General features: G+C 31.5%; 52 protein-coding genes and 4 tRNA genes (1 of these 56 running past the window's edge). 28 read left to right on the forward strand and 28 right to left on the reverse strand.

The annotated features are described in order from the left end of the window. The first annotated feature begins 146 nt into the window (after positions 1 to 146). The 4 genes from B4H69_RS05460 (at position 147) to B4H69_RS05475 (ending at position 5,010) form a co-directional block, all read left to right on the forward strand. Entirely contained in the window at positions 147 to 848 is a 702-nt protein-coding gene (locus tag B4H69_RS05460) for a hypothetical protein (RefSeq protein WP_180906318.1), read from the forward strand. Between the two features lie 47 nt (positions 849 to 895). Further along, positions 896 to 3,076, forward strand: a complete 2,181-nt coding sequence (locus B4H69_RS05465) for an ATP-binding protein (RefSeq protein ID WP_291093060.1) — start codon at positions 896 to 898, stop codon at positions 3,074 to 3,076. Between the two features lie 3 nt (positions 3,077 to 3,079). Beyond that, positions 3,080 to 3,634, forward strand: coding sequence for a biliverdin-producing heme oxygenase (locus B4H69_RS05470; protein WP_291093062.1), 555 nt, complete (start codon positions 3,080 to 3,082; stop codon positions 3,632 to 3,634). Between the two features lie 107 nt (positions 3,635 to 3,741). Further along, positions 3,742 to 5,010 (forward strand): ectonucleotide pyrophosphatase/phosphodiesterase, encoded by a 1,269-nt coding sequence (locus tag B4H69_RS05475; RefSeq protein WP_180906320.1) that lies wholly within the window; start codon positions 3,742 to 3,744, stop codon positions 5,008 to 5,010. A 178-nt stretch (positions 5,011 to 5,188) separates the two neighbouring features. On the opposite strand, the gene B4H69_RS05480 is transcribed toward B4H69_RS05475, so the two are convergent. From B4H69_RS05480 to B4H69_RS05535, 12 genes are all read right to left on the reverse strand, one after another. Then, entirely contained in the window at positions 5,189 to 6,142 is a 954-nt protein-coding gene (locus B4H69_RS05480) for an EamA family transporter (protein WP_180906321.1), read from the reverse strand. Between the two features lie 71 nt (positions 6,143 to 6,213). After that, positions 6,214 to 6,828 (reverse strand): deoxynucleoside kinase, encoded by a 615-nt coding sequence (locus tag B4H69_RS05485; RefSeq protein ID WP_038333632.1) that lies wholly within the window; start codon positions 6,826 to 6,828, stop codon positions 6,214 to 6,216. Between the two features lie 190 nt (positions 6,829 to 7,018). Further along, positions 7,019 to 7,810 carry a hypothetical protein gene (locus tag B4H69_RS05490; protein ID WP_180906322.1) on the reverse strand — a complete coding sequence of 264 codons (792 nt, stop codon included), beginning with the start codon at positions 7,808 to 7,810 and terminating at the stop codon, positions 7,019 to 7,021. After that, positions 7,811 to 8,578, reverse strand: coding sequence for a sulfite exporter TauE/SafE family protein (locus tag B4H69_RS05495; protein WP_291093066.1), 768 nt, complete (start codon positions 8,576 to 8,578; stop codon positions 7,811 to 7,813). Positions 8,579 to 8,659: 81 nt separating this feature from the next. Continuing rightward, a complete protein-coding gene (locus tag B4H69_RS05500; RefSeq protein ID WP_291093068.1) occupies positions 8,660 to 9,976 on the reverse strand; it encodes a YCF48-related protein in 1,317 nt (438 codons plus the stop codon). A 71-nt stretch (positions 9,977 to 10,047) separates the two neighbouring features. Next, a tRNA-Arg gene (locus tag B4H69_RS05505) sits at positions 10,048 to 10,119 on the reverse strand. 28 nt (positions 10,120 to 10,147) lie between these two features. Continuing rightward, positions 10,148 to 11,164, reverse strand: coding sequence for a hypothetical protein (locus tag B4H69_RS05510; protein ID WP_286475503.1), 1,017 nt, complete (start codon positions 11,162 to 11,164; stop codon positions 10,148 to 10,150). Continuing rightward, positions 11,157 to 11,744 carry a nicotinamide riboside transporter PnuC gene (gene pnuC / locus B4H69_RS05515; RefSeq protein WP_286475566.1) on the reverse strand — a complete coding sequence of 196 codons (588 nt, stop codon included), beginning with the start codon at positions 11,742 to 11,744 and terminating at the stop codon, positions 11,157 to 11,159. Before pnuC ends, B4H69_RS05510 begins: the two co-directional genes overlap by 8 nt. Before the next feature lie 182 nt (positions 11,745 to 11,926). Next, positions 11,927 to 12,280 (reverse strand): MmcQ/YjbR family DNA-binding protein, encoded by a 354-nt coding sequence (locus B4H69_RS05520; protein WP_291093071.1) that lies wholly within the window; start codon positions 12,278 to 12,280, stop codon positions 11,927 to 11,929. Between the two features lie 85 nt (positions 12,281 to 12,365). Continuing rightward, positions 12,366 to 13,817: a SusD/RagB family nutrient-binding outer membrane lipoprotein gene (locus B4H69_RS05525; protein ID WP_280037062.1), complete on the reverse strand. Its 1,452-nt coding sequence runs from the start codon at positions 13,815 to 13,817 to the stop codon at positions 12,366 to 12,368. A 23-nt stretch (positions 13,818 to 13,840) separates the two neighbouring features. Further along, the gene (locus B4H69_RS05530; protein ID WP_291093077.1) at positions 13,841 to 17,044 is read right to left on the reverse strand and encodes a SusC/RagA family TonB-linked outer membrane protein; all 3,204 of its coding nucleotides are present in this window, start codon (positions 17,042 to 17,044) and stop codon (positions 13,841 to 13,843) included. 244 nt (positions 17,045 to 17,288) lie between these two features. Continuing rightward, complete coding sequence (locus B4H69_RS05535) at positions 17,289 to 18,842, reverse strand: calcineurin-like phosphoesterase C-terminal domain-containing protein (protein ID WP_291093079.1); 1,554 nt, start codon at positions 18,840 to 18,842, stop codon at positions 17,289 to 17,291. 202 nt (positions 18,843 to 19,044) lie between these two features. Between B4H69_RS05535 and B4H69_RS05540 the strand changes: the two genes are divergently transcribed. Then, positions 19,045 to 20,235, forward strand: a complete 1,191-nt coding sequence (locus B4H69_RS05540; protein ID WP_180906803.1) for an MFS transporter — start codon at positions 19,045 to 19,047, stop codon at positions 20,233 to 20,235. Here B4H69_RS05540 and B4H69_RS05545 read toward each other — a convergent pair. Both B4H69_RS05545 and B4H69_RS05550 read right to left on the reverse strand, forming a co-directional pair. Further along, on the reverse strand, positions 20,216 to 20,797 hold the full coding sequence (locus B4H69_RS05545) for a DUF5715 family protein (RefSeq protein WP_180906330.1): 582 nt from the start codon (positions 20,795 to 20,797) through the stop codon (positions 20,216 to 20,218). The two genes, B4H69_RS05540 and B4H69_RS05545, sit on opposite strands and share 20 nt — an antisense overlap. A gap of 43 nt (positions 20,798 to 20,840) precedes the next feature. Continuing rightward, on the reverse strand, positions 20,841 to 21,485 hold the full coding sequence (locus tag B4H69_RS05550) for a DUF5715 family protein (RefSeq protein ID WP_180906331.1): 645 nt from the start codon (positions 21,483 to 21,485) through the stop codon (positions 20,841 to 20,843). A 261-nt stretch (positions 21,486 to 21,746) separates the two neighbouring features. Between B4H69_RS05550 and B4H69_RS05555 the strand changes: the two genes are divergently transcribed. The 3 genes from B4H69_RS05555 to B4H69_RS05565 are packed head-to-tail and all read left to right on the forward strand — an operon-like array spanning position 21,747 to position 24,393. Continuing rightward, a complete protein-coding gene (locus B4H69_RS05555) occupies positions 21,747 to 22,622 on the forward strand; it encodes a carbon-nitrogen hydrolase (RefSeq protein WP_291093083.1) in 876 nt (291 codons plus the stop codon). Beyond that, positions 22,622 to 23,329, forward strand: a complete 708-nt coding sequence (locus B4H69_RS05560) for a subclass B1 metallo-beta-lactamase EBR-2 (RefSeq protein WP_038333643.1) — start codon at positions 22,622 to 22,624, stop codon at positions 23,327 to 23,329. Before B4H69_RS05555 ends, B4H69_RS05560 begins: the two co-directional genes overlap by 1 nt. Positions 23,330 to 23,331: 2 nt before the next feature. Beyond that, positions 23,332 to 24,393, forward strand: a complete 1,062-nt coding sequence (locus tag B4H69_RS05565) for an agmatine deiminase family protein (RefSeq protein WP_291093086.1) — start codon at positions 23,332 to 23,334, stop codon at positions 24,391 to 24,393. A gap of 58 nt (positions 24,394 to 24,451) precedes the next feature. On the opposite strand, the gene B4H69_RS05570 is transcribed toward B4H69_RS05565, so the two are convergent. Together B4H69_RS05570 and B4H69_RS05575 are read right to left on the reverse strand one after the other, a co-directional pair. Next, positions 24,452 to 25,810, reverse strand: a complete 1,359-nt coding sequence (locus tag B4H69_RS05570; protein ID WP_180906334.1) for an acyl-CoA dehydrogenase family protein — start codon at positions 25,808 to 25,810, stop codon at positions 24,452 to 24,454. Between the two features lie 66 nt (positions 25,811 to 25,876). Next, complete coding sequence (locus B4H69_RS05575) at positions 25,877 to 26,833, reverse strand: NAD-dependent epimerase/dehydratase family protein (protein WP_180906335.1); 957 nt, start codon at positions 26,831 to 26,833, stop codon at positions 25,877 to 25,879. Positions 26,834 to 27,171: 338 nt separating this feature from the next. Between B4H69_RS05575 and B4H69_RS05580 the strand changes: the two genes are divergently transcribed. The 7 genes from B4H69_RS05580 to B4H69_RS05610 all read left to right on the forward strand — a co-directional run bounded on the left by B4H69_RS05580 (position 27,172) and on the right by B4H69_RS05610 (position 34,228). Next, positions 27,172 to 29,193, forward strand: a complete 2,022-nt coding sequence (locus B4H69_RS05580; protein ID WP_180906336.1) for a M13 family metallopeptidase — start codon at positions 27,172 to 27,174, stop codon at positions 29,191 to 29,193. A 1-nt stretch (position 29,194) separates the two neighbouring features. Next, on the forward strand, positions 29,195 to 29,530 hold the full coding sequence (locus tag B4H69_RS05585) for a rhodanese-like domain-containing protein (protein WP_244958029.1): 336 nt from the start codon (positions 29,195 to 29,197) through the stop codon (positions 29,528 to 29,530). Positions 29,531 to 29,715: 185 nt separating this feature from the next. Continuing rightward, positions 29,716 to 30,282, forward strand: a complete 567-nt coding sequence (locus B4H69_RS05590) for an RNA polymerase sigma factor (protein WP_291093091.1) — start codon at positions 29,716 to 29,718, stop codon at positions 30,280 to 30,282. Position 30,283: 1 nt separating this feature from the next. Further along, positions 30,284 to 30,490, forward strand: coding sequence for a hypothetical protein (locus B4H69_RS05595; RefSeq protein ID WP_280050085.1), 207 nt, complete (start codon positions 30,284 to 30,286; stop codon positions 30,488 to 30,490). Between the two features lie 159 nt (positions 30,491 to 30,649). Further along, positions 30,650 to 31,324, forward strand: coding sequence for a mechanosensitive ion channel family protein (locus tag B4H69_RS05600; protein WP_260392428.1), 675 nt, complete (start codon positions 30,650 to 30,652; stop codon positions 31,322 to 31,324). A gap of 307 nt (positions 31,325 to 31,631) precedes the next feature. Further along, complete coding sequence (gene rpsO, locus B4H69_RS05605) at positions 31,632 to 31,901, forward strand: 30S ribosomal protein S15 (protein ID WP_038333654.1); 270 nt, start codon at positions 31,632 to 31,634, stop codon at positions 31,899 to 31,901. A gap of 140 nt (positions 31,902 to 32,041) precedes the next feature. After that, a complete protein-coding gene (locus tag B4H69_RS05610) occupies positions 32,042 to 34,228 on the forward strand; it encodes a polyribonucleotide nucleotidyltransferase (protein ID WP_280050083.1) in 2,187 nt (728 codons plus the stop codon). Between the two features lie 51 nt (positions 34,229 to 34,279). Here B4H69_RS05610 and B4H69_RS05615 read toward each other — a convergent pair whose 3' ends face one another. Next, a complete protein-coding gene (locus B4H69_RS05615; RefSeq protein ID WP_180906339.1) occupies positions 34,280 to 34,810 on the reverse strand; it encodes a hypothetical protein in 531 nt (176 codons plus the stop codon). 144 nt (positions 34,811 to 34,954) lie between these two features. Here B4H69_RS05615 and B4H69_RS05620 point away from each other — a divergent pair, with 144 nt between their 5' ends. Together B4H69_RS05620 and B4H69_RS05625 are read left to right on the forward strand one after the other, a co-directional pair. After that, positions 34,955 to 37,117, forward strand: coding sequence for a S46 family peptidase (locus tag B4H69_RS05620; RefSeq protein WP_291093093.1), 2,163 nt, complete (start codon positions 34,955 to 34,957; stop codon positions 37,115 to 37,117). 96 nt (positions 37,118 to 37,213) lie between these two features. Continuing rightward, complete coding sequence (locus B4H69_RS05625) at positions 37,214 to 37,945, forward strand: MBL fold metallo-hydrolase (protein ID WP_038333657.1); 732 nt, start codon at positions 37,214 to 37,216, stop codon at positions 37,943 to 37,945. 242 nt (positions 37,946 to 38,187) lie between these two features. Here the strand turns inward: B4H69_RS05625 and B4H69_RS05630 are convergent, their stop codons facing one another. The 7 genes from B4H69_RS05630 to B4H69_RS05660 all read right to left on the reverse strand — a co-directional run bounded on the left by B4H69_RS05630 (position 38,188) and on the right by B4H69_RS05660 (position 44,125). Beyond that, positions 38,188 to 38,415 (reverse strand): DUF6814 family protein, encoded by a 228-nt coding sequence (locus tag B4H69_RS05630; protein ID WP_125350389.1) that lies wholly within the window; start codon positions 38,413 to 38,415, stop codon positions 38,188 to 38,190. A gap of 14 nt (positions 38,416 to 38,429) precedes the next feature. Then, a complete protein-coding gene (locus B4H69_RS05635) occupies positions 38,430 to 39,962 on the reverse strand; it encodes an MFS transporter (protein ID WP_180906341.1) in 1,533 nt (510 codons plus the stop codon). A 37-nt stretch (positions 39,963 to 39,999) separates the two neighbouring features. Further along, on the reverse strand, positions 40,000 to 41,232 hold the full coding sequence (locus tag B4H69_RS05640; protein ID WP_180906342.1) for a hypothetical protein: 1,233 nt from the start codon (positions 41,230 to 41,232) through the stop codon (positions 40,000 to 40,002). 429 nt (positions 41,233 to 41,661) lie between these two features. Continuing rightward, entirely contained in the window at positions 41,662 to 42,228 is a 567-nt protein-coding gene (locus tag B4H69_RS05645) for a pentapeptide repeat-containing protein (protein WP_180906343.1), read from the reverse strand. A 3-nt stretch (positions 42,229 to 42,231) separates the two neighbouring features. Then, positions 42,232 to 42,480 carry a hypothetical protein gene (locus tag B4H69_RS05650; protein WP_180906344.1) on the reverse strand — a complete coding sequence of 83 codons (249 nt, stop codon included), beginning with the start codon at positions 42,478 to 42,480 and terminating at the stop codon, positions 42,232 to 42,234. Positions 42,481 to 42,482: 2 nt separating this feature from the next. Beyond that, the gene (locus B4H69_RS05655) at positions 42,483 to 42,857 is read right to left on the reverse strand and encodes a VOC family protein (RefSeq protein WP_038333665.1); all 375 of its coding nucleotides are present in this window, start codon (positions 42,855 to 42,857) and stop codon (positions 42,483 to 42,485) included. A gap of 353 nt (positions 42,858 to 43,210) precedes the next feature. Further along, positions 43,211 to 44,125 (reverse strand): N-acetylmuramoyl-L-alanine amidase, encoded by a 915-nt coding sequence (locus B4H69_RS05660; RefSeq protein WP_114999956.1) that lies wholly within the window; start codon positions 44,123 to 44,125, stop codon positions 43,211 to 43,213. A gap of 145 nt (positions 44,126 to 44,270) precedes the next feature. Here B4H69_RS05660 and B4H69_RS05665 point away from each other — a divergent pair. From B4H69_RS05665 to B4H69_RS05680, 4 genes are all read left to right on the forward strand, one after another. Then, positions 44,271 to 44,354 (forward strand) — tRNA-Ser (locus B4H69_RS05665). 30 nt (positions 44,355 to 44,384) lie between these two features. Beyond that, positions 44,385 to 44,459: transfer RNA gene (locus B4H69_RS05670), tRNA-Pro, on the forward strand. 27 nt (positions 44,460 to 44,486) lie between these two features. Further along, positions 44,487 to 44,560 (forward strand) — tRNA-Arg (locus tag B4H69_RS05675). 149 nt (positions 44,561 to 44,709) lie between these two features. Then, entirely contained in the window at positions 44,710 to 45,015 is a 306-nt protein-coding gene (locus tag B4H69_RS05680; RefSeq protein ID WP_180906354.1) for a hypothetical protein, read from the forward strand. A gap of 379 nt (positions 45,016 to 45,394) precedes the next feature. On the opposite strand, the gene B4H69_RS05685 is transcribed toward B4H69_RS05680, so the two are convergent. Next, positions 45,395 to 45,646: a hypothetical protein gene (locus tag B4H69_RS05685; protein ID WP_180906355.1), complete on the reverse strand. Its 252-nt coding sequence runs from the start codon at positions 45,644 to 45,646 to the stop codon at positions 45,395 to 45,397. Between the two features lie 101 nt (positions 45,647 to 45,747). On the opposite strand from B4H69_RS05685, the gene B4H69_RS05690 reads away from it, so the two are divergent. The 5 genes from B4H69_RS05690 (at position 45,748) to B4H69_RS05710 (ending at position 50,409) form a co-directional block, all read left to right on the forward strand. Next, positions 45,748 to 46,149, forward strand: a complete 402-nt coding sequence (locus B4H69_RS05690; protein WP_180906356.1) for a hypothetical protein — start codon at positions 45,748 to 45,750, stop codon at positions 46,147 to 46,149. Between the two features lie 64 nt (positions 46,150 to 46,213). After that, entirely contained in the window at positions 46,214 to 46,948 is a 735-nt protein-coding gene (locus B4H69_RS05695) for a lysophospholipid acyltransferase family protein (protein ID WP_180906357.1), read from the forward strand. A 9-nt stretch (positions 46,949 to 46,957) separates the two neighbouring features. Further along, positions 46,958 to 47,959, forward strand: coding sequence for an acyl-ACP desaturase (locus B4H69_RS05700; RefSeq protein ID WP_038333672.1), 1,002 nt, complete (start codon positions 46,958 to 46,960; stop codon positions 47,957 to 47,959). A 102-nt stretch (positions 47,960 to 48,061) separates the two neighbouring features. Next, complete coding sequence (locus B4H69_RS05705) at positions 48,062 to 49,399, forward strand: cytochrome ubiquinol oxidase subunit I (protein WP_180906358.1); 1,338 nt, start codon at positions 48,062 to 48,064, stop codon at positions 49,397 to 49,399. Between the two features lie 2 nt (positions 49,400 to 49,401). After that, positions 49,402 to 50,409 carry a cytochrome d ubiquinol oxidase subunit II gene (locus B4H69_RS05710; RefSeq protein WP_038333674.1) on the forward strand — a complete coding sequence of 336 codons (1,008 nt, stop codon included), beginning with the start codon at positions 49,402 to 49,404 and terminating at the stop codon, positions 50,407 to 50,409. Between the two features lie 372 nt (positions 50,410 to 50,781). Here B4H69_RS05710 and B4H69_RS05715 read toward each other — a convergent pair whose 3' ends face one another. Next, positions 50,782 to 52,026, reverse strand: a complete 1,245-nt coding sequence (locus B4H69_RS05715) for a GTP-binding protein (RefSeq protein WP_291093097.1) — start codon at positions 52,024 to 52,026, stop codon at positions 50,782 to 50,784. A 266-nt stretch (positions 52,027 to 52,292) separates the two neighbouring features. On the opposite strand from B4H69_RS05715, the gene B4H69_RS05720 reads away from it, so the two are divergent. Next, positions 52,293 to 53,414, forward strand: coding sequence for a metallophosphoesterase (locus tag B4H69_RS05720; protein ID WP_349679656.1), 1,122 nt, complete (start codon positions 52,293 to 52,295; stop codon positions 53,412 to 53,414). 102 nt (positions 53,415 to 53,516) lie between these two features. After that, positions 53,517 to 53,834, forward strand: coding sequence for a GNAT family N-acetyltransferase (locus B4H69_RS05725; RefSeq protein ID WP_180906361.1), 318 nt, complete (start codon positions 53,517 to 53,519; stop codon positions 53,832 to 53,834). A gap of 82 nt (positions 53,835 to 53,916) precedes the next feature. Here B4H69_RS05725 and B4H69_RS05730 read toward each other — a convergent pair whose 3' ends face one another. Further along, positions 53,917 to 55,185, reverse strand: a complete 1,269-nt coding sequence (locus B4H69_RS05730; RefSeq protein WP_180906362.1) for a dicarboxylate/amino acid:cation symporter — start codon at positions 55,183 to 55,185, stop codon at positions 53,917 to 53,919. A 138-nt stretch (positions 55,186 to 55,323) separates the two neighbouring features. Beyond that, positions 55,324 to 57,671: the 3' portion of a PD-(D/E)XK nuclease family protein gene (locus B4H69_RS05735; protein ID WP_180906363.1), read on the reverse strand. Its footprint extends 340 nt past the window's final position; only the last 2,348 of its 2,688 coding nucleotides appear in the window; the start codon falls outside the window, past its right edge; the stop codon is at positions 55,324 to 55,326.

The following is a 57,671-nucleotide window of genomic DNA, read 5'->3' on the forward strand; positions in this document are numbered from 1 at the left end:
AAAAGTGCAATTTCTATAGAAATTGCACTTTTTTTATTTCTTTGAAAATCAATGACAATATCTAATAAACGAACCAATTATTTTTTTAAATTTTGTAGAGTAGAATAATCGTTGTAAATTCAAAAACATAAGTCAAAACCCAATTTATGAGTAAGGATAATAACAAAATATATTTTTCGAATAGCCCATTTACAAACGGACACAAAGTAATAGATTTTGTTTGGAGTGCTCGCCTTGATGAAAATTTTGACCTTTGGATGGATCTTCATTTAGAGTCAGATAATTATGACGAAGAAGAGGAATATAAAGATGATTTGGATGAGATAGATGACATTTCTGAAGAGAATGCCGAAAAACAGCTTTGGATTAATTATGATCATGCTATCATCTCGAGTACATATTGGAACAACAAAGGGATAAAGATCGAAAATGATGCGCAATTAGATTTTAATCAACTCAATAAAAAAACATTCGAAATTGATCCTCTTCCAGTAAATCTTGATGATTCAATAAATCTTGCTTTTGGTATTTCAATGTTAGGAAATGACACGGTTGCACAGCACGAAATTACGTTTTTAGATACAGAAGAATTTGGTGTTTTCGATATCAAATGGAAAGGGAAAATTGCCAATACTTATTTAGGAGAAACTGATTTTAATTACGATTTTTATGTCTATATGAAGAACATAAAATTTAACGGAATTAAAGTTCATCCTTCGTTAGAAAAAGAAAAAGTTACAACATTTTTTGAGAAAAGTTTAACTCATTTTAGTGATTTCGAATTAGTAGATACCGATGAATTAGAGTTAGAAAACTATATTCTGAAAATTAAAAGACAAGAAGATTAAAAAATAAATTTACCTTAGATTCATAATTACACTCCTAAACCATTTATATGATCAACCAAATCATCAAAAATTGTGAAGACGAAGAAATTCAGTTTCTCAACGAAATTCAACCTTTTGGATATTTGATAGGAATTCATAAAAATTCGCATCAAATTGAATTTTTTTCTCAAAATATTGATGAATTATTTGAAATTTCTACCGAAAAGATATTAAGCCAACATATTAATCAACTTCATGATTTTGAGCTTGATTTTGATGAGGTTTTGAATTTAGAACAAGGTGAATTTTACCGAACTAATACAAAAGTTAATTCAAAAACCTATCATTTAACAGTTTATCATTTTGATGAATTGATTTATTTAGAGTTAGAAGAATTAATTATTTTAGAAAACAGATTAGCTTATTATAATTTTTCTGAACAAATCCTGTACTCTAAGTCTATAAGCTCAACTTGGGATTTGTTAATTTCGTCTATCAAGAGTTTGATTCATTACGAGAGAGTAATGTTGTATAAATTTTTGGAAGATGGTAGTGGCGTTGTTATAGCGGAAGAAATTGATAAGGGATTAGATTCTTATATGGGTTTGCGTTTTCCCGAATTTGATATTCCTAAACAAGCACGTCAACTGTATTTAGAGAAAAAAAGCCGTTTGGTTGCAGATGTAGACAGTAAAAGAATCATTTTAATTGGTAATGAGAATTATCAAAAAATAAACTTGATGTACTCTTCTGTTAGAGCACTTTCTCCAATACATCTACAGTATTTACGCAATGCTAATTGTGAAGCAAGTTTCTCTATTTCTATTGTAATTAACGAAAAATTGTGGGGAATTGTAGCATGTCAGAATTCCAAGCCGAAATTTATTCCAAATCAAGTTCGTTTGCAAACCGAATTATTGACGCGTCAAGCAAGGTTGACTTATGTGAATTTTAAATCAACTGAACGATTAAAGTTCCAAAATCATTTTAACGAAACAGCGATTAAATTGAAAGAGAATCTTTTAACAGAAGAAAATCTTCAGCAATCAATGAACAATAATCTAAAAGAGGTTCTTAACCTTACAAAGGCAGATGGAATTGCATTGGTTAATTTTGACGATGTTTTTGTAGAAGGCGAAACGCCAGATAAAGAAGAAATTTTGAGAATAAAAGAATGGGCATTTAAAAGAAACTCAGCACGTTTATTTACCTCGAATACTTTTTATCTAGATTATGGACAAGAGATTAGGCTTAGTCCAAGTTCGGCTGGTGTAATGTTTTGTTTTCTAAATCAAACTTACGAACATTTTATTATTTGGTTCAAAAAAGAACAAGTTCAAACCTTAGATTGGGCTGGAGAACCAAGTAAAATTAAAAATGTAGATGTTATAAATGGCGATGAAATACATAGTTTTTCTCCTCGAACTTCTTTCAAAATTTGGCAAGAGAATATTAAGAATAAATCGTTTATTTGGTTAGATAAGGAGAAATATGTTGCCAAAGAAGTAATAAAGTTAATTATAGAAACACTTCATTTACAATCATTCAAAATTCATAGTTTATATGAGCAATTAAAGGAAATAAATGACGAATTAGACTCGTTTACCTATACAGTTTCTCATGATTTACGTACACCTTTATCGGTGATGAAATTGAATTGTCAGATGCTTCAAAGAAGTTTGATAGATGATGAAATTAAAAATGATCGATTAAAAAGTGTTATTGAAGAAATTGATCGAATGACACAAATGATGCAGGATCTTTTGGCGTTGAGTAAAGCTAAAAAATCAGAAATTGTATTGTCTACAATCGAAACAAAACCAATCATAGAAAAGATTATACACGATGTTTTATTGTATTATAAAACTAATGATACACAAGTTGTTGTAGAAGAAATACATAATGTTTTGGGGGATAAAACGATGTTTTATGAGGTTTTTCTGAATATTATTGGTAATGCAATAAAATATTCTTCCCAAGCACAACATCCAATCATAAAAATATGGTCCGAATTGAATGAGGAGGAGGTTATTTTTAAAGTAAAAGATAACGGAATCGGAATAAAACAGGAAGATTACAACAAGATGTTCAAGCTATTTAGCAGAATGTCTAACACAGGAAATATCTCTGGAAATGGTGTAGGGCTTTCTATTGCGCACAGAATGATGGATAGAATGAATGGTGGTATATCTTTTGAAAGTAAAGTAGGAGAAGGAACAACTTTTATATTAACATTTAAAAAAATCTAACGAATGCTATCTGATTATTTAAAAGAAAAAACAGCGGTTTATCACAAAGAAATTGAAGATAAATTAGAGTCGAATAAATTGTTTAACAGCACATTTACAGATAAAAATTATTATAAAATGTTGCAGGTTAATCATATTTTTCTAAAATCGTATGAAGATTCGATCAAACAATTTTTGAATGAAAAAGACTTAGAAAATTTAGCCTTAACAAAACTCAATAAATTGTCTTTGATTGAACAAGATATTAACGAGTTGGGCTTAGAAGAATTGAATATACCAAAACAATTTGAATTACAAAATAGAGCCGAAGCAATTGGAGCTTTGTATGTGATAGAAGGTTCTATGCTTGGCGGAAATGTAATTGCAAAAACACTGAAAAAATATCCATTTTTAGAGAATAAAAGTTTCAATTATTTTGGACATTATGGTGAAAACCTTGGTCAAATCTGGAAAACTTTTATTGGTTATATCAATCAAGAATTTACAACAGAAGAAGAGCAACAACAAGTTTTTGAAGGTGCTAAAAAAGCTTACGAAGATTTGATAAGTTTTGCTTAACATATTATGAAACTGGTTTATTTATAAATCAGTTTTTTTATGGTTTTTCATGAAGATTTGACATTTTTTTAATTCATTCTAAGTATAAAACTTTCTAAATTTGAGGCATGAAAAAATCAATACTTAGTATATTTTCTGCAATTGTTTTAACGTTCTCTGTTACAGCAAATGCGCAAGAAATCGAAGAACAAATAGTAATCGAAAATCGTGTGAATGATGCTAAACAACAAGATAAACCTTATGTTATCTTGATTTCGGCAGATGGTTTTCGTTATGATTATGCTCAAAAACATGAAGCTAAAAATCTATTAGCTTTGGCTAAAAATGGAGTAAAAGCTGATGCCATGTATCCGTCTTTTCCATCGGTTACATTTCCAAATCATTACACAATTGTAACTGGTTTAACGCCTATTCATCACGGTTTGGTGGGGAATAATATGTTAGATAGAGAAGTTGGCGATCGTTATTCATTGGGAAATAGAAATGCAGTTATCAATCCGAAATGGTACGGAGGAACGCCAATTTGGAATCTTGCAGAGCAGAACAAAATGTTAGCTGCTTGTTACTATTGGCCAGGTTCGGAAGCGCCTATTAATGGTATGTTTCCAACGTATTCGTACAAGTATTCGGAAAAATCACCAATTGACTATCGTATTCAGCAAGTAGTTAATTGGTTGGAATTACCAGCTGAAAAACGTCCACATTTGATTACGTTCTATTTTCCGGAAGTAGATCACGCGGGGCATTCTTTTGGTCCTGATGCGCCTGAAACAAAGGAAGCTGTACAGTTTGTAGATCAATCAATCAAGAAATTGAATGATGAGGTTGCAAAAACAGGTTTGAAAGTGAATTTTGTGTTTGTTTCTGATCATGGAATGACAAGAATCGATGATGAAAATCCATTGAAATTACCAATCAAAATTGATGAATCGAAAGTACAAGTTGCTTCAAATGGATCTTATGTAAGCCTTTTTGTAAAAGATAAAAATGATATTGAATCTATTTACAAAGAAATAAAAGCTGTTCAGAATAATACATTCGAAGTTTATAAAACAACAAATGTTCCGTCGAAATATCATTTTGATAAAAAGAATGATCGATACAATCGTATTGGAGATATTATTTTGATTGCACATGCGCCAAACTATTTTTCAAACAAAAATGCACCGAAAGGTTCGCATGGTTTTTATGTAAAAGAAACGCCAGAAATGAAAGCGACTTTTATGGCTTGGGGACCAAATATTAAGTCTGGTAAAGAGATTAAAGTTTTTCCAAATACAGAAATCTATCCAATGCTTGCGAAGTTATTAGGTTTGCCAATTCAAGAAAAAATTGATGGAACAAATCAATTAGCAAATAAAATTTTGGTGAAATAATTTAGATTTTATTCAAAATACAAAGCCAACTTATTAGAGTTGGCTTTTTTTGTGATTGAATTTGTCATTCAGAATTTATCTTAGAATCATATTATTTATGATGATAAGCTGAAATAAATTCAGCTTATAAAAAATGGAACTCAAAAAAAATCCCCAACATTTGTTGGGGATTTTGAATTTATTTTTTCTTGAAATTTAGATTTGATATAATAATAGCAAAAATAATAACGGCGATTCCTGTCCATTGTATTGCGAGAACTTGCTCGTGTAAAAGGACAAAAGCCATAGTTACGGAAACGGGTAATTCTAACGAAGAAACAATACTTCCCAAACCTAATCCTGTGTGCGGAAAACCTTTGTTTAAAAGAATAGGAGGTAACACAGTCCCGAAAATTGCCAATGGTAATCCCCAAGTATAAAAAATGCTAAAATTGAATGCATGAATTCCATTTACATCACTCGAAAAGTTGTTGTAAAAGCTCATTAAACCATCAAAATAATAAGGTCCGATTTGGCTAAAAAACAAAAATAAAGACACAATAATAGCACCTCCAAAAAGCATCCACAAACTTTTTTTGTAAGCTGGTAAATAATTGGCTAAACTATTAGATGTAAACATAGTAGCTGTAAAAGAACAAGCTGCTAAAAATCCCCAAAACAATCCTTTAGGATTTAATTCGACTTCTTGGTTGATTAAATTTGTAGCCAAAACAGTTCCAAATAATACCAAAACCATTGCAATTAATTTTTTGGCAGAAGGAAATTGTTTACCCAAAATACTTTCAACCAAAATACTAATCCAAACCGTTTGCATCAACAATACAATTGCGATTGACACATTGATATATTGCACCGCTAGATAGTAAAATAAACTTGTGAAACCTAACGAAGTTCCGGCAAGAACCAACCTTTTTTTATCTTTTTGTTCAATCTTTGGTAAATCTTTTTTACTCATCATAAACAAGTTGATGATTCCCAAAATCAAAATTCCTAATACAAACTGCGAAGTCGTTACCTCGGCAGTTGTATAGCCTTGATCGTATGCAATTTTTACAAATGTTGCTAACATTCCGTAGAAGCTGGCGCCCATTGCAACGAACAAAACTCCTTTCAAAATACTTTTATTTTCCATAATTTTTTACGCAAAAAAACGGCCTGATTAAATTTAAAATCAAGCCGTGCAAGTTACTTTATTTTTTTTGACTAAAAAAGTCCGTTAATTTCTCCTTCTATTTTATTGAAAATGAATCCTAAATCTTCTTTATTTTCAACAAAATCTAAATTATCCACGTCGATTACCAACACTTTTCCTTCTTTATAATTCGAAATCCACTTGTCGTATTTCTCGTTTAGACGATTCAAATAATCAATACTAATCGAGTTTTCGTAATCGCGACCACGTTTCTGAATTTGCGAAACCAATGTAGGAATTGAAGCTTTAAGATAAATCAATAAATCTGGTGCTTCTACAAAACTTGTCATCAAATTAAAAACACGCAAATAGTTGTTGTAATCTCTCGTAGACAATAATCCCATATCGTTCAAGTTACTCGCAAAAATATGCGCATCTTCGTAAATTGTACGATCCTGAATAATGTCTTTTCCACTTTCTCTAATCTCTTTTACTTGATTAAAACGGCTTCCTAAGAAATAAATCTGAAGATTGAACGCCCATTTTTCCATGTCGTTGTAAAAATCATCCAAATATGGATTCATTTCTACATCTTCAAACTGAGCTGTCCAGTTGTATTGTTTTGCTAAAAGGTTTGTTAGAGTAGTTTTACCTGCTCCAATATTTCCGGCTATGGCGATATGCATTTTCCAATTATTTTAACGTTTGCAAATATACTAAAGCTTAATTTTCAAAACAAAATCTAAGCAAGCGACTCATAGAAAAATCTTTTTTTAGAAAAAAATTATTCCGATTGATTTATGATTTTTTATTCAATTATAAATTAAAAATAAATAAGGTTTAGTAATTAATTTTAATTGATTAAATAGTTTGTTATTAATAGTTTGTATTTAAAATCGTATAAGTGTAAATTTTATTTTCGACCAATGTATAAAGATTTTTTTCGTTAAGTGCAAAACTTTTTACATTTTCTAAATCAATAAAAGTTGTCAAATTTTGATTGATAATATTTTTTGATATTAGCTTATTGTAATTTATATAGAAAATAACATCTTTATAAAAATAAAAAGGTTGATGATTGGTGTCAAATTCAAAATTAGATTTGAAATTTCCATAATCATCATAAACATAAATCGTTTTTTGACCTTTTAAATACACCAAATTTTTGTACACATGTATTTTATCGATTGATTGATCATTATGCTTCAAATAGATTTGTTTTGATGTCAGAATTGGTTTTTGCAACTGATAATTATAGTAAACAATTTTATTCCCAATCAAATCATAAAACCAACAAAATTGCGTGTCAACAACTTTTAATGCAGCAGGCATAAAATCGTTTGATTTAATCTTTACAATATCCTGAATAGGATTCAAATCTTCATCTAAAATAGTGAGTTGATTAAAATTTGAATACACATAAGCTCGAAGCGGATTATTGACATCAACCGAAGTAATGATATTTTTAAGATCAATACTTTTGTTCTTTTTCGATTGAAATATTTTTTCAATTCTAGTGTCCGAAATCAAATAAATCGAATTATTTAGATCAGTATCAATTGATTTGATTGTCTTATTTTCAATCAAAACAGAATCTTTTAACTCAAACTTTTGAGCAAAAACAGTGATAAATATCGAAACAAAAATGATTGAAAAAATGGTTTTCATTTACTTGAAAATTACTTCATAACCAAATCTACAAATTGAGAGTAGGATTACCAAAATAAATATGTATCGAATAAATTTATTCCCTTTGTTGATGGCTAATTTTGCTCCAATAAAACCTCCTAAAGCGTTGCAAACAGCCATTGGTAAAGCTATTTTCCAGATAATTTGCCCTTTGATTAAAAATAAACAAATCGAACCAAAATTAGTCGCTAAATTGATCAGTTTTGCATTGGTATTAGCTTTCAAAAAATCCATTCCAAGAAGTGTTACGAATCCCAAAATAAAGAAAGTTCCAGTTGCTGGACCAATAAAACCATCGTAAAAACCTACAGCGATACTCACAATACAACCATTAATAATCGCAATGTGATAAGGGATTTTACGTTCGGTAGCTTGTCCAAAATCTTTCTTGAAAATCGTGTAAATGGCTAAAACAATCAAAATGATTAATAAAACAGGTTTCATAAAATCATTATTGATAACCGTTAACAATTGCGATCCTAAAAAAGCGGAAACAAAAGCACATATCGCCATAATCGCAAAAAGTTTACAATCTATTTTTACTTTTTTAAGATATTGTGAAGTTGCTAAAGCTGTTCCACTAAATGCTGGAATTTTTAGCGTTCCAATAATAGTTGAAACAGGTAAATTGGGTAAAAAAGCAAGTGATAATGGCGTTTGTATTAATCCTCCACCACCAACAATAGAGTCGATGAAGCCAGCGCAAAAAGCTGCCATGCATAAATAGAATAAAATCTCGATTTCCAAAACTGAAAAATTTTGGCAAATGTAGAAATAGAAAAGGACAAAACCTTGGTTTTGTCCTTTCTAAATTTTATAGGATGTAAATTATTTTACAATAAACTTCACTGTTCCATAAGCACCATCAGCATAAGCTACGCGAGCATAGTATACACCAGCTTTTAATGCAGAGATATTAACATCTTTAGATTGTACTTCTGAAAGTTTTCTTCCTGTTAAATCTCCAACCAATACGCTTTTTATTTCTTTGTTTGAAATAACATTAAGTGTACCACCATTTACAACAGCTTTTAATTCAACTTTTGTTGCTGTTTGTTCTGTCGTCGCTAATGAACAGCCTGGAATATCATTTAATTTTAAAACTCCACCTGTTCCTTTTGTATCTGAAGTGTAATGACCAACCCAAACAGATTTACAATCGTAAGCTCCAATAAATAATCTTTGTTGACCATCATCAATCTTAGTCCAAGTTTTACCATTATCTTTAGAATAAGCAGATCCTACACCTAATTCTGAAGTTGAGCTAAATCCTGTTGAAAGGAAAATTCCATTAGATCCAGGGATATATGAAATATCTCCATCATAATAACTATTTGATGACATAACATCCCAGTTAGCTCCACTATCTTCAGTGTACCACAATATAGCTGTATTATCTACTAATAATCCATATTTAGATGAAGAAAAAGACATACTAGCACTTGAATCTTCACCTGAAAAATCATCAACAGGAGACAAGTAAGATTTCCAAGTAGCACCTCTATCATTTGTATGTAAAATTCTACCAGTATTTGAAGTTAACCATAAATCTTCTCCTAAAAATACTCTACCAGCTACATATCCATATTCAGTACTAACTAAAGTTGAAGGTGCAGTACCTAACGTACTCCAAGTATTTCCTCCATCTGTAGTTTTGTACATTTCGTATTTACCATTAATAGGATCTCCAATAACCAAACCATTATTTGCATCAAAGAAATGGATGATATTTCCGAAAGAACTAGTTCCAAATACTCCTGAAACTTTAGTCCATGATGTTCCGCTATTTGTTGTTTTCCATAAACCATTTGCAGCTCCAGAACCTGACGCAGGAGCTGTTACAATAAATGCTGTTGTACCATTTACAGCTCCAACATCTGATATTAAAGCATTTGAAGGTAAATTAGATACTAAATTAGCTTTCCAAGTTGATCCTCCATTAGTAGTTACCCCTACATATTTAGGATATGTTTGAGTACCAGCCCCATCAAAATAAGTAATCCATGCTGTATTAGGATCTACAATAGAGTATTCTCTTGCTCCAAAAGATTGTAATGGAATACCACTATTTTGTGTTGTATAAGTTTGACCAAAAGATACAGCTACTGCTGCTATCGATAAAAGAGATAGTAATTTTTTTCTCATAATAACGTGTTAATTAATAATTAGTGATATGCTAAACTATGAAAAAAAAATTGCAAAAAAAAATAAAATAGTGACCACGAAGGGATTCGAACCCTTACTGTCAGAACCGGAATCTGATATTCTATCCATTAAATTACGCAGCCAAAAGTTTTGCAAATATAGATAAATAGACTATTTGAGCTGAATATTTTGTCTAAAATTTCGGTGTTGAGTTGCGGTAAAATAATCTCTGAAAATTTGATTGATTTCTTCATTGATTTTTGAAGCTTTAATTCCTAGTTGTGGATAAATTTCAATGATAAATTGAGTAATTTTTTCAACAGTTTCGATTCCAAATGAATGAATTTCAGTTTCGATTTCTTCTGAAATAGGAGAATTATTTGCTAATAAATTTTCGATAATTTTAGCAAATTCAATAGTTTTTGAAGTAGATTTTTTTACGAAACTCTCAAAATCTGTTTGTTTTTGGTAATGAATAATCTCTAAACTTTTTTCGATAAAATGTTCAGCCATTCCAAGATAATTTACCAACAGAGTTAAATCAGCAAAAATTCGGAAAGGTATTTTTTCGACCAAATCATCACTATAAAATTCATTGTAAATGAAACTATAATCTTGATGAACGATTTCATTTTCTACTTCAAAACTATGAGAAGATGTTGCAACCATTCCCATTGATTTCCAAGTTGAAATTAATTTAACTTGAGATTGATTTAAAATAAATGACAAAAACTTTGGTTCACCATTTTCATCCAAAATCTCTTTTCCATCTTCGATTATTTTCGCATTTAATGTAAAATGAGTGAGATAAGGAGCGCCAGTTGCATAATGCCACAAACCGTTTATGATATATTTATCTCCAACTTTTTCAGCAGTTCCACCAAGCATTCCGCTTCCTCCAAAACACGTTTTTTGTGAAGAGAATAAATTAGAAGCAACATCAGGTTTTAGATTTCGAGAAAAATAATTTGCACCACTACAAAGCGTTATAAACCAACCTAAACTTCCGTCAATTTTAGCAACAGATTGTAAAACTTTTAATCCTTCGGAAAAATGTAAACCAAGTCCATTGTATTGTTTAGGAACCCAAATATTCAACCAATTTTGAGTGTAAATATGATCGAGAACTACTTGATTAAAGGATTCTTTATTCAATAATTCTTGTCTAAGTTTGGGAATATCAAGCATTGTTTTCGTTCAAAATTTTTCTCCAATTGAAATATCCAGAAATCGCAACGCAGAATAAAATCAACGATAAAATAGCGTATAGATACAAATCTTTGTGAATCATTAATGGAATTGAAATAATGTTACTAATATTCAACAAAATCCAATTTTCGAGTTTACGTTTTGCCATTAACCACATACCTGCCCAAGCAAATGCGCTTACAACTGAATCCCAAATAGGAACGTCAGAATCGGTGAAATGTGTGAGTGCTAAATAAAAAATGGTAAAACTACTTAAGACAATTCCTGTGACAATTCCCCATTCTTTTTTGTTGGTTTTCGTAATTTCAATTTCGTGTTTTTGTTGTCCAAATTTCCAATACAACCAGCCATAAATGCTCATTACTAAATAATAAATATTGAGTGTGAATTCGGCATATAGCTTAGAATTGAACATGACGAAAAGCGATAATGTAATTCCTGCAATTCCAAATAAATAATTTTTTGGATTGTTGAATCTCGCCAATACGACTTGAAAAATAGAAAAAGTGACACCCAGCCATTCGAGCCAAGTTGTTTGTAAAATAATTTCCTTCATCATAATTTGTTTTGATGAGGAGATAGAAGTTATTGCTAACATCAATTCCTCCGCCAGCATTATCTGGATCAGGTATAGAACAAAATTGTTCTTGGGTATATTCTCAGCTTTTTAGCACCCCATTGAAAGACAAAGATGATAATATCTATATAAATAACCTAAAAATATTAAGAATTAAGTTTAAATTATTCTTTAAGTAACTCAGGACGTTTGGATTTTGGTAAAGTTAAGATGACTAAATTGTAAGAATCTTTTATCCATTCTTTGATTTGAACGTCTTTTACATCTTGATGAATTTTAACGGTATTCCAATGCTTTTTGTTTATGTGATAACCAGGAATTACAGCTTCGAAAGTTGCACGTAATTCGATTGCGTTATCTGGATCACATTTGATATTTACAGAATCAAAATCGTCAATATCACAAAGACAAAACATTTTTCCAGCGATATAAAAAACCAAAGTAGTTTGATCAAAAGGAAATTTTTCTTCGACCAATGGAAGTCCTAAACAAAACTCTCTTAATTCTTCGATATGCATAAAGATATTTTTAGTGAAGATACAAATAAAACGAAAACGACCTTAATTACAAGGTCGTTTTCTATTAAATGTGGAATGTATGCAATTAATTTACATCCCACCAAACACGCGTGTTGATGTTATCTGGTCCCATTTGTTGAAGTGCATTTTGATAGCCTTCTGGATTATAATTTCTAACACTTGTTGGATAAAGCATACGACGAGGCATTTTTTTATCATTCAACATGGTAGAAGTTGTCGGTAATTTTGGAAAACCAGTTCTTTTATATTCAAACCATTGTTGGTAATCTGTAAAGAATAAAGCAAAATATTTTTGATCGATGATACGTTCTAACGTATTGTTGTATTTAATTTTTTCTTGCTCCATAAATTCAGCAGTTGGCTCGATATTCGTCCATAATTGTATTGCGGCTTTTACAGCTTTATCATAATGAGTTTTTGCATCACCAACTAAACCTTTTTGAGCCATTTCAGCTTTTATAAACTCAACTTCTGCATAAGTCATTAATGGAATTTTCATTGGAGCGACAACAATTGCATTGTTAGGAGATGACGGATTGAATTTGTAATCAGAACTATTTCCTTCGTAAGCTGCAGGAACTCCTTTGTAACCTAATGAAGAACCATCCAAATTAGAAGCTTTATTGACTAAAATTGGTAAACGAGGATCATTCGTTTCATTCATTTTATCTATAAAAAATGTTGTGAATGTTCTGCTATCTCTATAATCTTGTGCTCTTGGCCAAGGAGATAAACTTGGTGCTAAACCAGAAATTTGTAAAATAGCAGATTCTGATTCACTTTCGAAAATAGGATAAGTTGTCGGATTATCAATTATTTTTTTAAGTTCTGTTAAGGCAGATGCATCACGATTCGAAATTCTTAATAATAATCTCATTTTAAGAGAATTTGTGAATTTTTTCCAACGTGTTATATTGATGTTTTTTTCACTACTTGGGAATAAAATATCTGTACCATATTTTAGACCTAAATTAGTTACATATAATTGATTTGCTTTTTCTAAATCATTTAATAATTGCTTATAAATATCTTGTTGCGTATCAAATTTTGGTTTTGTAATTCCTTCTTCTGCTTTGGCTGCTTGAGAAAAAGGAACATCGCCAAACATATCAGTCAAATTTGAAATAACTAAAGAACGAAGCGTTAATGCAATTGCTTGATAATTGACATCTCCAGCTTTTTGCGAAACTTTTAGCATTTCCTCCAAATTAACAAGATTTGTGTAGGCATTATTCCAAGTAGAATTTCCCGTTCCTGTTGTTACATCATAACGATGAAGTCCCATAGCATTACTTGGATAAGGAATATGAACTTGCATCAATTGAGCGGTAATATCGTAGTTTTTTAAAACATTATTTTCAGCCAAATCATAAAGAACAGGGTTTAAAACTGAACCAGAATTAATTTCTGTGATTAAGTTTGGATCTTCATTCGCTTTCTCAAAATCGTTTGTACAAGAGAAAACAGTTGAAATTATAGTGAAGGCAAAAAATAGTTGAATTGAAATCTTTTTCATTTTAATAAATTGAATGTTGTAAATTATAATGAAGCTTTTAAGGTTACTCCATACGTTGCTGTTGATGGCATTTGTCCCATTTCAACTCCAGGTACATAAGTGTTTCCATTTAATGATGCTGTTTCTGGATCGTATAAAGGAAAATCACTAATCGTGAATAAATCGCGTCCGTAAACTGTTAATGACAACGCTTGTAAACCTGTCTTTGATAATAATCTTTTAGGAAAATCAAATGTTAAACTGACATCTCTTAATTTTAAATATGAAGCTTCGAATGAGTTAGATTCTACATTGGCGCGACGATTATATTCAGCATAATAAGTAGCCACATCAGCTTTTGTTGTGTTTGGAGAATAAGTTCCGTCAGCATTCAACACAACACCATTTCCAATGATATAACCATCTTCTCGACCAGGTAACGAATCTGCCAATTTTCCTTGCTCCATCATTTTGTGATAAGTTTGAGAATAGACGATTCCACCATATTGTCCGTCTAATGTAAAACTGAAACGCAATGTTTTGAATTTGATTTCATTTGTGAAACCTGCTTTCCATTTAGGTGTTGCGTCTCCAACATATTCTATTAATCCATTTCTAATTGGAACACCTGTTTTTGCGTCATAAATGATTTGTCCAGCTTCGTTTCTTACAAATTTTTCACCATATAGAGCTGTAGAAGAACCTCCAACTTTTGCAATTTGATAAACTGTTCCAGATTGACCAAGAATCATTTGATTATCTTCTATTCCTTCGACTAAAGATTTTACTTTGTTTTCATTTTTAGACCAAGTTCCTGTCATTTTCCAATTGAAATCTTTGTTCTTAATTGGAGAATAAGAAGCTACAATTTCAATTCCACGGTTTTCAATTTCTCCTCCATTTACCACTCTTTTTAAATATCCAGTTGTAATATCATTAGGTAATTCTATAATTTGATTGTCTGTACTTTGTTGGTAAATAGTGAAATCTAAACTTAATCTTTTCTTGAACAATAAAGCTTCGAAACCAGTTTCCCATGCGGTTGTTAATTCAGGTTTTATATCTGAATTGAATAATCTATTTTGTACAATTGAAGATCCTGCAAAATCGCTTTGATCATAATATTTATTTGTCCAGCCAGGAGTTCCTCCATTACCTACTTTTGCAAATGATAAACGATATTTCAAGTAATTAATAGGTCCTTTTATTTTAAATAAATCTGATAAGATAAAACTTGAAGAAATTGAAGGATAAAAGAACGAACTGTATTTAAGTGCTACAGAAGAATTCCAGTCGTTACGTCCTGTTATATCAACGAAAATCATATCTTTCCAACCAAATGAAGCCATTCCATATAATGAATTTTCTTTTAAATTAGAATCATACGTTCTTGTAAAAGAAGAAGTTAATTTATTCGAAAGTTTATAAACTCCAGGAGATGCTAATCCATCTATCCAAGCGGTTAAATTTCTGTATTCGTAATTTTTTCTATTTCCTCCAACATTTGCATTAAAACTGAAATCACCCCACTTATCAGTATAAGTTAATAAGAAATCGATATTTGTTTCAGTTTTAGAAACATCTTGTCTTTTATAATAACCTTTTGGTGTACGATTCATATCAAATGGACGTTTCTGTTCGCGCAATTGTGTATACGTATTAATTGCAGGACGTAACATTAAGCTCAATTTATTGCTTAATTTAAAATCCGCTCTAATATTTCCAACAATTTGATTACTACTCATAGGATTAACAGCTTCGTAAGCAATAGCATAAGGATTGTCCATGTATGAACTATACGGACGAATCATTTTTACACCATCGTAATTTTTTTGCCAAATAGGTTTGTACCAATTTAAATCTACATTTGGATTTTGGAAGATCATAAAATAAGCAATAGATCCATTATTGTAACCAGTTCCTGGTAAATTATCACTTGTTTTTCGAGTATAGTTTAAAGCTGTCGAAACTTTGATACGATCACTTACTTGATAGTTTCCATTAATAGCTGCAGTATAATTTTCGTAGCCCGTATTTGGCATAATCCAGCTATTTTTCTGATGTCCAATAGAAGCTCTCATACTTCCTTTGTCATTTCCACCAGAAAGTGTAACTGCATTACTGAAAGTGAAACCAGTTTGCCAAAATCCTTTTCTATTATCTTTATACGCACGCCATAAAGTCCTTTCAGCCCCTTGTTTTTCTAAAGTTGGATCATATTGAAAAAATGATTGTCCGTCAAATTTTGGTCCGAATGCAGAAGAAGTACTTCCTGTGTTTGGTCCATCTGCTGAGGTTTGATACGAGTAATAAGGATTGCCATTTTTATCGAAACTCTTTCCAGTTCCTTGACCATATTCATATTGAAAATCTGGCCAATTGTTAACGATATCAATAGCTACAGTTGATTTATATTCTAAACCTAATTGTTTACCTTTTTTACCTGATTTTGTTGTTATAATTAAAGCTCCATTTGCAGCTTTATTTCCATAAAGTGCCGCTGCCGAAGGACCTTTTAAAACGGTTACACTTTCGATGTCAGCTTGATTGATATCAGAAATACCATTACCAAAATCGATAGGAGAATCATCGCCCATGTAAGCAGTATTGTTTCCAGAAGAAGTCATTTCTGTGCTCATTGGAACACCATCGATGACAATTAAAGCATAATTTTTTGATTGGTCGATTGAATTTGCTCCACGCAAAATAATTTGCTGAGAATTGATTGGTCCATTTCCTCCAGAAATAATATTAAGACCAGCTACTTTTCCTTTCAATCCCGAAGACCAGTTATTCGCTTCTGCTGTTGCAAGTTCTTCCGAACCTATATTTTGTTGAGCAAATCCTAATTTTTTCTGCTCTCGCTTTATCCCCAAAGCAGTTACAATTACCTCATTCAGTTGGTTAGATTCTTCTTGTAAAGTAATTTTTACTTGAGAAATATCTTTCGGTGTGTATTCAATAAATTTGTGTTGAGATGAATTTACCAATAATGTAGGATGAGCAACATTTACTGAAACAAATTCGAAAAAACCATCTCCGTCTGTAAATGTTTTAAAAGATGTTCCCTTGATGATGATTTCTACATCTGCAACTCCTAATCCGTTTTGATCAACGATTTGACCTTTGATTGGATTTTGATCTTGAGAAATCGATTGATGATAATCTGTTTTGGTATAAGTTTTAGCATTGGCGTGTAAACTTAAAAATCCACCTAGTAGAAGTAGTGGTAATTTTAATTGCTTCATGACTGTAAAAATGAAATGTTTATGTGTTAAAAATTTTAACAAAACTAGAACTTCTGTTTATGAAGTTGTTTAACTCATGGTTAAGAGATTTTTAAGTAAACATTACTAAAATAGAGGTCTTGATATTAGTTTTACATTTGAGTAAAGGTTTATTGATTTTTATTTAACATGAATAAATTGTGGAATATTTTATTTAAAAAAGCCACTTCGTTTGAAGTGGCTCATCAAGATGTGTATAAAACGATTATTTGATAACTTCGAAAGAAGATTTTTCTGTAAAAGTATTTCCGTACAAATCGGTTGCGCGAACTTCAATTGGATAAGTTCCAGCTTTTAACTTATTCGGTAAACGAACAGACCAAATATGTTTCGAAATTTCTGGAGCAGAAGGTCTGTTACCAATATTTGTAATTTCTGCATTATCAATTTTCATTATGGTTTCCATATAATTGTAATCAACTGTTGGATCCCAATTCATCTCTTTCCATTCACCATTATTTACGCGATATTCTACTTTATTTGATTCATGTCCCATAAAGAAATTAGCATATAAAAAAGCACGATTACGTTTACCTTCTTTTACTTTTTTTGTGTGGTACAAGTCGATTTGTTTTTCTTTTGGTGAATTTGCAACTTTATAATCAAATTTATATTGATTACCATCTACATGTAAAAAAGCATAACCTTTTGGTGTACCATCGCGCATCGTAGAAGCCGGAACTCCTTTTGCATCTTTCGGTCCCGAATACCAATCACCAGAAGTTGTCCCAACATTGTACTCGTGATGAGGTTTTTGTTGTTGCCAACCATCTTGATTTGCATAAAAAATCTGTTCTTGGAAATGTGTATGAGCAGACATTGAAATTGTATTTGGGTAATCTTTTAACAATTCGAATAATTGATTTCTATCTTCTGGACGTGTGTCACGCAACGGAATATGAAATGCTAAAACGATTAAATGATTCTTTGGAACAAATTTTAAATCATTTTTAATGAATTCTAATTGATCAGGACGGAAACCTCCCCAGTATCCTTTTCCATCGCGAGGATCAGGATATAAAATATCATCTAAAACAATAAAATGTGCTTTACCGATATTATATGAATAATTATTTGGACCGAAATTTTTCTCGAACGTTTCATCCGAATATTGATCTTCTTTTGCATCATAATTCATATCGTGATTTCCCATTACATTGTACCAAGGCAAACCAACTTTCGAAACAGCTTTTATATAAGATGGATGCAAATTCAAATCATCACCAACCAAATCTCCTAAAGAAAGTCCGAATTCCATTCCTTTAATTCCTTTAACATCGTCAATTACACCTTTAGAGAAATATTCGATTTCTTCTTCTGTATAAGCTTGAGGATCACCAAAAATTAAAGCAGAAAATTTTTCGTTTTCCTTTGTAGGAATTAAAGCAAAATCAATACTCTTTGGAGTGTTTCCAGTAGGAGTAGAACCTGCATATTCTAATTTTGGAGAACCATTAGGTTTGTTGATGTAGTAGAATTGTGGCTGATTGAATTCGTTTGTCGGAACTTTGTAATTTGTTGGTTTAATGACAAACAAAATAGTTTCGTTATCAATCTCGATTTGATATTCTCCTTTATCATTTGTCGAAACAACTTGTTTTCCGTTACTAACTTGTACATTCGATAAACGTTTTTCCGATTTATCGAATTTGTTGTTTTGATTTTTATCTTCAAAAATAATTCCTTTAGCAAGTTGTTGAGCGTTGACAGAAGTATAAAAACTTCCAAATAATACCAGCGATAATACGATTTTTTTCATTGTGTGAATCTCTTGTTTTGTAGATGCTAAAATTCTATATTTTATGCGGGTTTTGGATTAACACAACAATAAGTAAAGATTAAATTTAAGTAAATAAGAATAACATATTTTCAAAGTTAATAATGGATGAATAATTGTCTTTCATTATTAAATAGTCTAAATTTGCAACCGATTGCATTATATTATGGAAGAGAAATTAAGCATGAATTCACGACAAATTTTCATGCAAATTATAGGTTATGTAAGTTTTTCATTTATAGGTTATTTACTGATAGGCTTGCCTTTGGCTATTTTACCTATTTTTATTACAAAAACATTAGGTTTTACTGAGCTTGTAGCGGGTATTGTAATTAGTTTGCAATATGTGACAACTTTTATTTTGAGAGGTTATGCGGGAAAAATTGTAGATACAAAAGGTCCTAAACCAGCCGTTTTATTAAGTATGAGTTTGTTTATTTTAGCTGGAGTTTTATTATACTTTTGTTACTTTACAAGAAACAATCATTTTCTGTCATTAGCTATTCTTGTACTTGCGAGATTGGTTACTGGAGCAGCAGAAGGAATGGTAGGTGGAAGTCCGATAAACTGGGCAATTTTAAAAATTGGACAAGAACATACAGCTAAAGCGATTTCTTATAACGGTGTTGCAAGTTATGGCGCATTGGCAATTGGCGCACCATTGGGAGTGATCTTAAATCAATATTTTGGACTTGGTTTTATTGGTTTGTTTAGTATTGTTTGTGCGATTATAGGTTATTTTTTAGCTAGAAATAAAGAAAATATATTAACTGCAGTTTCAAAAGTTCCGCAACCATTTATAAGTGTATTGAAAATAGTTGCTCCTTTTGGAATTTGTTTAGCATTGGCAGGTCTTGGATTTGGAGGAATTTCCAATTTTATAACACTTTACTACGACTTTTATAGTTGGTCAAATGCAGCTTTATGTTTAAGTGTTTTCAGCTTATTATTTATCGTAGGACGATTATTTTTTAATAGTTCAATTAATACATTAGGAGGATTAAAAGTAGGAATTATCTGCATGATAGTCGAAACGATAGGTCTGTTAATTCTTTTTAGCGCACCAAATTCATTTATAGCTCTTATTGGTGCTGGAATTACAGGAATTGGTTTTTCATTAGTTTTCCCTGCAATGGGAGTAGAAGCTGTAGCGTTGGTTTCGGACAATAGTAAAGGAGCTGCCTTAGCTGCGTACGGCTTGTTTATTGATATTTCATTGGGAATTACAGGACCTCTAATTGGTGGTGTTATCAGTTTATTTGGAATGTCAAACTTATTTGGTTTTTGTAGTTTGTTTGTGTTTATAGGGTTATTGTATAGTTATTATTTACAAACAAAAAAAAATCGTTCAGAATTTAATAATTCCGAACGATAATATGAAAACATCTAATTTTAGATTCTTTTACGTAGTAAATTTTGCCTGTTCTGACATAATTTTTTAGCACTTGTTCTAATTCTTTTTCTAGTTTAGAATCAGGTCTAATTTTATGATTAAATCTAACATAAGAAATATCAAAAGCAGCACCAAAATTATGCGAACTATCGTTAGAAGATGCATTTTTATTAATTCCTCTCAAACGATTTTGATCATGTAGCGTTCGTGTCATCGATGTAACAACGAAAAAATTTTGACCTGTTGCTTTTACAAAATCACTTGCAATACTTGTCAAAATATCTCGACCTTTTGGAATAAGATATGAATGACTATGTGTTAAATCTCCAACTCGCCAACCATAACCACGCTGTTTTATTTTAACCAATTTACCTTGATTAATGTACTTGTTCAACTTTTTATCACCATCAATTAGCTCAAGTTTATGAGATTTTGCGGCATTCAAATGCTGAACATATTCTTTAGAAGGTTCTATAACAACTCGCGATTGAGCGTAACCGAATAAAGAAGAGCAAATAAAAAACGTTGTTAAAAATTGTTTCATGATTCAATTCTCTTCTGCAAAAATAGAAAAGAACTTTTATATATTACATTGTTGTTGATTTAAATTGATCAGGATTACGAACCGTTACATGAAAACAGTGTTGTCTATATTCTTTGATATAGTAAATTTTGCCATCATCTTGTAATTGTTTTAAAATTGCTTCTAAATTATCACGATGAGTTTTGCTATACGAATATTTATTATTGAATTTTGTATAAGACAAATCAAAAGAAGCTCCATAGTTATGAGAACTTTCATCTTTTGCAGCATTGCTATTTACTCGTCTTAAACTTGCTTGACTTTCCTCTGAACGAGTAAGTGAAGTTACAGTAATTGTAGCATTATTTTCGTCCAAAAATTTTGAAGCAATTCGTTCTAAAACAGTTTTAGCTCTGTTGTTTAAGAAAGCTTTACTATGTGTTAATTTCTCAATTGTGTACCCATTTCCTTCCTCAGGAATAGCAACTAATTTTTTTGTAGCAACTAAACCTTCAATATCATCAAAACTCTTAACGATTGGAACGTTGAATGATTCTGCTGCCATTAAATGGTCGTCATAAGTTACTTTTTTTGTAGAGATAGAAGTGGATGAAGAGGCAGAATTTTCTGCTAAAATGTAACTTTCTTGACTTTGAGCTGAAATAAATATTCCGCTAAAAAGACAAGAAAGGGCAATTAATTTTTTCATGTTTTAAATTATTACGCGACAAAATTAGAAGTTACAATTTAATAAAGACTTGTTAAAAATTATAATATTTAGGTAAACTTTTTTTAAAATTTTCTTAAATCTGTTCTCAAAATAGCATTGTTAGATAGATTGATAGAATTTTAAATTTCATCTCATTTGAACATAAAATATTCTTAAATATCATTTCTAATAGATTATGTCATACTAAATTTCTTAATTTTGTAATTATTATTCATTTTTATTTTTAGACCTATTTATAAAATGGCAAAAGTTAAAGTTGGAATGGTACAAATGACTTGTACTAATAACAAACAAGAAAATTTAAACAAAGCAATCGAACAAATAAAAGTAGCAGCTGCAAAAGGCGCTCAAATTGTGTGTTTGCAAGAATTGTTTACCTCATTATATTTCTGTGATGTCGAAGATTACGACAATTTCGATTTAGCAGAATCAATTCCTGGACCATCAACAGATGCGTTATCAGTTGTAGCAAAAGAATTAGGAGTTGTAATTATTGCTTCATTATTCGAGAAACGTGCGCAAGGTTTATACCACAATACAACAGCTATTTTAGATGCTGATGGACAATATTTAGGAAAATATCGTAAAATGCATATCCCAGATGATCCTGCGTTTTATGAAAAATTCTATTTTACACCAGGCGATTTAGGTTACAAAGTTTTTGATACTAAATTTGGAAAAATTGGGGTATTAATTTGTTGGGATCAATGGTATCCAGAAGCTTCTCGTATTACAGCATTGATGGGTGCAGAAATTTTATTTTATCCTACTGCGATTGGTTGGGATACGACGCAAGACGAAGAAACAAACCAAGATCAATACAATGCTTGGCAAACAATTCAGCGTTCACATGCAGTTGCGAATGGAGTTCCAGTTATTTCTGTAAATCGTGTTGGTTTTGAGCAAGATGGTGCGATGAAATTCTGGGGAGGTTCTTTTGCTACAAATGCGCAAGGAAAATTGTTGTACTTAGCAACGCACGATAAAGAGGAAACTGAAGTGGTTGAATTGGATTTGAACGAATCTGATTTCTTCCGTAAACATTGGCCTTTCTTAAGAGATCGCCGCATCGATTCTTATCAACCAATTACAAAACGTTTTATAGACGAAGATTAATGAAAAAAATATTTTCACTTATTGCATTGATAGGAAGTTTTGCATTTGGTCAAATAAAACCAATTCAAATTGATCCAATTAATAATAATCTATTTGTTTATCAAACATTTAATTCGTTTAATGATGTTGAATATAATGCAAATGGAATGTATTTGGTAACGAATAAAGGAATCGTTTTGTTTGATGTTCCTTGGCAGAAATCGCAGTATCAAGAGTTAAATGATATATTGCAAGAAAAGTATAATTTGCCAGTTATCGCTGTCTTTGCAACACATTCGCATGATGATAGAGCAGGAGATTTGAGTTTTTATAATGAGTTGAATATTCCTACTTATGCAACTTCTTTAACCAATTCTAAATTAAAAAAAGAAGGAAAAGCAACTTCTAAATTTGAGATTGAATTAGGTAAAACATACAAGTTTGGTAATGAAAAGTTTGTTGTTGAATATTTTGGAGAAGGACATACTTCTGATAATGTTGTGGTTTGGTTTCCGAAATATAAAGTGTTGAATGGAGGTTGTTTGATAAAGGGTGCTGATGCTGTAAATTTAGGTTACACAGGCGAAGCTAATGTTGTTGAATGGCCAAAAACAGTACACAAACTAGTTGCAAAACATCCAACGATTAAACAAGTTATTCCAGGTCATGATAATTGGAAAGCTACTGGACACATCGAAAATACGTTTAAACTTTTAGAAAAGAAATAAAATTGAACACTATAGATACATCAAAATTCCCAAAAGATTTAGGATATAGATTTCCTGCCGAATGGGAAGAACACGAAGCAACTTGGTTGTCTTGGCCGCACAAGGAAGAATCTTGGCCAGATCGTATTCAGTTAATTTATCCAGCTTATGCCGAATTTATTGCTGAATTATCGAAAGGTGAAAAAGTTCGCATTAATGTAAAAGATGAAAAAATGAAAGCGTTTGCTTTGTCTTTTATCGAAAAAACGGATGCAGATTTGTCACAAGTAGAGTTTTATTTTAATGAAACAAATGATGCATGGTGTCGTGATCATGGTCCTGCATTTTTGTTGAATAAAAACAATCCTGATAATCCAAAAGTTATTGTCGATTGGGGATTTAATGCGTGGGGAGGAAAATATCCACCTTTCGAAAATGATGATGTTGTGCCAACAAGAATTGGTGCAGAATTTAATCTTCCTGTTTTTCATCCTGGAATTATTATGGAAGGAGGTTCGGTAGAATTTAATGGAAAAGATACGTTGATGACATCAAAATCTTGTTTATTGAATGAAAATCGTAATCCAGATTATTCGCAAGAACAAATCGAAGAATTTTTAAGAAATTATTACGGAGTTTCGCAAATTCTATGGGTAGAAGACGGAATTGTTGGTGATGATACGGATGGACACATTGATGATACAATTCGTTTTGTAAATGAGGACACTGTTTTAACTGTTATTGAAGAAGATGAATCGGATGATAACTACGAATTGTTACAAGTGAATCTTCGTCAATTGCAAGAAATGAAATTGGAAGATGGACGTCCATTAAACATTATCGAATTGCCAATGCCGGATGCGGTTTATTGCGAAGGTGAGCGTCTACCTGCTTCTTATGCAAATTTTTATATCGCGAATAAATCTGTCATTGTTCCAACCTATCGTTGTGTAAAAGATGCGATTGCTTTGGATATAATTCAGAAATGTTTTCCAGATCGTAAAGTTGTAGGAATTGATTCTACAGATATTATTTGGGGATTAGGATCTTTCCATTGTTTAAGTCAACAAGAGCCTAAGATATAGGTTTTGTCAAAATATAAAACAACAAAAAAGCTGAGTAGGTTGCTCAGCTTTTTTAATTTTAAACAAATGCACTAAATCCTGTGATAGAACGCCCTACAATAAGTGAATTGATTTCTTTTGTGCCTTCGTAGCTGTAAATAGCTTCGGAGTCGGCAACAAAGCGAGCGACGTCATGCTCTAATAATATTCCATTTCCACCCATTACTTCTCGTGCTCGTGAAACAACATCTCGTGTTCTCATTGTACAAAAAACTTTTGCTAAAGATGCGTGTTCGTCTAGTAAAATTCCTTCATCTTGCATTTCAGATAAGCGAAAAACTAAAGTTTGCATTGCTGTTAAATTAGATAACATTTCGACCAAATGTCCTTGTATCATTTGAAAAGAAGCAATTGGTTTTCCAAATTGTTTTCGATTTCGTGTGTAATCCAAAGCGCTTTCATATGCTCCGCGCGCGCAGCCAGTTGCCATCCAAGCAACTCCAGCTCTTGTCATTCGCAATACTTTTGCTGTATCTTTAAATGAATTAGCTTTTTGTAAACGATTTTCTTCAGTAATTAAACAATCTTTCAGAGTAATCAAGCCATTCTGAACAATTCGTAAAGCCATTTTTCCTTTGATTTTTTCTACAGAAAAACCAGGATTATCTTTCTCTACAATAAAACCTTTTACTTCTCCATCATCCAAATCTCTTGCCCAAATAATGACTAAATCTGCAAAAGTCGCATTACCAATCCATTTCTTTTGACCATTTAAAATCCAACCTTCTTCTGTTTTTTTACATGTTGTGGTTAAACCTCCTGCTGCACCAGAACCAACTTCGGGTTCAGTTAGTCCAAATGCTCCGATTTTATCAAATTTTTGCATTTGTGGTAACCATTTTGCTTTTTGTTCTTCCGATCCGCACATATAAATTGATCCCATTGATAAGCCAGATTGTACGCCAAAAAAAGTGGCAATCGAGGCATCTACACGAGCCATTTCCATAGCCAAAACACCTTCCATAATAAAAGGTAAATTTGGACAACCATAACCGTCGTAAGTGACGCCACAAATGTTGAGTTCTTTAAATTTTGGAATTAATTCGAAAGGAAATTGATCACGAAGCCAATAATCATTAACGATTGGTTTAACTTCTTTTTCCATAAAAGCTCTTACTTTTAACTGTAATTCGCGTTGTTCTGGAGTTAAAGTGTGGAAAACATCGTAGAAATCCCCATCAATTGGAGGAAGTTCTTTGTGTTTTTTATTTGGATTTAACATTTTCATCATTCCTTGAAGTTGTTTATCATCGAGTTTCGAAAAGTTTTCCATTAAAAGAGGTAAATCTACTTTTTGAGAAATTTTATTTAATTGCTCTAAATCAACAGATTTTAGTAGATGAACGATATTTTTTAAATTAGAAAATGCTCCTGACATATTTTGTGGTTTTTAACCAAAAAATTATCAAAGAGCATTCCTAAAATATTGTATTGTAAGAAAAAATTAAGGTTTACCTAATTTTATTTTCAAATTATCTAACATTGTTGTTGTCATTTTATCGATATCAAATTTTGGTTCGAATCCCCAATCTGCTTTTGCAACAGAATCATCGATAGAAGAAGGCCAAGAATCAGCAATAGCTTGACGGAAATCTGGCGCATAATCGATTGTGAAATTTGGAATATGTTTTTTGATTTCTGCTGCTAAATCTTCTGGAGCAAAACTTAAACCTCCTAAATTATAAGATTTAAATTCACCTAATTGTTTTGGATCAGCAGACATTAATTCAACAATTGCATTAATAGCGTCATCCATATACAACATAGGTAAATAAGTTCCCTCTTTCAAGAAAGAAGTATATTTTCCATCCTCGATTGCTTTGTAATAAATATCAACAGCATAATCTGTAGTTCCACCTCCAGCAGGAGTTTTCCAAGAAATAAGACCAGGAAAACGAACAGAACGAACGTCTACATTATGATTTTGTTGGTACCATTTGCACCAATATTCTCCTGATAATTTAGAAATACCATAAACCGTAGAAGGAGTCTGAATTGTATTTTGTGGTGTATTGTCTTTTGGTGTATCTGGACCAAAAACGCCAATAGAAGAAGGCCAAAAGATTTTATCGATTACTTTATCTTTCGCTAATTCAAGGAAAGTAAGTAAAGTGTCCATGTTTAATTTCCAACCAAACATTGGATTTTTTTCAGCTGTACCAGAAAGTAGAGCCGCTAAATGATAAACAGTTTTAATATTGTGTTTTGCAATGACTTCTTTTATTCGATCAGCATCCATTACGTCAATTACTTCGTAAATTCCATCGTAATCAACATCTTTAGGATCACGTATGTCAGAAATAATTACATTATTTTTTCCATGAATGGTTTTTAATTTCTCAGCCAATTCAGAACCAATTTGTCCTAAAGCGCCGGTGATCAAAATCGTATCGGTTTCCATTTTAAAAAGTTACTTTTGTTTGGTGTCAAATTTAAAAATTTTCTATTGAATTTGGATATAACAAAATAATATTTAGATATTAATATATAATTCGACTTATTAATGTTAAAAAAGTATATTCACGAAGTTGTTTATAGAATATTATTCTGTTTTATAAGCTTTCTTTTGAAAAATAAATTTGCAGAATAGGATGTTTTTGATTTAAAATCTTCAAATTGTTCTATTTTATCATCAAAAAGTGTTGAAAATTGAATGAATAATTAATACTTTATTTAGTAAATTTGTAACAAACGTCGTATTAATTTCGACATATCATATCAAAAATACTTAGTAGAAATATGAAAAAACAACTATTTGTTGCTGCATTTGCATGTACTTCTGTTTTGGCAATTGCGCAAGAATCATATCAGGCTTTTAATCCAAATTATATGGATAAGTCTGTTCGTCCTCAAGATGATTTATATAATTATGTAAATGGTAATTGGATGAAAATTACAGAAATTCCTTCTGATAGAGCAAGATGGGGAAGTTTTGATGAATTAAGAGAAAATACGGATAAGGTCACTTTGCAATTAGTGAAAGATCTTATTAAAACGAAACACGCTAAAGGAACAAGTGAGCAAAAAATTGCGGATTTGTATGATGCGTATATGAATATTGATGCGCGCAACAAAACGGCTTTGGCGCCATTACAAAAATATTTTAAGCAGATTGATGCAATCAAAGATATGAAAGGTTTACAAGATTATTTAATCGATGTAGCTGCTATCGGAGAGAACCCTTTTTATGGTGCTTATGTTTATACTGACCTTAAAAATAGTAAACAAAATGCTGTTTATTTAGGAGATATTGACTTGACTTTAGGTAAAACTTATTACCAAAAAGAAGATGCTAAAAATACTGAAACTTTAGCTAATTTGAACAAGTTTATTGATCAATTGATGCCTTATACAGGTTCTAAAACACGTGATTTGAAAGGTCCAAAAATTGTGGCTTTCGAAAAAATGATGGCGAAATACATCAAAACTGTTGAAGAAGATCGTGATCCAAATAAATCATACAATCCTGTAAAATTATCTGAAGTTAAGAATTTAACGAAAAATGTTGATATTGAGCGTTATGTAAAAGCTTTAGGAATTAATCCGGAAACGGTAATTATCGGTGAATTAGATTATTATAAAAATTTAGATAAAATCTTAAATCAAGAGAATTTACCTTTGATTAAGGATTATTTACGTTTTAAATTAATCAATTCTTATGCAAGTTATTCAACATCCGATTTAGATAAAATTAATTTCGAATTTTACGGAAAAACTTTATCAGGTCAGAAAGAACAACGTCCACTAGAAAAAAGAGGTTTAGCGTTTGTAAATGGCGCAACAGGAGAATTATTAGGACAAATTTATGTGAAAGATAATTTTCCACCAGAGGCAAAAGCAAAAGCTGAAGAATTAATCAGTTATTTATTCAAATCTTTTGACAAACACATCAAAGAATTAGATTGGATGTCTGATGCAACTAAAACGAAAGCGTTAGAAAAATTAAACAAGTTTACTGTAAAAATTGGTTACCCTGATAAATGGAAAGATTATTCTGGATTACAAGTAAAATCTTTGGCAGATGGAGGAAACTTAATTGAAGATGTAATGGCAATTAGCAAATGGCGTCAAGCAGAAAACTTGAAAGATTTTGGAAAACCAGTTGACAAAACTCGTTGGGGAATGTCGCCACAAACTGTAAATGCATATTTTAATCCAACTAATAACGAAATTGTTTTCCCAGCAGCAATTTTACAACCACCTTTCTATGATTATAGAGCGGATGCAGCTGTAAACTTTGGTGGAATTGGAGCAGTTATCGGTCACGAAATTTCTCACGGATTCGATGATTCGGGAGCTAAATTTGACGGTGATGGAAATTTAGTAAACTGGTGGACACCACAAGACGAAGAGAAATTTGCAAAAGCTACAAAAGCCTTGGCTACGCAATATGATGGTTATGAACCAGTAGCAGGAACACACGTTAATGGTACATTTACATCTGGGGAAAATATTGGAGATTTAGGAGGAGCTTCTGTTGCTTTTGATGCATTACAAATGTATTTGAAAGATAAAGGAACTTACGGAAATATAGATGGATATACTCCGCAACAACGTTTCTTCTTATCTTGGGCAACTATTTGGAGAACAAAAGCGACTGACGAAGCGTTAGTAAATCAAGTGAAAACAGATCCACATTCGCCTGGATATTATCGTTCTTTTGGACCAATCGTTAATATTGATGCGTTCCACGATGCGTTTAAAACAAAACCAGGAGATAAATTGTACAAAGCGCCAAAAGACCGTATTAGAATTTGGTAAGATGCTTGGCAAAATTATTGATTGGATAAAAAATAGAAATAGAATTATTAAAATGACAACAGTTGAAGCAATAAACAATGCTAATGTAACATTAGTAGATGTTCGCGAGCCTTTTGAATTGGATACAGATGGATTTGTTCCAAATGCGATCAATATTCCATTAGGAGAAGTTCCTACGAGAGTAGAGGAGTTTAAAGAAATGTCAAGACCTATTGTAGTTTTTTGTAGAAGTGGTAACCGTTCTGGTCAAGCTGCACAATATTTACAAGCACAAGGTGTAGACGAAATTTTTAATGGAGGAGGTTTTCAAGATGTCTTAGATGTTTTGGAGAAATAATTCGTAACAATTATTATTTTATAAAAAAACCGATAAATTTTTATTTGTCGGTTTTTTTTATATATTATTGTATTTTAGATAGATATTCGTTTAAGTTAAAGCTATTTTAAAATAAATATAAAAAAATCAAAAAAAACAAGTGACCAAATAGGAATAGGTGTGTCATATAAATGTAAGCAGTTGAAATGTCAAAAGATTCTATAGAAAATATTGCAGATGACATTTTGGTGTATAAGATTGTCGAGACAAAAAATCAACATTTGTTCGGTATATTGTATGATAGGTATGCGCATACGGTATATAATAAATGTTTGAGCTTTGTAGAAGATCAAGCAGAGGCGCAGGATATGACGCATGATATATTTGTAAAGTTGTTTGTAAAACTGAAAACATATCAATCAAAATCTAAATTCTCTACTTGGTTATATTCTTTTACATATAATTTTTGTGTCAATCATGTGCAACGAAAGATAAAAGAAGAAAGAAAAAATTATTCGGTGACGGATGATTTGGTTGATAACTATAATGACGAAATTATTGATGACAAAGAAATTTTTGAATTAAAAATCGAAAAACTAACGCAGTCCCTAAAGGAGTTGGATGTAGAAGAGAAATCTATATTACTAATGAAATATCAAGATGAATTTTCAATCAAAGAAATTTCAGATACTTTAGAGATTGGTGAAAGTGCAACTAAGATGAGATTGAATCGAGCAAAAAATCGTTTATTAAAAATTTATAACGCTTTGTAAAATGGAAAACCCTTTTAAGACTATGCTAGCCAATGAAAAGCTTCCAGAAACAATAAAGCAAAAAGTTATGGATGATGTTGCTTTAATAAAATTATCGTTGGAAGTAGCCGATTTGGTTTCAGTAAAATATCCAAGTACAATTGGAAATTTCTTCGGAATCGGAAAAAAATCAACTAACAAACCGAACAAAAAAGATAAAGAAGGTTAACTATAAATAGATTATATGAATATAGGTTTAAATTTTAGCTTGTTAGAAAGCTTATATCAAGAAATGGTACTTGTTTTTCCTAAAGTTGTAGGAGGTATCATATTCATTATCCTGTCGTATATCTTGCTAAAGTTGATTCTGATATTGACCAAGTACATATTGAAATTATCTAAGATAGATAACTTAAAAAAAGCATTAAATAATAACGAAGCATTAAAAAATTCGTCAATAGAAGTCGATCCATCTAAAATTATATTACAATTTGTAAGATTGTTTATCATCTTATTGATTATTATTATTGGCTCAGATATTTTTGGTTTAACAGTTGTATCTAACCAAATAGGACGAATTGTAGATTATCTTCCACAATTTTTTAGTGCAGTATTGATATTTGCTGGAGGATTTTATTTAGCTAACTATATCAAAACTTTTTTGAGAAGTTTAATAAAATCAATTGATTTAAACGGAGCAAATATTATTAGTAATATCATTTTTTATATCATTTTGATATTTACAATTATTACCTCATTAAATCAAGCTGGAGTTAATACAGATTTAATTACGAATAATTTATCCTTAATCTTAGGATCGGTGTTCTTGACATTAGCCATCGCGTTTGGATTAGGATCAAAAGACGTTATTTACAGATTATTATTGTCTTTTTATACCAATAGAAATTTTGAAATTGGACAAAGAATTATCATCGAAGATGATGTACAAGGTGTGATAATTGCTATTAACAATATATGTATGACAATACAAACTGCGGACGAAAAAGTAGTTTATCCGATTAAAATAATAACAAATAAAAAAATACGAATTATAGAAGATTAATCTTACCTACCTAAACCTATTTTAATAATTATTAACTAACCTATGATTAATTATTGAAACAAGCCGACTTTTAACCTACCAACCAAAAATCGTGAAAGCAAGTCTTTTACAACTAACAAACTTATCCGATTTAGTAGAAAATTAAAATATCACTTTCTATTATCTATCTAAATCAAACTAAACCAAATTTTTAAAAAGTGACCGAATTAACCAATCGGTCACTTTTATTTTTGTACAAAGTTTATTATTTCATATAATAGTTGTACATTTGCACCTCATTACATAATAATTATTAAATAATATTGGCATGTACTTAACATCAGAAGTAAAAAGCGAATTATTCGCAAAGCATGGTAAATCTGCAACAGATACAGGATCTGCAGAAGGGCAAATCGCATTATTCACTTACAGAATTAACCACTTAACTGGTCACTTGAAAAAAAATCATAAAGATTTTAATACAGAAAGATCATTAGTTATGTTAGTTGGTAAGCGTAAAGCGTTATTAAACTACTTAAAGAAAAAAGATATCACAAGATACCGTGCGATTATCGCTGAATTAGGATTACGTAAGTAATTTTAAACACAATATAAAAGGGCAATTACGTAGAAATTGCCTTTTTTTTTGTTATAAATTAAAATAAGATATATATCTTTATATAATGCGGTTAAAGCAAACGGCTTTAACTTTAGACGAATTAAATACTAAGAAGACGAATGATTCCACAGGCGATCACAGAAAAAATTACTCTTTCAGACGGAAGAGAAATTACAATCGAAACAGGGAAATTAGCAAAACAAGCTGACGGATCTGTGGTTGTACGCATGGGCGACACCATGTTATTAGCTACAGTTGTAGCAAACAAAGAAGCAAATCCAGGTGTAGATTTTTTACCTTTAACAGTAGATTATAGAGAAAAATTTTACGCAGCAGGACGCATCCCAGGGAATTTCTTCAGAAGAGAAGCAAAACCATCAGATGATGAAGTATTAACAATGCGTCTTGTAGACCGTGTTTTACGCCCAATGTTTCCAGAAGACTTCCATGCTGAGGTTCAGGTCATGATCTCACTTATTTCTTACGACAAAAATGTAATGCCAGAAGCTTTAGCTGGTTTAGCTGCATCAGCAGCCATTGCAATTACAGATATTCCTTTCACATTAATTTCAGAAGCTCGCGTTATTCGTTTGAATGGTGAGTTAATGATTAATCCTTCAAAAGAGCAATTAGATCAAGCTGATATCGACATTATGGTTGGTGCTTCTAAAGATTCTGTTGTTATGGTAGAAGGGGAGATGAGTGAAATTTCTGAGCGTGAAATGTTAGACGCAATTGAATTTGCTCATGCTGAAATTAAAAAACAAATTGAAGCACAAGAAAGTTTAGCAGCGAAAGTAGGTAAATCTTTACCAAAACGTGAATATAGCCACGAAACACACGACGAAGAAATTCGCGAAAAAGTGTGGGCTTATGGATATGATAAATTTTATGATATCGCTAAACATCCATCTGATAAACACGAAAGAGGTGATAAATTTGCTCAAGTTGAAGCAGATTTCTTAGCTCAATACGAAGGAGATGAAGAAGAGTTAGCTCGTGTAACTCCTTTTGCTCACATTTACTTCCACGATGTACAAAAAGAAGCTGTACGTCAGTTAATCTTAAACGAAGGAATTCGTTTAGATGGTCGTGATCCAAAAACGATTCGTCCAATTTGGACAGAAGTTGATTATTTACCATCAACTCACGGTTCTGCAATCTTCACACGTGGAGAAACTCAAGCATTAGCTACAGTAACTTTAGGTTCTTCTAAAGATGCTAATATGGTTGATGGAGTAGTAACAAACTTCGACGAAAAATTCTTTTTACACTATAATTTCCCACCATTCTCAACAGGTGAAGCTCGTCCATTAAGAGGAACTTCTCGTCGTGAAGTTGGTCACGGAAACTTAGCACAACGTGCTTTAGCGCAAATGTTACCAGACGATTGTCCTTATACAGTTCGTATCGTTTCTGAAGTATTAGAATCTAACGGTTCTTCTTCTATGGCAACAGTTTGTGCAGGAACATTAGCAATTATGGATTCAGGTTTACAAATGAAAAAACCAGTTTCAGGTATTGCAATGGGATTAATCACAGATACTAAATCAGGTAAATTTACAGTATTGTCTGATATCTTAGGAGACGAAGATCACTTAGGAGATATGGACTTTAAGGTAACAGGAACTGCAGACGGTATCACAGCTTGTCAAATGGATATTAAAGTACAAGGTTTATCTATGGAAATCATGGAAACAGCTTTGTTACAAGCAAAAGAAGGTCGTGAGCACATTTTAGGTAAATTATTAGAAACTTTACCAGCGCCTCGTCCACAATTGAAACCAAATGCACCAAAAGTTGTTGTAATCGAAATTCCTAAAGAATTCATTGGAGCAGTAATCGGACCTGGAGGAAAAGTAATTCAAGAAATGCAAAAAGAAACTGAAACAGTTATTGCAATTACTGAGTTAGATACGACAGGACGTGTAGAAATCAATGGTGTGATTCAAGAAAACATCGATCGCGTTGTAGAAAGAATCAAACAAATTGCTTTCGTTCCAGAAGTTGGAGAAACATATCATTCAGTTGTAAAATCTATCAAACCATTTGGAGCGTTTGTAGAAATTGCTAAAGGTGTTGAAGGTTTAGTTCATATTTCTGAATTAGAGCACAGACGTCTTGAAAAAGTTGAGGATTCTGTAAACATCGGTGATAAAATTGATGTTAAATTCTTAGGTTACGATGATAAAAAGAAAATGAAATTATCTCGTAAAGCTTTATTGCCAAAACCAGAGAGAACAGAAAAACCTGCTAAACCAGCAGAGAAAAAAGAGGATAAACCTCAAGATAATAAAGAAGCTTAATTAAGTTTTGATATAAAGTAAAAAGTCCGAGATTTTCTCGGATTTTTTTTGTTACATAAATTCTAAATCTGTCTTTTTAAGATGTTTGATTTTATCATTTTTGTCTAAAATGCTATTTAGTTCATTAATAAAATTGATTAATTCATTATAATCTTTTTTATTTGATAAATAATTATTTTCTTCAAAGGCAGCAGTTAGAACAAAATGTCTATTGATAGTTTTATCACTAATAATAATATTTTTTCTTAGATTAGGTAGTGTAACAATTATTTCATGACCTGTTTGATAAATAGAGTCTAATTTAAAAATATTTTTATCTCTAATTAAGGAAATTATCTTTTCTTTTTCTTTTTGATTAAGAACATTTTTTAGTATAATAGTATCTTCGATATAATATTGCTCGAATTGATTTTTTTCAAAATTATATTTTCTAATTTCATCTGTATATTCAAATGATAAATTAGTTTCATCAAAAAAATATTCAGGTTTTGATTTAGTTTGATTATTCAAAATAATAATGAAACCAACCATTCCAATAAAACCAATTAGAAAGCAAAGTAGATTAATGATTTTAATTTTCACTATTCAAATTTTGTGTTAATTAAATAAAAATAATCTTTTTTTAACAATAAAACCTCAGTAAAACTTTATTAAATACTTAAAGATTAGGAGAACTTCAGATAATCAATTATTTTAGCAATTCGTAAAATTGAAGACAAACAAATAATGAAAAAATTTTTATTATCCACGCTTTTAGTGGTTATGCTTTTTCCTTTTAAAGTGAAAGCTGACGAAGGAATGTGGTTTTTGATGTTCATCGAGCGTCTGAATCACCGTGATATGCAAAAACAAGGTTTACAATTAACTTCAGAAGAAATTTATAGTATCAACAATAACTCTTTAAAAGATGCTATTGTACAATTTGGTGGTGGATGTACTGCTGAAATGGTTTCTGGACAAGGTTTAGTTTTGACAAATCACCACTGTGGTTATGGTGCTATTGCTGAATTATCTGCTCCAGAACATGATTACTTAAAAGATGGTTTTTGGGCGAAAGATAAAGCTGCTGAGTTAAAACCAAAAAGCTTAAAAGTACGTTTCTTCGTTCGTATGGATGATGTTTCTAAACGTATTTTAGGTGTTGTAAATGATAAAATGTCTGAGTTAGATCGTGAAAAAGCGATTAACCAAGAGATTGCAAAAATTGAAAAAGAGAACAGTGAAAACGGAAAATATGTTGTTTCTGTTCGTTCATTCTTCCAAGGAAATGAATATTACTATTTTGTTTACCAAGACTATGAGGATGTACGTTTAGTAGGAACACCTCCAAGTTCTATTGGAAAATATGGTGGAGATACAGATAACTGGGAATGGCCACGTCACACAGGAGATTTCTCTATGTTCCGCGTATATGGTGACAAAGATGGAAATCCTGCAGCTTATTCTACAAGCAATGTTCCGTTGCAACCAAAACATCATTTACCAGTTTCTTTAAAAGGATATCAACCAAATGATTTCGCTATGATTTTAGGTTATCCAGGTCGTACAAATCGTTGGATGCCAGCGCAAGGTGTTGCTCAAAATGTAGAGTACGCTTATCCTGCATGGGTTGAAGCTTCTAAAGTGACAATGGATCAAATGAAAAAATATATGGAGCAAAATCAAAAAGTAAATATTGATTATGCTTCTAAATATGCTGGAGTTGCGAACTATTGGAAAAATCGTGATGGAATGATCGAAGCTTTAAAACTTCACGGAACTGTTGCGAAGAAAACAAAAGAAGAAGAAAAATTCAATAAATGGGCTCTAAAAGGAGCAAACAAAGCCGAATATGGTGATGTTGTTTCGAATTTGAATAATTATTATGCGAAAACAAATTTAGATGCTCGTCATAACAATTACATCAACATTTTATTGCGTTACTCAACTTTAGCAAGTGCGCCATATTCTATTGGAAAAGCATTAGAAAACTATGTAGCAGCGAATGATGCAAAACGTGATGAAATGCGTCCGAAAATTCAGAATGCAATCAATGCATATTACGAAAAAATGTATTTACCTTTAGAAAAAGATTTATTGGCTGCTCAATTAAATCTTTATGCTTCTAAAGCGAGCGAAGCTGGTTTAGCGCCTTATGTTGCTGATTTAGCGAAGCAAAATAACAAGAACTTTACAGCTTATGTAAATGATGCTGTTGAAAGAAGTTTCTTCGCTGATCAAAAACAAGTTGAGAATTTCTTAATTTCTCCAGATGTAGAAGTCTTGAAAAAAGATCCTTTATATGTTTTGTCAAATGCTTTAGTAGAAAGAGCTTCTAAGCAAACTGATGAACAAGCAAAATTGAATGATGTTTATTCTAAAAACTTCCGTTTATTGGTAAAAGGTTTACGTGAGTCTAAAATCGGAAATATTTTATATCCAGATGCTAACTCTACGTTACGTTTAACTTACGGTTCTATTCAAAATTTACCAAAAAGTACAAATCCAAAACGTCAACCAGATGTTGCTTCTAACTATTTCACAACATTAGAAGGTACAGTTGCAAAACACATCGCAGGTGACGAAGAGTTCGAAAATCCACAACGTTTATTAGATTTAGCGAAAGCGAAAGATTATGGACAATATGGAGATAAAGATGGATATTTACACGTAAATTTCTTATCAAACAATGATATTACAGGAGGTAACTCTGGTTCTCCGGTAATGAATGGTAAAGGTGAATTAATCGGTATTGCATTCGACGGAAACATTGAAGCAATGGCTGGTGACGTTATCTTTGATCCTAAATTACAACGTACGATTTCTGTAGATATTCGTTATGTTTTATGGGTTGTTGATAAATTTGCTGGAGCAAAACACATCGTTGATGAAATGACAATTGTAAAATAAGATTTGAATCATAATAATTTTTAAGGCTTCCTATTTTGGAAGCCTTTTTTTGTAGAGAGAATCTAAACGAATTACCTTTGTAAAAAATAAAAGTAAATGAAAGTTATTCCTCTTTTAGAAGGTGTTTTTCATGTTGATGCAAAAAAAGAGTTTCATTATTTAGGTGATAATATTGATGTTAAAAATCCCGCTGACGGATATAATCTTATTGTTCGTCCATTTTTGATACAAATTGGAGATGAAAATATTTTGATTGATTGTGGTTTCGGAACTGAAGTAGATTGTGAACCTATCATTCTAAAAAAATTACGCGAATATAATATTAATCCAAATCAAATTACGAAAGTATTGATTTCGCATTTACATAAAGATCATATCAACGGAATTGGAAATTGGGTAGGGGATCAGTTTGTATGTAACTTTCCTGAAGCAAAAATTTATATTCAACAACGCGAGTATGATTATGCGGTTGTTCAAACAAATAATTCTTATAACTATGATCGTTTAGAAAAGTTGAAATCATTCAAAAATATTGTATGGATGAATGATGATAGTGGAAATATAACGGATAATATCAAATTCGAAGTAACAGGAGGACACGTTCCGTTTCAACAAGTTTTTTGGATCAAAGAAAATGATGAAATTGTATTTTATGGAGCTGACAATCTACCTCAATTAAATTATTTTAAATATCATGCTGCTTTCAAGAATGATGTAGATGGTGTAAAAGCGATGGAAGATCGTTTGCGGTGGGAAGTTGATGCGAAAACAGAACACTGGAAAATACTTTTCTATCACGGAAAAAGAACAGATATAAAACAATTTTAGAAATTATATTATAAATGAAAAGCTTTGTATTTGCAAGGTTTTTTGTATTTGAATTATATTTCAGTTTAACTTCGAGTACCTTTGTTGATTTTAAAATTAATTGACATAAACTATGCTAAAACTCTTAAAAAGATATTAACGTTTTATGATTTGTTTTTTATGGATTTAATAAAAACGTTTATTGAAAATACATTTTATATAAAAAATCCCCAACATGTGTTGAGGATTTCGTGTGTAGTTTTTTACATTTTTTCTTCGCTATATTCGCCGAGTAAAGCATAATATCCAAAAAGTGCCATTCCAATAACTATAATTGGTGTAAGGACAAATAGAATAATAATTCCGAATACTAAATCATCTTGCGAACCTGATGATAATTTTGGAATTCCAAATTCCATGATACAAAAGTAGGCTAAAACAAGTGATAATGCGATCCAAACGATTCCTAATATTTTTTTAATTGTTTCCATTTCTAATTAGTTTTTTAGTTAACATTTCTGTCTTTATTACTGATATAAATTGCTCCGATGATAAAACAAACAGCCGCAATTCCAATAGGATACCAAAGACCCTCTAAGTAAAACTGTGGATCTCCGTTGTTTTTGGCATTTGTTACCAAATAAGTAGAAACAGCAGGTAAAAGACCTCCAAAAATTCCGTTTCCTACGTGGTAAGGCAAAGACATCGATGTATATCTAATTTTAACAGGGAACATTTCTACTAAGAACGCAGCAATTGGACCATAAACCATTGTGATAAAAATAATTTGAATCCAAATTAATCCAACTAATTTCCATTTATCACCACTATTAATATGTGTCGATTTTTTTACAATTTCACTTACTTTTCCATCTACAATTTTTGCTTGACCATTTTCTAAATGAAGCGTTGTAACTTGTTTATAAGTCGTGCCATCTGTAAATGATTTTTGAATTGTATAAATAGAATCAGATTTTTCGTCAACATTTTTGATTTCAGCTTTTTCAATTGTTTGTGCTGCAATTACTTCTTTATTTTCAAGATTTGTTGTTTGATACATTGATTCGTAAATTGGTCGATACGAGAATACAGCGACAATCATTCCGATTAACATCACCCATTTTCGACCAACTTTATCACTCAGCCATCCAAAGAACACAAAGAAAGGTGTACCAAATAATAAAGCAATTCCTAACAAAGAATCTACTTGATCAGATTCTACATTCATCACCGTTTTCATGTAACTCATCGAGTAAAACTGACCTGTATACCACACAACTCCTTGTCCCATCACAGCTCCAAAAAGTGCTAATAAAACGAATTTCATATTGTAACGATTCCCGAAAGATTCTTTCAAAGGATTTTTAGAAGTTGTTCCTTCATCTTTTGCTTTTTTGAAAGCTGGCGATTCGTCCATATTTTTACGAATCAAATATGAAACGTAAACCATTAAGATTGATAAGATAAATGGAACTCGCCATCCCCAAAGGTCAAACTGCTCTTCTGATAATAATGTTTTCGTTAATAAAATAACCAATAACGAAACAAATAAACCAACTGTTGCAGTGGTTTGTATCCAAGAAGTCCAATATCCTCTTTCTCCGTCTGGTGCGTGTTCTGCTACGTATGTTGCAGCACCTCCATATTCGCCTCCAAGTGCTAAACCTTGTAATAAACGTAAGATTAATACTAATAAAGGTGCGATAAAACCAATTGATTCGTAAGATGGAATACATCCTATTAAAAAAGTTGCTCCTCCCATTAATACTAAAGTTGCCATAAATGTATATTTACGACCAATAATATCTCCTAATCGACCAAAGAATAACGCGCCAAATGGACGTACAACAAATCCAGCAGCAAATGTTGCTAATGTTGATAAAAAGGCAGCTGTAGGATTGTCAGCAGGGAAAAATTTAGTAGAAATTACAACAGCTAAACTTCCAAAAATAAAGAAGTCATACCATTCAATTAGCGTTCCCATCGAGGAAGCACCAATCACTTTCCAGATTGTTTTTTTGTTAGCAGTTTCGCTCATAAATAATGTGTTTTTGTGTTAATTCTTGTGTGTTTTTTTATAATAATATCATTGCTTGTATTGTTATCATGTCGTCCATGTGTTTTGGTTGATCGAAAGATTTTTGATATTCTACAGAAATTTTAGCATTCTGACCATCAATGTACCAGTTTCCACCTAATTTTAATTCGTTTGCAGGCTTTACTAGACCTTTGAAATCTCTGTAAGAATATCCTACATACGGCTGAATTCTATTACGGAATTTTCCTTCTCCTTCTTTGATGTTTTTAGGCAATAAATACCCGACATGTCCAGAAAACTGATTTCCATCTCCTACAACATTTCCTTGTACATAATTTTCGCCCATGTCCGAATTTTGATATTTCGCATAAGCTGTTATCGAAGAAGATTTTCCGATTGGCGCATCATAAAAAGCATCAACAGCAAGATGAGTTACATTTTCTCCAACCAAATTATCATTTTCTTTTTTGACAATTGCATTACTTTGATTGAAAAATCCTGCTCCGATGTTAAATACTTTTTTAGTTCCTAAATAGGTTCCAACGCGATAAGGTAAAGCATTTGATTCTTGATCTAAAAATTGATAATCAAAATATCCTGAAACCGCATATTTTCCTTCTCCAAGTATCGCTTTTCCTAAATACTTTTCTTGTCCGTTTTCTAAAACTGTCGAAGAGTTTCCATCTAAAGTATTAGTAATAGCATCACTTAATGCTAAACGATAATTCAGTTTTCCAATTCGCCCTTTTGCAAACATTCCCAAATGATTTGAAAATTGATCAGACAAACCAAGTGTTGACCAGTCAGCTCTGTTATTATCTAAGGTCAACATATTGATAGAACCTTGACCATTTCCACGAGAAATTCCACCAAAATTGTGAACTCCAGCACCAATTGCTAAATTGTTTGTTACCTTATATTGTAAAAACATTTCATGCAAGAAAAACGATACATCTGTACTTTTTCCCATCGGAGAAAGATTATTATCATAGATTCCATTTGCACCAAAATGTGTTAAAATCATAAATCGATCATTGATTTGTGAATAAGCAAGAACGCGCGCTCGTTTGATAGAAAATCCATCATTGGCGTGTTTTCCTTCGTAATCCTGAAACCAAGTTTGTCCCCAAAGAATAAATCGGACATATTTACTTCCTTCTGGATTTAATTTAACGACCAAACCGCCGTCATATTCAGAAGCATATTGAGCCTTCAATTCCGTGGCTCCAAAAATGGATAGTAGAGCAATTGCGACAAAAATTTTTTTCATTTTTTAATAAATGGTGTTAGTTGTACATTATTTGTGATTTTGTATTGACTTAATTAATAGACTTAAGTTTATCTAAAATAATGTATTGAATAATAATAATGCTTTTTTTGATAAAGAATTTCTTTTTTATTTTATTAGTGTAAATAATACGCTAATATTTTTTTTAATTTCTTAAAAAAATGTCAAGAAAAGTTTTAAGTTGATAATCTGAGTTGGATTTATTTCAGAAAATTTATCAAAAAAAGATGCAATAATAATCTTATTATTTATTAAATCAAGAAATAATTATTGACTAATTGATAAAATATAGAAGTAATTTATTCTAAAATGTTATGATTTAGTAAAATATAATCTGAAATTATTTATTCTGATTAGAATAGTATAAGTAGAAAGCATAAAAAAGGTTTCGATTTTATTCGAAACCTTTTTTTAATTTATTGTAATTCTAAGATAATCTAATAATCCAACACAATTTTCTTTGGAAAACTGCGCGCCTTTCAATTGATTATCATTCGGATTTATCGTGAAATTATAAGCCGTTTTGAAGTTGGCTTGCTTTAAATTGGTCTGATAGAAAATGGTGTGAGCCAAATTACAATTCATAAAATAAGCTTGACTAAGATCTGCGAAAGAAAATTCTACATTTTGTAAAGAACAATTGCTAAACTTTGTCTTTTTTAGCGGTAATTCATAAAAAGATGAGTCGTTTAACGTACAATTTTCAAATGAAATGCTTAACCCAAATTTGTTCGAATTTTCGAGATTAAAACCTATCATTTTACAATTCATAAACTCAACTTGCTGAAAGCTTGTGTTTTCTAAAGTTACATTACTCAAATTACATTCGATAAATTGACATTGAATAAATTTGATATCGCTTAAATCTAATCCATTCAAATCACAATTTATAAACTCGCAATTCTCGTATTCACCAGATATATTTTGATTTTCTGAGAAATTAATTTGTTCAAATTTTTCTTCGAAATGATAATCCATAAGTTATTTTTTTACGATTAAGTTTCTTAAGGCTAACCAGAAAATCATCACAATCATGTCAATATAAATAGTAACTTTTAGTTGATCGATTTGCGAACAAAGATTTTTTCCTGTTACAGTAGAAATACAAGTGTCAACTCCGTCGGTTTCATATTTTATACTAACCATAGTGTTAATAATCATGTAAAAAACAATTGGAATAATAAGAATAATTATCGCTAAAATAATGTTGTAATATCGTTTTGAGATCATAATTAATCTTCGAATGTAACTTCTATTTCTTGTCCAAATTGTAAGATATAACCATTGTTGTCGTAGATTGCAAACTCGCGCATATCCCATTCAAAGGTCTCAATTTCATATACAACTTCGCAATCATCTTTTACTTGATTCCACAACTCGTCTACGTTGTCTACAACAAAATAAAAAGAACCTGTGAAATTAGCTCGTTCAAAATCTGCTCCTTCATTTGGATAAGCCAACATAATTTCTACATCGTCTTTTTGCAAGCAAGCCCAAATCCAATCTTCATTTTGATCAGCAATCTTAAATCCTAATTTTTTATAGAATTTTGTTGTTTTTTGTAAATCTTTCGTCCAAATAATTGGGCGCAAACTTTTAAAAGCCATGTTATATTATTTTGGATAAAATTACTTCAATTTTTCTTAACTCTCAATTCCATTTTTAATGATAATTATGCTATTTATTAACCCGTAGTGTATTTTGATAATTTTATTAAGAAAACCGTCAATTCGAGTGAAATTCATTTAGAATTTTGTATCGAGAATAAGGTTTTAGTAGATAAAATTCATCTTAATTCTCGATACAATTTTTAGAAATAATTTTCTAAAAATCACTCGAACTGACGAATTTTAATTCAAAGTACACAAGAGGTTATATTGTTAATATTATTTTACCGAAAGTTTATTCCATAAAAAAACTCCTAACAAGTAGGAGTTTCATTCAATAAATCAAAACTGATTTAGGGATTATATTTTTTGTTCAACGCTTTCAAGATTGCCCAAGTTTCAGCATCTACAACTCCATCGTATTTTTCTGGACGGAAATGCATCTGAAATGCTACAATCGCATTCTTAGTTTGCGCGTCTATCATTCCATTTGTAGGAACGTTGTACCCATATTTCTTAAGATCAGTTTGCACTTGTGTGATAAAAACGGAACTTGTTGTATCCCAAGGATATTGTTGCATAAATACATACTTGTCTGTATCATCGTACCAAGCACCAACACCGTAATCTGTATATAATTTTTTCCAAGGGAAAAGTGGACCCGGATCTGGTTTTCTTCCTGGCGCAACATCAGAATGCCCAATTACATTAAAAGGAGAAATATTATAACGTTTTACAATATCTTGTGTCAATTCACCTACTTTTTTGATTTGATAATCTGGATAAGGCGTGTAATTTGGATAAGCATCCGTTCCTTTGTTTCCAAGATTAACGATTTCGATACCAATAGAAGAAAAGTTTATATTATCCAATCCTTTCCAACTACTAACACCTGCATGCCATGCACGTTTTGTTTCGTCAACTAAAAGATTAATTGTTTTGTCATCATAATCATTTACCAAATAATGTGCACTTACATCTTTCTGAGTCAATACTTTTAACGATAACTCTGTGTTGATTGCTGTGTAGTGTAACACTAAAAATCGTACACGTTCATCTTGCGAAATAGATGGATAATAATCTGTTGTCACCTTGTACTTGTCGAGTTTTGCAGCTCGAGTCATTTCCGGTTGATCTGTTTTTGAATTGATAATGACTGTGTCACGAATTACTTTTGTAATTGTTTTTGGTGGAACTGTTTTAGTTGCACAACTAGCCAAAATAAAAAAACAAGAAATTGCCGAAAATACTAATCCTTTAAAATTCATTCTTTTAGTTCTAAATAGTCTTTTGAATAGCCAAAATTAAGCCAAATAATTTAATTTTTTTTCTAAAAAGACTTGTTTTGCAATAAAAGTCAATATATATTTGCAACCGCTTTATGAGACTAATCAGTCTTATTTTTAAAAGTTAGGAGAGGTGCCAGAGCGGTAATGGAGCAGATTGCTAATCTGTCATCGGGAAACCGATGCCAGGGTTCGAGTCCCTGTCTCTCCGCTTTTTTAAAGCTAGAAATAAAACACCACTCGGGGTGTAGCGTAGCCCGGTCATCGCGCCTGCTTTGGGAGCAGGAGGTCGCAGGTTCGAATCCTGCCACCCCGACGAATTTTAGTAATAGAATTTTGGATTGGTCCAGTAGCTCAGCTGGATAGAGCAACTGCCTTCTAAGCAGTAGGTCTCAGGTTCGAATCCTGACTGGATCACAATCTAAAGAAAACCCATACTGATTATCAGTATGGGTTTTTTGTTTATTACTGCTTCAATACAATCAAATTTTAAGCAAAATTGTAAATCACTATTTTCAGTGAGATGCTTTCTGTAAAGTTTACTTATTTTTATTCAAATAAATTGTATGAATCAGCCAACCAAAATCAACATATCAAGAGTATTTATAGGATTGACAATATTCTTCTTTCTATGCTTTATTGTTATGTATAGTATTGATGGAACTGAAATAGCAAGAAATCAAAATTTTATGTTCGATTTTATAGCTATTACTGGATTTGGGTCTTTTATTTTATGTCCACTTTTTTCAGTAATATCCATTATTTTTAACTATAAAAATAGGATATTATATCTTGTATTACTTTTAAGTTTTATTCCTTTTTTTGGAATTTTAAAACTATTTGAAGGTGCTAATTTCGGAGGAAGTTTTTAATAAATTTTCGTCTTTTATTGATTTTTCAAAAAACGAAGATTCATAAAGATACTAAAAAGTTAGAATAATTATAAAAAAAACATTTTTTGTGTCCGTATTTGTCCTATCATTATTTATTCAATTAGTAAAAAGAAAAATTCTTTTTTATGCCTCTATTTATCATCGTTTTGAGCGATATGAATTTTTAGTTGTTTTTTAGTTTGTTCGATTGTTGTTCGACCATTCTTCGACCGTTGTTCGACGAAACGGCATTTTCGTCGAACAACGGTCGAAGAAACCTCGAAGGAAAGTAGGAGAAAAAATGTAGAATTCTATTTTTTCAACAATGGATATTGTGTTGTTATTTAATTGTGTTTTTAGAGAAAATTATTTCAGCATATTATTGTAAAAAATCTTTTCCTTTTTCACTCAATTGTTTAAAGTTAATTGCAGGAATAGTTGGATTCAATTCAGATTTGAAATTGGTAACACTTGGCGTTTCAAAAAAATCTAATTCGTATAAACCATCTTCCACAAATTGACAATCATCGGTTAAAATATAGATTTTAGGAAAACTTGGTTTTCGTTCAATTTTTACTTTTTTGATGTTATTTTGATCCGTAAAAACTTCTCCTTTCATTGTGTTTGCCATTGTTTCTTATTTAGACAACAAATTTCTTAATAAAATTGAATATTAAAAAAATCAATCCGTAATATTCAAAATATTTCTACCTTCGTTACAAATAAAACCACGTGAAATATACAATTCAAGCAATACTTTTGTTTTTCTTTTTAGGATTAATAAGTTGTTTACCAACCAAAACAGTTACCGAAACTAAAGTTGTGACTCCAGAAATTAGCGATTTGTCGGGTAAATGGAATATAAATGATGGAGGAGATTACATTATTTTTGAAGATGCAACCAAAAAGATGGTGATGAAAACGGCTTGCGGAATAATTACGGCTGATTATACCAAAATAAATCAAGCAATAATTTTTAATCATTTAAAACAAGTGAATTCTGATTGCGAAATTCCTCAAAATTTGATTCAAAATTTGCAAAAAACTGCATATTTTAAAGTAAAATCATCAAATCAAATTACTTTTTATGATGAAGCTCATCAAGAAAAGCTAACTTTGAAATTAATAAAGTAAATCGCCAAGAAAAATATATTATGCTTAGCATAATTTTTTATTAAATTTGTCTAAATTTCTAATGTTGAAGAAAATTTTAAGTTATCCGTTATCTATAATCTTTTATATTTTTTATGGATTAACGTTGTTGGTAATGCATGTTGTGCAATGGTTGTGCTACAATTTGGGAGGTTATGCTGCTCATCACAAAAGTGTAAAAGTGATGAATGGTCTTTTGGTTTTTTGGACAAGAATTTTGGGTACAACATATACCTATAAGGGACACGAAAATTTGATACAAAATGTACCATTAATTTTTGTGAGTAATCACCAAAGTATGTATGATATTTCTCCGTTGGAATATGATTTGGCTGATTATCATCCAAAGTTTATTTCGAAAATAGAATTAGGAAAAGGAATTCCGAGTGTATCGTACAATTTAACACATGGAGGTTCTGCATTAATCGATCGTAAGAACGGAAAACAAGCAATAGAAGAAATAAAAAAATTAGCGCAATACATTCAGAAAAATAATTATTCAGCCATTATTTTTCCAGAAGGTACAAGAAGCAAAAATGGAGTACCAAAGGCTTTCAAAGAAAATGGATTGAAAGTTTTGACGAAATATGCTAAAGACGCTTATGTTGTTCCAGTTACGCTAAATAATACGTGGGAAATAGAAAAGTGGGGTAAATTCCCGATGTATTTGGGCGCGAAAGTAACGATACAATACCATAAACCCTTAAAAGTGAGTGACTATAAGTTTGATGAAATATTCGAGCTTACCGAAAAAACTGTAAAAAGTAGTATAACCGCATAAAATAATTATATGTCAATAAAAAATGTTCGCCTGGAAGTAATGCAATTTCTTGAGAAAGATATTGATGCTTATATGGACAAATTCTTAGTTCCAGCCGATAAAATTTGGCAACCAACAGATTTTTTACCGAATTCTCAAACAGATTCTTTTTTTGACGAAATCAAAGAATTACAAGAGCTTTCGAAAGATTTGCCAGATGATTTCTGGATTACATTGATTGGAGATACCATTACCGAAGAAGCTTTGCCAACCTACGAATCTTGGTTGATGCAGATGGATGGAGTAGTAGATGAAGAAGGGAATTACCTAGAAAATGGTTGGGCAAAATGGATTCGCCATTGGACTGGAGAAGAAAATCGTCACGGTGATGTTTTGAATAAATTTTTGTATTTATCAGGACGTATCAATATGCGCGAGGTTGAAGTAACAACGCAGCATTTGATAAATGACGGATTTGATATTGGAACAGCACACGATCCTTATAAAAACTTTGTTTACACAAGTTTCCAAGAATTAGCAACATATGTATCGCATAATAATGTATCAGCAATTGCAAAAAAATACGGAGCGAAAAAATTATCGCGTATGTGTAAAATTATTGCAGGAGATGAAATGCGTCACCATTTAGCTTACACAGAGTTCGTTCGTCGTATTTTCGAAGCTGATCCTTCAGAAATGATGTTAGCTGTTCAACATATGTTCAAACTTAAAATTGTAATGCCAGCACATTTCTTAAGAGCTTCTGGAGAAGAAAGAGGAACTTTGTTTGATGCGTTTTCTGATGCAGCGCAACGTATTGGTGTGTACACAGCATTTGATTACATCGATATTATGCGAAAATTAATTGAAGCTTGGCAATTGGATAAAATCTCTGGGTTGAATGCCGAGGCTGAAAAAGCAAGAGATTACATTATGAAATTCCCAGATAGAATGGATAGAATTTCGCAACGTATTGTGATTCCTGAAGATGGACCACAATTCAAATGGTTATTACCAGCTACGTCTAAATAGATTATTATAATCAAAATCATATAAAAAAGAGGCAATTCAAAATAGAATTGCCTCTTTTTATTTAGTAACTTTAACCAACAAACAAATTATAAACAATTACTTATGGACGATTTTATTGCTGCCAGAAGTCAAATGGCGATGTCGCTTGCCTTTCACATTGTTTTTTCGTGTGTTGGAATGGTGATGCCTTTTATGATGGCAATTGCTCACTACAAATACCTCAAAACTAAAAACGAAATTTACAAAGGGTTAACCAAAGCTTGGAGTAAGGGAGTTGCGATTTTATTTGCTACGGGAGCAGTTTCTGGTACAATGCTTTCGTTTGAGTTAGGATTATTGTTTCCTAAATTTATGGAACACGCTGGACCAATTTTCGGAATGCCATTTTCGTTAGAAGGAACAGCTTTTTTTATTGAAGCAATTGCTTTAGGGTTTTTCCTTTATGGTTGGGACAAATTCAATAAATGGTTTCATTGGATTTGTGGTGTAATTGTAGGAATTAGCGGTTTAGCTTCAGGAATTTTGGTTGTTGCAGCAAATGCTTGGATGAATTCTCCGTCAGGTTTCGATTTTGTAAATGGCGAATATCTTAACATAGATCCTGTAAAAGCTATGTTCAACGATGCGTGGTTTTCACAAGCATTGCACATGACAATTGCAGCTTTTTGTGCGACTGGATTTGCGGTTGCGGGTTTACATGCTTATCTTATTTTGAAAGGTAAGAATGTAAATTTTCATCGCGAAGCATTCAAAATTAGTTCTGTTTTAGCAATTACAGCAGCAATGTTAGCACCTTTGAGTGGTGATATTTCAGCGAAAGATGTAGCAAAACGTCAACCGATTAAATTGGCTGCGATGGAAGCGCATTTCAAAACAGAAGAAAGTGCTTCATTTGTTTTGGGAGGAATTGTGGACGAATCAAAAGAGGAAATTAAATACGCAATAAAAGTTCCAGGTGTGTTGAGTTTCTTGGTTCATTCAGATTTCAAAACGCCTGTAAAAGGATTGGAAGAATTTCCGAAAGATGAGTGGCCGCCTGTGGCAGTTGTACACTATGCTTTTCAGATTATGATAACATTCGGAATGTTGATGATGGGAATAGCTGTGATTTATTTGATTGCGCAATTTTTTAAGAAAGATTGGCGAACAAAACGCTGGTTTTATAAATTGTTTATGATTGCGACACCTTTCGGATACATCGCTTTAGAAGCAGGTTGGACGGTAACAGAAGTCGGTCGTCAACCGTGGATTATTTACGGAATTATGCGAACGGTAGATTCCATCACGCCAATGCCAGGAATACAATATTCGTTTTACATTTTCACGTTTGTATTCATCACATTGTCCATTATTTTGGTGTTCTTAATGAATCGACAAATACAAATGGTTGCGAAGCTTTATGATCCAGAAGATCCAAATTATAAACCAGAAAAACATTAAGTATGATTTACGTAGTAATAGCATTTTTGTGGGTTGCCATCTGTTTATATTTAATTTTAGGTGGAGCAGATTTCGGTGCTGGAATTGTCGAATTATTCTCTGAAAAGAGTTACAAAAAACGTACGCAGAAGATTATGTACAATTCGATTGGACCTATTTGGGAAGCAAATCATATGTGGTTAATTATTGCCATTGTGATTTTGTTTGTCGGTTTTCCTAAGGTTTATGCAGATGTTTCTAATTATTTACATATTCCGTTGGTGATTATGTTGTTGGGAATCATAGCGCGTGGAACATCGTTTACGTTCAGAAATTATGATGCAATCAACGATAAATGGCACAATTTGTATGATGTTATTTTTACTTATTCAAGTGTTGTAACACCTTTGTTTTTGGGTATAATAGCGGGATCTATCGTTTCGGGAAGTATTGATGATAATGCACTTTCGTTTCAAGATGCGTATATATTTTCGTGGTTAAGTTGGTTTAATTTTTCGGTAGGAATTTTCACTGTTGTGATTTGTGCTTTCTTGGCTTCGGTTTATTCAATTCAAACTGTTAAAAACGAAGAAGATAAAGTGATTTTAAGAAAACGTGCGAAGATTTATACAGCTTTAATTTTTGTTGCTGGAGCATTGGTATTTGCTGTTTCACTTTGGAAAAACATTCCATTATTTAGTTGGATAACATCAGAAATTTACGGTTATATCGCAATAGCAATTGCTTCAATTTCAATTGTATTATTACTTTCAGCCTTAAATAAAGCGAAAGATTCTCTTTTGAAAGTTTACGCAGGAATAATTGTGATGATGATTTTGTTTGCAGCATCGTATTCGCACTTTCCAAATTTAGTATTATTCAAAGATGGTTCAACATTATCTTTATTGAAAGATTATGGCGCAATGAGCACAATAAATATGTTAGCTTGGGCATTATTACTCGGCTCGATATTTATTTTACCATTTCTATTTTACTTGATTTATTCATTTAATCAGAAGCAAAAAATATAAATACTCGTTCCAAATTCTATTACAAACAGACTTGTTTGTAATGTTTGTCAAGAAGATTTGATTACAAACACATTTGTTTATAATGTCTGTCAAGAGGATTTGATTACAAACACATTTGTTTTTAATGTCCGTCAAGAGGATTTGATTACAAACAGACTTGTTTTTAATGTCCGTCAAGAGGATTTGATTACAAACACACTTGTTTTTAATGTCTGTCAAGAGGATTTGATTACAAACAGACTTGTTTGTAATTAACCGAGCTTTTAGATAACGATAATGAATTTGATAAATGTAATAAATCTGTTTAAATCTTTTAGAATAAGAATGATAAGAGAAGAGCCTTATTTCAAATCGAAATAAGGCTCTTTTATTTTAATTATGTTTTGCTTGCCATTCTGCAATTTCTTGCTCATTCAGCAAACAAGAATTTAATTCTTGTGTAACTTTTTCTTTATCCAAACCTTGTCCAATAAAAACAAGTTCTATCATTCGATCTCCCCATTCTTTCGACCATTTTGCGTCAATCGTTTTTTGGTTGAATTGGTATGCTGCAAACTGAATTCTTTCCTCATACGGCATCGAGCACCACCAAGCTCCTGCAGGATCAATTCGGATACTACCACCAGCTTGACTCAAGAAAATTGCTTCATCAGGACGATTTGCTAACCAAAATAAACCTTTTGAACGGTAAATCGTTACAGGAAAATTATCATTCAAATACGTTAAAAAACGTTCTGCATGAAATGGAATTTTTTGTCTGTAAACAAAAGAAGTCATTCCATATTTTTCTTCCAAATGATCGTGATGTTCGTGCGTACAATGTTCGCCACATTCGTGATCATGGTCGTGATGATGATGGTGATGTTCCTCTTTTTCTTGCTCTTCTAATAATTTTACCCAAGCATCCATATCCTGAATTTTCTCAAAATCAAATAAATTGGTATTCAAAATTTCAGTTAATTCAACGTGAGAAAAACTTGCAGGAATTATTTTAGCAGAAGGATTTAATTTTGTCACAAACGCTTCAATATTCATCAACGTTTCTTCTTCAACCAAATCCATTTTATTTAGAATAATCACATTTGAAAATTCAATTTGATCGATTAAAAGATTCACAATCGGACGATTATCTTCTCTATTTTCTGTAAAACCACGATCAAAAACATCTTCATCAGTTCCTAAGTTTTTGAAGAAATTATAAGCGTCAACTACAGTTACCAACGTATCTAAACGCGCAACTTTTGGCAAATCAATTTTACCATCTGGCGAAACAAAATCCAATGATTGCGCAATAGGACCTGGATCAGAAATACCAGAACTTTCGATAACCAAATAATCATATTTCCCTGATCGAGCCAACTTCTCGATTTCTACAATCAAATCTTCGCGCAATTCACAACAAACGCAACCATTGCTCAATTCAACCAATTTTTCATCCGTTTGAATTAAATCATTTTCGCGAGAAACCATTTGAGCATCAATATTTACCGCGCCCATATCGTTTACGATAACTGCTACTTTTAGTCCTTTTTTGTTGTGTAATATATGATTAAGAAGTGTCGTTTTTCCGCTTCCAAGAAATCCAGAAAGTACCGTTACAGGTAGTCTATTTTTCATAATTTATGCTTAAAAATATGCTACAAAGTTACGTTTTTATCACGCAAATTTTTGTGTAGAATCATCTATAAATTTTATAATGTTCTGTTAAGAATTTGATGAAAAGTTATTTATGTGTGGAAATGTTTTATTTTTGTTAAAAATCAATCAAAACAATGTTTACCAATAGTGTTATCACGCTAATAATTATTTCAATCGTACTTGAAATTTACCTGTATTTTAACTTTAAAAAATTTATTCAAAACAAGTATATTCTTTTCGGAAATATGCTTTTGTGGTTACTTGTTTTGGGTAATTTTGGATATAATTTAATCTTTTTTGATCGTAATGTCGGTCAAACGCAAACGACAATGTGGGCAACAGGTCTGTTTATGTTGTTTGGTTTTCCGCGATTGATTATGTTTTTATTTTTTCTTGTTCAAGATATTTTTAGAGGATTTGGTTGGCTATTTAATCGTGCAACAAATCATCCAACAAAAGAAGATTCTTATTTACCTTCTCGCCGAAAATTTGTGATGATTTCTGGATTAACAGTGGCTTCAATACCTTTTTTTAGTTTGATTTATGGAATGACTTTAGGAAAATATAATTTCAAAGTAATCAAGAAAAAATTAGCGTATCAACGTTTACCAAAATCGTTTGATGGTTTCAAGATTTTACATATTACAGATATTCATTCGGGAAGTTTGGATAATCGTGAAAAGATAGAATATGCAGTCGATTTAATCAATCAACAAGAGTTTGATATATTGTTGTTTACGGGAGATATTGTGAATAATTTTCATTGGGAAATGGATAAATGGTACGATGTTTTTTCGAAAATAAAACAAGCGCCACACGGAAATTTTGCAGTGTTAGGAAATCATGATTATGGTGAATATTCGGATTGGAAAACGGAGGAAGAAAAACAAGATAATTTCGAGAAAATCAAAGCGATTTTCCCTAAGATTGGAATGAAATTATTATTGAATGAAAACCGATTTATTACAAAGAATGGTGAAAAAATTGCGTTAATTGGCGTTCAGAATTGGGGAACACGATTTAAGAAATTAGGAGATATTGATGTAGCTTCGAATTATGTAAATGCAGAAGATTTTAAGATTGTGATGTCACATGATCCTTCGCATTGGAATGAAATTTTGAAGAATCATACCAAACATTTTGACTTGACTTTGTCTGGACATACGCACGGAATGCAGTTGGGAATTGAAGTTCCGAAAATTGGTTTGCGTTGGAGTCCTGCGCAATATGTATATCCGCAATGGGCAGGATTTTATGATTTTGAAGGAAAGATCATCAATGTGAATAGAGGTTTTGGTTATCATTTTTATCCTGGAAGAGTTGGGATTTGGCCAGAAATCACGTTAATAGAATTGAAATCAGTATAAAATAGTAGGAAATAGCAATCAAAATTTTTGGTTGCTTTTTTGATGTATATCAATTCTGAAAACAGATTTTTATCGGATTATTGTTATAAAAAAAGAAATAAAATGAATGAAGAATTAATTCCTTTACAGGTTCTAAAAAATGAATCAACTTCGCGCTTTGAGTTGAATGTTGATGGATACATCGCTTTTATAGATTATAAACAAGAAGATGATATCATTAAATTGATTCATACCGAAGTTCCTGAAGAATTAGGAGGAAGAGGCGTTGCGGCTGCTTTGGTAGAAAAAACATTGTTTTATTTGGAGGTACATAAAAATCCTTTGTTTCCGTATTGTCCTTATGTGTATGCCTACATCAAAAAGCATCCGGAATGGAAACGAATTGTTCATCCTAAATTTCCGAAATATAACGAATTGTAATCGGTTAACGAATGATATTATAACAAGAAATGCGACCTTTATTAGGTCGCATTTCTTGTTATATTTTTGAAAAGCAATTTATTTAAGCTTTGTGATGATCATCATCGTGTGTATATGTTTGCTCAATTGCGAGGTGTCCTTCCCATTTATCAACTGCAACAGTCGATAAAGCATTTCCAAGAACATTCGTCATCGAACGTGCCATATCACAGAAATGGTCGATTGGTAAAATCAATGCGATTCCTTCTGGTGGAATTCCAAACATCGAACAAGTTGCAACCACTACAATTAATGAAGCTCTTGGTACACCTGCAACACCTTTTGAAGTAAGCATTAAGACTAATAACATCAAAATTTGTTTCTCGATTGGCATGTGAATTCCATAAACTTGCGCGATAAATAGCGATGCGAACGTCATGTACATCATTGATCCATCTAAATTGAAGGAGTATCCAAGCGGTAAAGTAAACGAAATAATTTTCTTTTGAGCTCCAAATTTTTCTAATTCTTCAACTAATTTTGGGAATACAGCTTCTGATGAAGTTGTAGAGAAAGCAATTAGTAAAGGTGCTTTGATGTGTCTTAATAAGTCGATTACTCGTTTTCCTAAGATGAAATATCCAACCAAAATTAAAACAGCCCAAAGAAGCAAAATACCAATTACAAATGCAATTAAATATTTAACATAAAGTAAGAATATACCGAATCCGTACGTTGCAATAGCAGCAGAAATAGTTCCTAAAACTCCTAATGGCGCAGTCCACATTATATATCCAACCATGATTAAGACGATATGCGAAATTTTGTCTAACGCTTTCGTAATCATTTCTCCTTCTTTTCCGTAAGCTGCCATCGCGACACCAAAGAAAATAGAGAAAACAACGATTTGTAAGATTTCATTTGTTGCAAATGATTCAAAAACAGATTTAGGAATCATATGTGTAATGAAATGCTCTAATGTAAGCGAAGCTTGACCTTTTAATAAATCTTGAGCAGAACTTGAATCGATCTCAATGTTCAATCCTTCTCCAGGTTTCATTACATTGATAACAATAGCACCAATCACCAAAGAAGTAAGAGAAGCTGTGATAAACCACCCCATTGCACGTCCACCAACTCGTCCAACCATTTTCATATCACCCATTTTAGCAATACCAACTACTAAAGTTGAGAAAACTAAAGGCGCAATAATCATCTGAATAAGACGAATAAAAACAGTACCAAGAAGTTTTATGTTAGTCGAAAATGTTTTAATAAATTCTGGCGAGGTATTATAATGTACATATCCTCCAAGCGCAACCCCGATAAGAAGGGCAATAATAATAGCTATAAAAAGTTTATTGTTTTTCATTATGCGATTTTAAACTTTTCCAAAACTACTATTTTTTAGCAAATTATTAAGAATATAAATTGATTTATACACCAAATTAAATATAAAACCCTTTGTATGTAGTGTTTACAAAGGGTTTTCTTTATAGTGTATTGAGTACTATTCTGGTTGTTTGAACGGAATTTCTTGATTTAAAATCTCTTCGATTAATGTTGACATCGGTGCTGTAGAATTTTCGACAATCGAATAATCGATGGTGGTGTTTTTATCAACCGAAAGTTTAATTAATTCTTTATTTGGAAATTTGATTGGATAAATACACAATTCAATGTCTTTAGTTAAGTTTTCTTTGTCTGCATAAAATAAATGTGCGTAGAAAATTAATTGTAATTGTTTCGCTTTATCTTCTTTTTGGTAAACGGTTTCTATTTCTTCGGTTTTCACCGAAATATCTTTCGCATAACCAGTTTTGTAATCAATAATTCGGATTTGATTATTGACAGAATCAATTCGGTCAATTACCCCTTTCAGTTTTACAATTTTGCCATTTGTAAGTGCAAAATCAACTTCGTGCTTGCTTTCCAAAGCTCGAATTACAAATTCATTTTCCTTTGCTGTAGTCGTATCTTTAGACAAAACGCCATCTACAATTCGTTCTGCAATTTTATAAATCAAATAATTTGGACCTTTATCCAAATGTCCATCTTTATATTCTTTGCTAAAATGTTCTTGTAAGGTTTTATCTTTTATTTTTTCGATATTTTTGAAATCATTTTCATGCAAAATATGTCCAATATAAGGCGTATACAAATCCTCCAAAGCACCATGAACAATATTTCCTAATGTTCTTGCGCTTACAATTTCTTCGGCTTCTTCGACTTCATTTACATTAAAAACACGTTGCTCATAAAAATCTAACGGATTGCGTAAATAGGTCGAAAGTGAAGAAGGTGAAATTCCATATTCAGCCCAATTTTGAAGCTTTGCCATTGTTTCATCAGTTTTTGGAACAATGATTTCTTTCAAAGGTTTTGTGACAAAACTTGGTGCAGCAAAAGTTTCTTTCACTTCGTGATTACTTTCAAATTTGATTTGAGCTAAAAAGCGAGATTTTTCTCCAGAGCCCATTCCGTCAGCTTCGGTATCATACACGAAATAAGCATTTTTCGCACGCTGAATCAAACGATAAAAGTGATAAGCATAAATAGAATCATTTTCTGTAAAAGTATTCAATTTCATTTGTTTACGAATATCGTACGGAATAAATGTATTGTTTTGTCGTCCCAAAGGTAAAATTTCATCATTCACAGAAGTCATGATAATATTATCGAAATTCAATAAACGAGTTTCCAATAATCCCATCAATTGTAAACCTTTCAAAGGTTCTCCAATAAAGGAAATTGTCTCAGAAGAAACGATTTTATTGTATAATAAAAACAAGGTTCTATAATCTTTGATATCATCAACACTCAACAAATTTTCATGCAATTGATTGAAAACTTTTTTGAAAAAGAATAAATATTCTTTCATCAACAAATCGTTCATCGAAGGATGATGCAATAAATCGTCTGTCCAATTTTTTAGATGATGAATAAATTCAGTGATACTTTTCGGAATATGAAAAATAGATTTAAAGATTGATTCTCCTAACGAATTCTGAATCGAATTTTGAGAATTAAATATTCTATTTTGTAATCGAATATCTCCAATTAATTTTCGACTTTCTTCTGTGCTAAAAAGAGATAATGTTTTATTTTCAAGAATTTGTAAGACATTTTTGAAATAAAACATGGTCCCTTTTCCTAACTTCTCCCGATTCATTTGCAACTCAAAAATTGATTTGAAAAACTGCGCTAATGGAACCGAACGCAAGGGAATTCCCATCGAAATATTAAGGTGCGTGATATTTTCGGGCAATGAATTAAGAATTGAAGGTAAAATAGATTCATCAGCCAAAATCAAAGCCGTATTTTTTATTTCATCTTCGTTGAGATTTCTAATTAAATCTGCAATATATTTTGCTTGTCCAACTTGCTTTGCAACACCAATTGTTTGCAAATTTTTTGGCTTCGAAAATTCATCAACCACCCAATTTATCGGTTTTATTTTCTCTTTATATTTTCGAAGAAAAGAACCCGCTTCTTGATTAGGATTTTCGTAATAATATTTATCCGCATCAAAATATAAAGTGGCTAGATTCTCTTTTTCTAAACGAAAAATAAGCGCTTGTTCTGCTTTTGTTAAGGCATTAAATCCAGCAAAAACATAATGTGAAGTTCTATTTTCAACAATTTCTTCAACTTTTTCGCTCGCAATTCTGAAAACCATTCCAGCATAACCTTCTTTTGAATCCAACAGATCTTGTTGCAATTGAAAATATAATTTTGAAACAATTCCCCAAAAAGTTAAGTGATTTTGAATGATTTCATTTTTTCCAATCTCAATTTTTCCATCTCCCCATTGACTAATTCGTTCCACTGAAACCAAATAGTCTAAAACTTTATGCG

Origin of the sequence: Empedobacter sp. UBA6745 (assembly GCF_002453775.1) — a bacterium.
GTDB lineage: Bacteria > Bacteroidota > Bacteroidia > Flavobacteriales > Weeksellaceae > Empedobacter > Empedobacter falsenii_C.

Bases quoted from the DNA above. Each gene is read 5' to 3' on its own strand.
- B4H69_RS05640 (WP_180906342.1), bottom strand. From the start codon at position 41,232: ATGAAAAAAATTTTTGTCGCAATTGCTCTACTATCCATTTTTGGAGCC.
- B4H69_RS05580 (WP_180906336.1), top strand. From the start codon at position 27,172: ATGAAAAAACAACTATTTGTTGCTGCATTTGCATGTACTTCTGTTTTG.
- B4H69_RS05630 (WP_125350389.1), bottom strand. From the start codon at position 38,415: ATGGAAACAATTAAAAAAATATTAGGAATCGTTTGGATCGCATTATCA.
- B4H69_RS05530 (WP_291093077.1), bottom strand. From the start codon at position 17,044: ATGAAGCAATTAAAATTACCACTACTTCTACTAGGTGGATTTTTAAGT.
- B4H69_RS05635 (WP_180906341.1), bottom strand. From the start codon at position 39,962: ATGAGCGAAACTGCTAACAAAAAAACAATCTGGAAAGTGATTGGTGCT.
- B4H69_RS05520 (WP_291093071.1), bottom strand. From the start codon at position 12,280: ATGCATATCGAAGAATTAAGAGAGTTTTGTTTAGGACTTCCATTGGTC.
- B4H69_RS05725 (WP_180906361.1), top strand. From the start codon at position 53,517: ATGAATGAAGAATTAATTCCTTTACAGGTTCTAAAAAATGAATCAACT.
- B4H69_RS05555 (WP_291093083.1), top strand. From the start codon at position 21,747: ATGGCAAAAGTTAAAGTTGGAATGGTACAAATGACTTGTACTAATAAC.
- B4H69_RS05460 (WP_180906318.1), top strand. From the start codon at position 147: ATGAGTAAGGATAATAACAAAATATATTTTTCGAATAGCCCATTTACA.
- B4H69_RS05660 (WP_114999956.1), bottom strand. From the start codon at position 44,125: ATGAATTTTAAAGGATTAGTATTTTCGGCAATTTCTTGTTTTTTTATT.
- B4H69_RS05550 (WP_180906331.1), bottom strand. From the start codon at position 21,485: ATGAAAAAATTAATTGCCCTTTCTTGTCTTTTTAGCGGAATATTTATT.
- B4H69_RS05655 (WP_038333665.1), bottom strand. From the start codon at position 42,857: ATGGCTTTTAAAAGTTTGCGCCCAATTATTTGGACGAAAGATTTACAA.
- B4H69_RS05500 (WP_291093068.1), bottom strand. From the start codon at position 9,976: ATGAGAAAAAAATTACTATCTCTTTTATCGATAGCAGCAGTAGCTGTA.
- B4H69_RS05715 (WP_291093097.1), bottom strand. From the start codon at position 52,026: ATGAAAAATAGACTACCTGTAACGGTACTTTCTGGATTTCTTGGAAGC.
- B4H69_RS05575 (WP_180906335.1), bottom strand. From the start codon at position 26,833: ATGGAAACCGATACGATTTTGATCACCGGCGCTTTAGGACAAATTGGT.
- B4H69_RS05620 (WP_291093093.1), top strand. From the start codon at position 34,955: ATGAAAAAATTTTTATTATCCACGCTTTTAGTGGTTATGCTTTTTCCT.
- B4H69_RS05560 (WP_038333643.1), top strand. From the start codon at position 22,622: ATGAAAAAAATATTTTCACTTATTGCATTGATAGGAAGTTTTGCATTT.
- B4H69_RS05480 (WP_180906321.1), bottom strand. From the start codon at position 6,142: ATGGAAAATAAAAGTATTTTGAAAGGAGTTTTGTTCGTTGCAATGGGC.
- B4H69_RS05535 (WP_291093079.1), bottom strand. From the start codon at position 18,842: ATGAAAAAAATCGTATTATCGCTGGTATTATTTGGAAGTTTTTATACT.
- B4H69_RS05470 (WP_291093062.1), top strand. From the start codon at position 3,080: ATGCTATCTGATTATTTAAAAGAAAAAACAGCGGTTTATCACAAAGAA.
- B4H69_RS05645 (WP_180906343.1), bottom strand. From the start codon at position 42,228: ATGGATTATCATTTCGAAGAAAAATTTGAACAAATTAATTTCTCAGAA.
- B4H69_RS05710 (WP_038333674.1), top strand. From the start codon at position 49,402: ATGATTTACGTAGTAATAGCATTTTTGTGGGTTGCCATCTGTTTATAT.
- B4H69_RS05570 (WP_180906334.1), bottom strand. From the start codon at position 25,810: ATGTCAGGAGCATTTTCTAATTTAAAAAATATCGTTCATCTACTAAAA.
- B4H69_RS05705 (WP_180906358.1), top strand. From the start codon at position 48,062: ATGGACGATTTTATTGCTGCCAGAAGTCAAATGGCGATGTCGCTTGCC.
- B4H69_RS05585 (WP_244958029.1), top strand. From the start codon at position 29,195: ATGCTTGGCAAAATTATTGATTGGATAAAAAATAGAAATAGAATTATT.
- B4H69_RS05720 (WP_349679656.1), top strand. From the start codon at position 52,293: ATGCTTTTGTGGTTACTTGTTTTGGGTAATTTTGGATATAATTTAATC.
- B4H69_RS05485 (WP_038333632.1), bottom strand. From the start codon at position 6,828: ATGCATATCGCCATAGCCGGAAATATTGGAGCAGGTAAAACTACTCTA.
- B4H69_RS05680 (WP_180906354.1), top strand. From the start codon at position 44,710: ATGAATCAGCCAACCAAAATCAACATATCAAGAGTATTTATAGGATTG.
- B4H69_RS05590 (WP_291093091.1), top strand. From the start codon at position 29,716: ATGTCAAAAGATTCTATAGAAAATATTGCAGATGACATTTTGGTGTAT.
- B4H69_RS05700 (WP_038333672.1), top strand. From the start codon at position 46,958: ATGTCAATAAAAAATGTTCGCCTGGAAGTAATGCAATTTCTTGAGAAA.
- B4H69_RS05730 (WP_180906362.1), bottom strand. From the start codon at position 55,185: ATGAAAAACAATAAACTTTTTATAGCTATTATTATTGCCCTTCTTATC.
- B4H69_RS05610 (WP_280050083.1), top strand. From the start codon at position 32,042: ATGATTCCACAGGCGATCACAGAAAAAATTACTCTTTCAGACGGAAGA.
- B4H69_RS05625 (WP_038333657.1), top strand. From the start codon at position 37,214: ATGAAAGTTATTCCTCTTTTAGAAGGTGTTTTTCATGTTGATGCAAAA.
- B4H69_RS05525 (WP_280037062.1), bottom strand. From the start codon at position 13,817: ATGAAAAAGATTTCAATTCAACTATTTTTTGCCTTCACTATAATTTCA.
- B4H69_RS05685 (WP_180906355.1), bottom strand. From the start codon at position 45,646: ATGGCAAACACAATGAAAGGAGAAGTTTTTACGGATCAAAATAACATC.
- B4H69_RS05650 (WP_180906344.1), bottom strand. From the start codon at position 42,480: ATGATCTCAAAACGATATTACAACATTATTTTAGCGATAATTATTCTT.
- B4H69_RS05490 (WP_180906322.1), bottom strand. From the start codon at position 7,810: ATGAAAACCATTTTTTCAATCATTTTTGTTTCGATATTTATCACTGTT.
- B4H69_RS05595 (WP_280050085.1), top strand. From the start codon at position 30,284: ATGGAAAACCCTTTTAAGACTATGCTAGCCAATGAAAAGCTTCCAGAA.
- rpsO (WP_038333654.1), top strand. From the start codon at position 31,632: ATGTACTTAACATCAGAAGTAAAAAGCGAATTATTCGCAAAGCATGGT.
- B4H69_RS05545 (WP_180906330.1), bottom strand. From the start codon at position 20,797: ATGAAACAATTTTTAACAACGTTTTTTATTTGCTCTTCTTTATTCGGT.
- B4H69_RS05510 (WP_286475503.1), bottom strand. From the start codon at position 11,164: ATGCTTGATATTCCCAAACTTAGACAAGAATTATTGAATAAAGAATCC.
- B4H69_RS05475 (WP_180906320.1), top strand. From the start codon at position 3,742: ATGAAAAAATCAATACTTAGTATATTTTCTGCAATTGTTTTAACGTTC.
- B4H69_RS05465 (WP_291093060.1), top strand. From the start codon at position 896: ATGATCAACCAAATCATCAAAAATTGTGAAGACGAAGAAATTCAGTTT.
- B4H69_RS05540 (WP_180906803.1), top strand. From the start codon at position 19,045: ATGAATTCACGACAAATTTTCATGCAAATTATAGGTTATGTAAGTTTT.
- pnuC (WP_286475566.1), bottom strand. From the start codon at position 11,744: ATGATGAAGGAAATTATTTTACAAACAACTTGGCTCGAATGGCTGGGT.